At 71.2% G+C, this 55,773-nt stretch carries 52 protein-coding genes, 1 tRNA gene and 2 pseudogenes (1 of these 55 only partly in view); 13 read left to right on the top strand and 42 right to left on the bottom strand.

Features of this window, described 5'->3' with window-relative positions:
* The 6 genes from ABZX11_RS42515 to ABZX11_RS42490 form a co-directional block, all read right to left on the bottom strand.
* Positions 1–280, bottom strand: partial view of a DNA polymerase IV gene (locus tag ABZX11_RS42515; RefSeq protein ID WP_354924191.1) — the 5' end (the start) only. It extends 1,025 nt beyond the left edge of the window; the window shows 280 of its 1,305 coding nt (coding positions 1–280); the start codon lies at positions 278–280; its stop codon lies off the left edge, out of view.
* A gap of 1 nt (position 281) precedes the next feature.
* Positions 282–593, bottom strand: a complete 312-nt coding sequence (locus ABZX11_RS42510) for a transcriptional regulator (RefSeq protein ID WP_176172557.1) — start codon at positions 591–593, stop codon at positions 282–284.
* A complete protein-coding gene (locus tag ABZX11_RS42505; protein ID WP_176172558.1) occupies positions 590–1,213 on the bottom strand; it encodes a hypothetical protein in 624 nt (207 codons plus the stop codon). Before ABZX11_RS42505 ends, ABZX11_RS42510 begins: the two co-directional genes overlap by 4 nt.
* Before the next feature lie 44 nt (positions 1,214–1,257).
* Positions 1,258–1,989 (bottom strand): ABC transporter permease, encoded by a 732-nt coding sequence (locus tag ABZX11_RS42500; protein WP_354924189.1) that lies wholly within the window; start codon positions 1,987–1,989, stop codon positions 1,258–1,260.
* The gene (locus tag ABZX11_RS42495) at positions 1,986–2,885 is read right to left on the bottom strand and encodes an ABC transporter ATP-binding protein (protein ID WP_354924187.1); all 900 of its coding nucleotides are present in this window, start codon (positions 2,883–2,885) and stop codon (positions 1,986–1,988) included. The genes ABZX11_RS42500 and ABZX11_RS42495 overlap by 4 nt, the downstream gene beginning before the upstream one ends.
* A 153-nt stretch (positions 2,886–3,038) precedes the next feature.
* Entirely contained in the window at positions 3,039–4,586 is a 1,548-nt protein-coding gene (locus tag ABZX11_RS42490; protein WP_354924185.1) for an alpha/beta hydrolase, read from the bottom strand.
* A gap of 299 nt (positions 4,587–4,885) precedes the next feature.
* On the opposite strand from ABZX11_RS42490, the gene ABZX11_RS42485 reads away from it, so the two are divergent.
* The gene (locus tag ABZX11_RS42485) at positions 4,886–6,058 is read left to right on the top strand and encodes a macrolide family glycosyltransferase (protein ID WP_354924183.1); all 1,173 of its coding nucleotides are present in this window, start codon (positions 4,886–4,888) and stop codon (positions 6,056–6,058) included.
* Here ABZX11_RS42485 and ABZX11_RS42480 read toward each other — a convergent pair.
* Genes ABZX11_RS42480 through ABZX11_RS42455 form a run of 6 tightly spaced genes read right to left on the bottom strand, consistent with a single transcriptional unit; the run spans position 6,007 to position 12,088 of the window.
* Positions 6,007–7,377 (bottom strand): caspase family protein, encoded by a 1,371-nt coding sequence (locus ABZX11_RS42480; protein WP_354924181.1) that lies wholly within the window; start codon positions 7,375–7,377, stop codon positions 6,007–6,009. The genes ABZX11_RS42485 and ABZX11_RS42480 overlap by 52 nt on opposite strands.
* Positions 7,370–7,747 (bottom strand): hypothetical protein, encoded by a 378-nt coding sequence (locus ABZX11_RS42475; RefSeq protein WP_354924180.1) that lies wholly within the window; start codon positions 7,745–7,747, stop codon positions 7,370–7,372. Before ABZX11_RS42475 ends, ABZX11_RS42480 begins: the two co-directional genes overlap by 8 nt.
* A gap of 53 nt (positions 7,748–7,800) precedes the next feature.
* Positions 7,801–9,519, bottom strand: coding sequence for an aminotransferase class V-fold PLP-dependent enzyme (locus ABZX11_RS42470; RefSeq protein ID WP_176172563.1), 1,719 nt, complete (start codon positions 9,517–9,519; stop codon positions 7,801–7,803).
* On the bottom strand, positions 9,516–10,283 hold the full coding sequence (locus ABZX11_RS42465) for an amino acid ABC transporter ATP-binding protein (protein ID WP_303246970.1): 768 nt from the start codon (positions 10,281–10,283) through the stop codon (positions 9,516–9,518). Before ABZX11_RS42465 ends, ABZX11_RS42470 begins: the two co-directional genes overlap by 4 nt.
* Positions 10,276–11,154: an amino acid ABC transporter permease gene (locus ABZX11_RS42460; RefSeq protein WP_354924177.1), complete on the bottom strand. Its 879-nt coding sequence runs from the start codon at positions 11,152–11,154 to the stop codon at positions 10,276–10,278. The genes ABZX11_RS42465 and ABZX11_RS42460 overlap by 8 nt, the downstream gene beginning before the upstream one ends.
* A complete protein-coding gene (locus tag ABZX11_RS42455; protein WP_354924175.1) occupies positions 11,141–12,088 on the bottom strand; it encodes an ABC transporter substrate-binding protein in 948 nt (315 codons plus the stop codon). The genes ABZX11_RS42460 and ABZX11_RS42455 overlap by 14 nt, the downstream gene beginning before the upstream one ends.
* A 96-nt stretch (positions 12,089–12,184) precedes the next feature.
* On the opposite strand from ABZX11_RS42455, the gene ABZX11_RS42450 reads away from it, so the two are divergent.
* Entirely contained in the window at positions 12,185–13,168 is a 984-nt protein-coding gene (locus ABZX11_RS42450; RefSeq protein WP_354924173.1) for a Gfo/Idh/MocA family oxidoreductase, read from the top strand.
* A 6-nt stretch (positions 13,169–13,174) separates the two neighbouring features.
* Here ABZX11_RS42450 and ABZX11_RS42445 read toward each other — a convergent pair whose 3' ends face one another.
* The gene (locus ABZX11_RS42445) at positions 13,175–13,567 is read right to left on the bottom strand and encodes a TIGR03618 family F420-dependent PPOX class oxidoreductase (protein WP_176172567.1); all 393 of its coding nucleotides are present in this window, start codon (positions 13,565–13,567) and stop codon (positions 13,175–13,177) included.
* A gap of 155 nt (positions 13,568–13,722) precedes the next feature.
* Here ABZX11_RS42445 and ABZX11_RS42440 point away from each other — a divergent pair, with 155 nt between their 5' ends.
* Positions 13,723–14,928: a glycosyl hydrolase family 8 gene (locus tag ABZX11_RS42440; protein ID WP_354924170.1), complete on the top strand. Its 1,206-nt coding sequence runs from the start codon at positions 13,723–13,725 to the stop codon at positions 14,926–14,928.
* A gap of 68 nt (positions 14,929–14,996) precedes the next feature.
* Positions 14,997–15,557, top strand: coding sequence for an NADAR family protein (locus ABZX11_RS42435; protein WP_354924168.1), 561 nt, complete (start codon positions 14,997–14,999; stop codon positions 15,555–15,557).
* A gap of 53 nt (positions 15,558–15,610) precedes the next feature.
* Here the strand turns inward: ABZX11_RS42435 and ABZX11_RS42430 are convergent, their stop codons facing one another.
* From ABZX11_RS42430 to ABZX11_RS42420, 3 genes are all read right to left on the bottom strand, one after another.
* On the bottom strand, positions 15,611–16,165 hold the full coding sequence (locus ABZX11_RS42430; protein ID WP_354924166.1) for a TetR/AcrR family transcriptional regulator: 555 nt from the start codon (positions 16,163–16,165) through the stop codon (positions 15,611–15,613).
* Complete coding sequence (locus ABZX11_RS42425) at positions 16,165–17,718, bottom strand: long-chain fatty acid--CoA ligase (protein WP_354924164.1); 1,554 nt, start codon at positions 17,716–17,718, stop codon at positions 16,165–16,167. Before ABZX11_RS42425 ends, ABZX11_RS42430 begins: the two co-directional genes overlap by 1 nt.
* 124 nt (positions 17,719–17,842) lie before the next feature.
* Positions 17,843–18,205 (bottom strand): helix-turn-helix domain-containing protein, encoded by a 363-nt coding sequence (locus ABZX11_RS42420; RefSeq protein WP_176172571.1) that lies wholly within the window; start codon positions 18,203–18,205, stop codon positions 17,843–17,845.
* Positions 18,206–18,297: 92 nt separating this feature from the next.
* Between ABZX11_RS42420 and ABZX11_RS42415 the strand changes: the two genes are divergently transcribed.
* A complete protein-coding gene (locus ABZX11_RS42415) occupies positions 18,298–18,684 on the top strand; it encodes a RidA family protein (RefSeq protein ID WP_176172572.1) in 387 nt (128 codons plus the stop codon).
* Here ABZX11_RS42415 and ABZX11_RS42410 read toward each other — a convergent pair.
* The 3 genes from ABZX11_RS42410 to ABZX11_RS42400 all read right to left on the bottom strand — a co-directional run bounded on the left by ABZX11_RS42410 (position 18,681) and on the right by ABZX11_RS42400 (position 22,770).
* The gene (locus ABZX11_RS42410) at positions 18,681–19,883 is read right to left on the bottom strand and encodes a GTPase (RefSeq protein WP_176172573.1); all 1,203 of its coding nucleotides are present in this window, start codon (positions 19,881–19,883) and stop codon (positions 18,681–18,683) included. The genes ABZX11_RS42415 and ABZX11_RS42410 overlap by 4 nt on opposite strands.
* The gene (locus ABZX11_RS42405) at positions 19,880–21,661 is read right to left on the bottom strand and encodes an isoniazid inducible protein IniA (RefSeq protein ID WP_354924161.1); all 1,782 of its coding nucleotides are present in this window, start codon (positions 21,659–21,661) and stop codon (positions 19,880–19,882) included. The genes ABZX11_RS42410 and ABZX11_RS42405 overlap by 4 nt, the downstream gene beginning before the upstream one ends.
* 101 nt (positions 21,662–21,762) lie before the next feature.
* Positions 21,763–22,770 (bottom strand): IniB N-terminal domain-containing protein, encoded by a 1,008-nt coding sequence (locus ABZX11_RS42400; protein WP_354924159.1) that lies wholly within the window; start codon positions 22,768–22,770, stop codon positions 21,763–21,765.
* 303 nt (positions 22,771–23,073) lie between these two features.
* Here ABZX11_RS42400 and ABZX11_RS42395 point away from each other — a divergent pair, with 303 nt between their 5' ends.
* Both ABZX11_RS42395 and ABZX11_RS42390 read left to right on the top strand, forming a co-directional pair.
* Positions 23,074–24,192: a molecular chaperone DnaK gene (locus tag ABZX11_RS42395; RefSeq protein ID WP_354924157.1), complete on the top strand. Its 1,119-nt coding sequence runs from the start codon at positions 23,074–23,076 to the stop codon at positions 24,190–24,192.
* Entirely contained in the window at positions 24,189–26,564 is a 2,376-nt protein-coding gene (locus tag ABZX11_RS42390; RefSeq protein ID WP_354924155.1) for a helix-turn-helix transcriptional regulator, read from the top strand. The genes ABZX11_RS42395 and ABZX11_RS42390 overlap by 4 nt, the downstream gene beginning before the upstream one ends.
* 49 nt (positions 26,565–26,613) lie before the next feature.
* Here the strand turns inward: ABZX11_RS42390 and ABZX11_RS42385 are convergent, their stop codons facing one another.
* From ABZX11_RS42385 to ABZX11_RS42365, 5 genes are all read right to left on the bottom strand, one after another.
* A complete protein-coding gene (locus ABZX11_RS42385) occupies positions 26,614–27,072 on the bottom strand; it encodes a hypothetical protein (RefSeq protein ID WP_354924153.1) in 459 nt (152 codons plus the stop codon).
* 361 nt (positions 27,073–27,433) lie between these two features.
* Entirely contained in the window at positions 27,434–30,061 is a 2,628-nt protein-coding gene (locus ABZX11_RS42380) for a fibronectin type III domain-containing protein (RefSeq protein WP_354924151.1), read from the bottom strand.
* A 93-nt stretch (positions 30,062–30,154) separates the two neighbouring features.
* The gene (locus ABZX11_RS42375; RefSeq protein ID WP_354924149.1) at positions 30,155–30,898 is read right to left on the bottom strand and encodes a ferredoxin reductase; all 744 of its coding nucleotides are present in this window, start codon (positions 30,896–30,898) and stop codon (positions 30,155–30,157) included.
* Positions 30,868–31,467: a sulfite oxidase-like oxidoreductase gene (locus ABZX11_RS42370; RefSeq protein WP_176172580.1), complete on the bottom strand. Its 600-nt coding sequence runs from the start codon at positions 31,465–31,467 to the stop codon at positions 30,868–30,870. The genes ABZX11_RS42375 and ABZX11_RS42370 overlap by 31 nt, the downstream gene beginning before the upstream one ends.
* Before the next feature lie 29 nt (positions 31,468–31,496).
* On the bottom strand, positions 31,497–32,096 hold the full coding sequence (locus ABZX11_RS42365) for a pentapeptide repeat-containing protein (RefSeq protein WP_354924147.1): 600 nt from the start codon (positions 32,094–32,096) through the stop codon (positions 31,497–31,499).
* Between the two features lie 42 nt (positions 32,097–32,138).
* Between ABZX11_RS42365 and ABZX11_RS42360 the strand changes: the two genes are divergently transcribed.
* Positions 32,139–33,026 (top strand): ornithine cyclodeaminase family protein, encoded by an 888-nt coding sequence (locus ABZX11_RS42360; RefSeq protein WP_354924145.1) that lies wholly within the window; start codon positions 32,139–32,141, stop codon positions 33,024–33,026.
* Here the strand turns inward: ABZX11_RS42360 and ABZX11_RS42355 are convergent.
* Positions 32,971–33,204 (bottom strand): annotated as a pseudogene (locus ABZX11_RS42355) (integrase core domain-containing protein); the annotation flags it as partial. The gene ABZX11_RS42360 and the pseudogene ABZX11_RS42355 overlap by 56 nt on opposite strands.
* 367 nt (positions 33,205–33,571) lie before the next feature.
* Here ABZX11_RS42355 and ABZX11_RS42350 point away from each other — a divergent pair.
* Complete coding sequence (locus ABZX11_RS42350) at positions 33,572–33,826, top strand: hypothetical protein (RefSeq protein WP_003083120.1); 255 nt, start codon at positions 33,572–33,574, stop codon at positions 33,824–33,826.
* Between the two features lie 587 nt (positions 33,827–34,413).
* Here ABZX11_RS42350 and ABZX11_RS42345 read toward each other — a convergent pair.
* Positions 34,414–34,689, bottom strand: coding sequence for a transposase (locus ABZX11_RS42345; RefSeq protein WP_354924202.1), 276 nt, complete (start codon positions 34,687–34,689; stop codon positions 34,414–34,416).
* Between the two features lie 61 nt (positions 34,690–34,750).
* Positions 34,751–34,934: pseudogene (locus ABZX11_RS42340) on the bottom strand (IS5/IS1182 family transposase); the annotation flags it as partial.
* A gap of 209 nt (positions 34,935–35,143) precedes the next feature.
* Here ABZX11_RS42340 and ABZX11_RS42335 point away from each other — a divergent pair.
* Positions 35,144–35,956, top strand: coding sequence for an LmeA family phospholipid-binding protein (locus ABZX11_RS42335; RefSeq protein ID WP_354924143.1), 813 nt, complete (start codon positions 35,144–35,146; stop codon positions 35,954–35,956).
* A gap of 58 nt (positions 35,957–36,014) precedes the next feature.
* Here ABZX11_RS42335 and ABZX11_RS42330 read toward each other — a convergent pair whose 3' ends face one another.
* The 6 genes from ABZX11_RS42330 to ABZX11_RS42305 form a co-directional block, all read right to left on the bottom strand.
* Positions 36,015–37,508, bottom strand: a complete 1,494-nt coding sequence (locus tag ABZX11_RS42330; RefSeq protein ID WP_354924141.1) for a carboxylesterase family protein — start codon at positions 37,506–37,508, stop codon at positions 36,015–36,017.
* A complete protein-coding gene (locus tag ABZX11_RS42325) occupies positions 37,508–38,929 on the bottom strand; it encodes an ATP-binding protein (protein WP_176172587.1) in 1,422 nt (473 codons plus the stop codon). The genes ABZX11_RS42330 and ABZX11_RS42325 overlap by 1 nt, the downstream gene beginning before the upstream one ends.
* Positions 38,926–40,578, bottom strand: coding sequence for a response regulator (locus ABZX11_RS42320; RefSeq protein ID WP_176172588.1), 1,653 nt, complete (start codon positions 40,576–40,578; stop codon positions 38,926–38,928). Before ABZX11_RS42320 ends, ABZX11_RS42325 begins: the two co-directional genes overlap by 4 nt.
* 19 nt (positions 40,579–40,597) lie before the next feature.
* Positions 40,598–41,515, bottom strand: coding sequence for a ribonuclease Z (locus ABZX11_RS42315; RefSeq protein ID WP_354924138.1), 918 nt, complete (start codon positions 41,513–41,515; stop codon positions 40,598–40,600).
* Between the two features lie 13 nt (positions 41,516–41,528).
* The gene (locus ABZX11_RS42310; RefSeq protein WP_176172590.1) at positions 41,529–42,098 is read right to left on the bottom strand and encodes an HdeD family acid-resistance protein; all 570 of its coding nucleotides are present in this window, start codon (positions 42,096–42,098) and stop codon (positions 41,529–41,531) included.
* A gap of 134 nt (positions 42,099–42,232) precedes the next feature.
* Complete coding sequence (locus ABZX11_RS42305) at positions 42,233–44,410, bottom strand: RICIN domain-containing protein (protein WP_354924136.1); 2,178 nt, start codon at positions 44,408–44,410, stop codon at positions 42,233–42,235.
* Positions 44,411–44,680: 270 nt separating this feature from the next.
* Here ABZX11_RS42305 and ABZX11_RS42300 point away from each other — a divergent pair.
* A tRNA-Ala gene (locus ABZX11_RS42300) sits at positions 44,681–44,753 on the top strand.
* 784 nt (positions 44,754–45,537) lie between these two features.
* On the opposite strand, the gene ABZX11_RS42295 is transcribed toward ABZX11_RS42300, so the two are convergent.
* The 5 genes from ABZX11_RS42295 to ABZX11_RS42275 form a co-directional block, all read right to left on the bottom strand.
* A complete protein-coding gene (locus ABZX11_RS42295) occupies positions 45,538–46,512 on the bottom strand; it encodes a hypothetical protein (protein ID WP_354924134.1) in 975 nt (324 codons plus the stop codon).
* A complete protein-coding gene (locus ABZX11_RS42290) occupies positions 46,509–47,408 on the bottom strand; it encodes an ABC transporter substrate-binding protein (protein ID WP_354924132.1) in 900 nt (299 codons plus the stop codon). The genes ABZX11_RS42295 and ABZX11_RS42290 overlap by 4 nt, the downstream gene beginning before the upstream one ends.
* Positions 47,409–47,428: 20 nt before the next feature.
* Positions 47,429–48,835 carry an MFS transporter gene (locus ABZX11_RS42285; RefSeq protein WP_354924130.1) on the bottom strand — a complete coding sequence of 469 codons (1,407 nt, stop codon included), beginning with the start codon at positions 48,833–48,835 and terminating at the stop codon, positions 47,429–47,431.
* Positions 48,836–48,967: 132 nt separating this feature from the next.
* Positions 48,968–49,603: a GntR family transcriptional regulator gene (locus tag ABZX11_RS42280; RefSeq protein ID WP_354924128.1), complete on the bottom strand. Its 636-nt coding sequence runs from the start codon at positions 49,601–49,603 to the stop codon at positions 48,968–48,970.
* Positions 49,604–50,071: 468 nt separating this feature from the next.
* Complete coding sequence (locus tag ABZX11_RS42275; RefSeq protein WP_354924126.1) at positions 50,072–50,833, bottom strand: SDR family NAD(P)-dependent oxidoreductase; 762 nt, start codon at positions 50,831–50,833, stop codon at positions 50,072–50,074.
* A 94-nt stretch (positions 50,834–50,927) separates the two neighbouring features.
* Between ABZX11_RS42275 and ABZX11_RS42270 the strand changes: the two genes are divergently transcribed.
* Complete coding sequence (locus ABZX11_RS42270; protein WP_354924124.1) at positions 50,928–51,530, top strand: CGNR zinc finger domain-containing protein; 603 nt, start codon at positions 50,928–50,930, stop codon at positions 51,528–51,530.
* Here ABZX11_RS42270 and ABZX11_RS42265 read toward each other — a convergent pair.
* The 4 genes from ABZX11_RS42265 to ABZX11_RS42250 all read right to left on the bottom strand — a co-directional run bounded on the left by ABZX11_RS42265 (position 51,527) and on the right by ABZX11_RS42250 (position 54,908).
* Positions 51,527–52,489 carry a pyridoxal-phosphate dependent enzyme gene (locus ABZX11_RS42265; RefSeq protein WP_354924122.1) on the bottom strand — a complete coding sequence of 321 codons (963 nt, stop codon included), beginning with the start codon at positions 52,487–52,489 and terminating at the stop codon, positions 51,527–51,529. The two genes, ABZX11_RS42270 and ABZX11_RS42265, sit on opposite strands and share 4 nt — an antisense overlap.
* Complete coding sequence (locus ABZX11_RS42260; RefSeq protein ID WP_354924120.1) at positions 52,486–53,319, bottom strand: SDR family NAD(P)-dependent oxidoreductase; 834 nt, start codon at positions 53,317–53,319, stop codon at positions 52,486–52,488. The genes ABZX11_RS42265 and ABZX11_RS42260 overlap by 4 nt, the downstream gene beginning before the upstream one ends.
* A gap of 84 nt (positions 53,320–53,403) precedes the next feature.
* Positions 53,404–54,246 carry a fumarylacetoacetate hydrolase family protein gene (locus ABZX11_RS42255; RefSeq protein ID WP_354924118.1) on the bottom strand — a complete coding sequence of 281 codons (843 nt, stop codon included), beginning with the start codon at positions 54,244–54,246 and terminating at the stop codon, positions 53,404–53,406.
* Entirely contained in the window at positions 54,246–54,908 is a 663-nt protein-coding gene (locus tag ABZX11_RS42250; RefSeq protein ID WP_354924200.1) for a GntR family transcriptional regulator, read from the bottom strand. The genes ABZX11_RS42255 and ABZX11_RS42250 overlap by 1 nt, the downstream gene beginning before the upstream one ends.
* Positions 54,909–55,018: 110 nt before the next feature.
* On the opposite strand from ABZX11_RS42250, the gene ABZX11_RS42245 reads away from it, so the two are divergent.
* Positions 55,019–55,558, top strand: coding sequence for a YbhB/YbcL family Raf kinase inhibitor-like protein (locus ABZX11_RS42245; RefSeq protein WP_354924116.1), 540 nt, complete (start codon positions 55,019–55,021; stop codon positions 55,556–55,558).
* Positions 55,559–55,773 lie beyond the last annotated feature (215 nt).

Genomic DNA, 55,773 nt, shown 5'->3' with positions numbered 1-55,773 from the left:
CCTCGGTGACGACCGCGAAAACCTCGTGGCTGAGCCGCTCGTAGACGAGGAAGCGCGGCGGCACGATCACGCCGTTGGCCGGCAGCAGCCGCCGCGCCTGGGACATCGGCATCGCCGACCGGATGCCGAACGCCCGCGACTCGTAGCTCGCCCCGGCCACCACCCCGCGCGGACCGGTGCCGCCGACCAGCACCGGGCGCCCGGCCAGCGTCGGGCGGGTGAGCTGCTCGGCCGACGCGTAGAAGGCGTCCAGGTCGAGGTGGATGACCCAGCGGGCCACGTCAGTCCCCGCCGGTGGCGTCCAGCAGCTGGTGGAGCGCCTTCGTGTAGTCCTCGAACGCGGCCCGGCCGCGGGCGGTCAGCCGGACCAGGGTGACCGGCGTGCGGTGTTCGTAGGCCTTGGTGATCTCGACGTACTCGGCGTCCTCGAGCTTGCGCAGGTGCGTCGAGAGGTTGCCCGCCGTCATGTCCAGCAGCTGCTGCAGCCGCGGGAACGTGATCTGGTCGCCGGCGCGCAGCCCGGCGAGCGCGACGGTGACCCGCAGCCGCGCCTGGGCGTGGATGACCGGGTCGAGCTGCGGCAGGTCGCTCATCGGGCCGGCTTCTCGCGGACGAAGTAGACGATCGCGCCGAGCAGGAACCCGCCCCCGCCGCAGACGGTCAGCACGAGGAAGTTGTCCGGGTAGCCCACGAGCACGCTCAGCGCGGCCGACACGATCATCCACGCGCCGAGGCCGTACATGAGCTTGTCCTGCCACAGCATGCCGCCCGCCAGATACAGCACGCCGGTCAGCAGCAGCCAGGTGCCCGACCACAGCAGCGACACCTGCTCCGGCGAGAGCGCCTGGAACTGCGTGATCCGCAGGTCGACGACCATCAGCCCGATCGCCGAAAGCGCCCAGCCGTAGCCGTACATCGCCCCGGCCGTGCGGGACGGGCCGCGGATCCCGCGACCGGACCGGATGCTCGTGTAGGTCGTGTAGGCCATGGCGCCCAGGAACAGCAGCGGGACGACGATGCCGCCGGCGACCCACCCGGGCACCGCGACCCAGCCCTGCGTGGTGACGTAGGTGAAGCCCCAGCCGGCGATCCAGGCGATGGCCCAGGCCGCGAGCATCCGCGCCGGGCCCCCGCCCAGTTCCCGGCGGGTCCGCCGGTTCTGCTGGGCGATCAGGTTCAGCGACTCCTCGGCCGACATCGGCTCGTCTTCCACCCGTTCGCCCTCCTCCCTACACTTGCACGGAAGCTAACACGCAGCTAAAGCCGGGCGGTGTCCAGCCGGAACCGGCGCATCACGACCAACGCCGGGACGACCAGCCAGCCCGCGAGCACCAGCACCGCGACCCACGTCCCGGACGCGTGCGTGAGCGGGTCGAGACCGACCCGGCGCAGCCAGTAGGTCGGCGTGAAGTGCGCCACCGCCGACATCCAGCCCGGCAGGATCTCCAGCGGGATCCACAGCCCGCCGAGCATGCCGAGCGGCATCATCAGCGCGCCGGTCACCGCGCCGACCGTGTCACCCTTGCCGAACAGGCCGATGGCCAGGCCCAGGACGGCGAACGGGAGCGTGGCCAGCCACAGGAAGACCAGCTGCCGCCCCCACTCGGCCGTGGTGAGCGGTTCGCCGCGCAGGAAGCCGACGAAGAAGATCGTCACCAGCACCGGCAGCGCGACGGCCATCGCCGAGGCGACCTTGACGGCCAGGTAGCCGGGCCCGCGCATCGGGGTGAGCCGCAGCTGCCGCTGCCAGCCGTCCGTGCGTTCCTGCGCCACCCGGGTTCCGGTGAACAACGCGCCCCCGCTCCCGCCGTAGGCGGCCATGCCGATCATCGTCTGCGTGCTCGAGTGGAGGCCGCTGTCGAGCACGTAGTCGCCGAAGATGGCGCCGAAGAGCAGGTACATCACGACCGGCATGCCGATGGTGAAGATGGTGAACTGCGGGCTCCGGACGATCCGCTTGATCTCCAGGTTCAGGTACGTCGTGTTCACGCGGCGGCCTCCTCGGCGGTCAGCGCCAGGAAGGCCTCTTCGAGCCCGAGCGCGGTGATTTCGATGTCGGACGCGGCCGGGTGGGCCGCGAGCAGGGCGCGGATCGCGGCGTCGGAGTCGGCGCAGGCCAGCTCGGCGCGGCCGCCGCGCAGCTGCACGCCGGTGACGCCGGGCAGGTGCGCGAGGTCGGCGTCGGTCGCGCCGGGCACGACGGCCTTGAGCACCCGGCCGGACACCGCCGCCCGGACCTCGGCGACCGGCCCGTCGGCGACGACGACGCCGTGGCGCATCAGCACGACGCGGTCGGCGTAGTCCTCGGCCTCGGCGAGGTAGTGCGTCGCGAACAGCACCGTCCGGCCGCCTGCGGCGTACTCGCGGATGGCCGCCCAGAACGCGCGCCTGCCGTCTACGTCCATCGCCGCGGTGGGCTCGTCGAGCACGAGCAGCCGCGGGTCGCCGGCCAGGGCGAGCGCGAACCGGACGCGCTGGCGTTCGCCGCCGGACAGCTTGCCGCAGCGGCGCTTGACGAGGTGCTCCAGGCCGGCCCGGGCGATCACCTCCGCGGCGGGCAGCGGCTTCCGGTGCGTCGAGACGACCAGGCCGACGAGCTCGCCGACGGTGGCGTCCGGCAGCAGCGCGCCGTTCTGCATCATCGCGCCGACGAGCCCCCGGTCGACGGCCTCGCGCGGGCTGCCACCCGCGACGGTCACCTCCCCCGCGTCCGGCTTGGTCAGGCCGAGCAGCAGGTCGACGGTGGTCGACTTGCCCGCGCCGTTCGGCCCGAGCAGCGCGACGACCTCGCCGCGCGCGACCTCGACGGACACCCCGCCGACCGCCGTGACCGGCCCGAACCGCTTGGTGAGGCCGTGCAGTGCGAACGCCGGTCCCCCAGTCATGGCGTCCTCCTTCCCTGGACTTTGTAGCGCAAAGTTGCTGCGCACTTTGTAACACAAAGTCCACGAGGACTCAAAGTTCCCGGCGCCGGAAAGCACGAAAAACGGGGTGCCGGGCACTGGGCCCGGCACCCCGTTTCCCGAGGTTTCCGCAGGTCAGCCGGCGAACCGCCCGGCGAGGAGGTCCGGCGTCGCGGCGACGGCGGCCTTGGCGGCCGTCGGGGCCGGCGGCGTCGGCAGCGGCAGCGGGGCGCACTCGACGTCGGCGGTGCGGCCCGGCTTGCGGGCCGGGAGCGCGCCGGTCGCCAGGTAGTCCGCGATCTTGGTGTCGACGCAGGCGTTGCCGCGCGGGGTGATCGCGTGGCTCGTGCCGCCCGGCTCCGCGATCAGCGAGGCACCCGGGAACCGGCTGCGGATTTCGAGGCTGCCCTCGAACGGCGTCGCCGCGTCGAGCGTCTCGTCGATCATGAGCACGCTCTGCACGCCCCGGCCGTCGACCTTGGCGGGCTTGCCCGCCTTGGCGGGCCAGAACACGCAGGGCGCGTTGAACCAGGCGTTCTGCCAGGTGAAGTACGGCGCATTGGCGAAGGTCTGCCAGTTGTCGCGCCGCCACTGGTTCCAGCTCTGCGGCCACTGGACGTCGGTGCACTGCACGGCGAGGTACACCGCGTAGCTGTTGTCGTCGCCGAGGCCGCCGAAGGCCTCGAACAGCGACTTCCAGTTCTGCCAGTCACCCTTGTTGACGAACCGGGAGAGCGCGTCGCCCAGCAGCGTCCACCGCAGCTGGTAGTAGCTCGCCTGCTGGATGACGTCGAGGATCTCGTCCGGCCCGATCACGCCGCCCGCCGGGTTGAACGAGGCCTTGAGCAGCTGCTCGTTGACCACCTTCTGCACCGCGGCCTGGGTCTTGCCGAGGTGGTAGACGTCGTCGTGCTGCGCGAGCCAGCCGAACCAGATCAGGATGTTCCGGTCGAAGGCCACGTCCTGGTCGAGGTTGTCGCCGTACCAGACACCGCGCGGGTCGACCGTCGAGTCGAGCACCATCCGGCGGACGTTCTTCGGGAAGAGCGAGCCGTACACCTGACCGAGGTAGGTGCCGTAGGAGTAGCCGTAGAAGTTCAGCTGCTTCTGGCCGAGCGCCTGGCGGATGGAGTCCATGTCCTTGACCGTGTCGGTCGTCTTCATGTTCTCCAGCAGCCCGCGCGGGTTGTTCGCGGCGCAGGCTTCGGCGTACCCCTTGGCCCGGTCGAGCCAGGTCTTCTCCAGCTGCGGGGTGAACGGCACGTACTGCGGCCGGTTGTAGTTCATGTAGTCCGGCTCGCAGCTCAGCGCGGGCTTGCTGGCGCCGACGCCGCGCGGGTCGAAGCCGATCCAGTCGTAGGCGTCACCGGCGTGGTCGGGCACCCGGGACCCGCGGGTGGCCAGCAGCAGGCCGGACCCGCCGGGGCCGCCGGGGTTGGTCAGCATGACGCCCTGGTACTGCGCGTCGGGGACCTTGTGCTTGACGCGGTCGACGGCGAGCTGGATCTGCTCGCCGTCCGGCTTGCGGTAGTCGAGCGGCACGCTGAGGTAGCCGCATTCGGCACCGGCGGCGGCCAGCGTGGGATCGGTGCACGGTCCCCAGGCGATCGACGCCTGCCCCGCGGGTGCGGCGTCCGCGGCCGGCGCGGCCACGAGCGCGGACGCCACCGCGACGGCGGCCACCGCGGCGACAGTGCTCCTCGTAAGAGCGGCACGTCTCACTGGTTTCTCCCTTTTCACAGCGTCTTCGGGCGGGGAAACCCTATGCCCGGCAAGGGGTACAGCGGGACGGCTGCGCAGCAACGCCCTACGAAAGGCGGAAATCGGGTGGCGCGGACTTTCCGGGATCCCGTACGGTCGGTTCCATGATCTACTTCATCCGGCTCCGCCTCGTCTGAGACGGCGTGACCGCCGGGCTCCCCGCCTACCGGGTGAGCCCCTTCACCTGCGCGCCGTCTGGTCTTTCCCCTTGAAGGAGCACCATGCTGCGCAAACACATCGTCATGGTCGGCTGCACCGCGCCGAGCCACGTCTACCCGTCGCTGGGCGTGATCGCCGAGCTGGTCCGCCGCGGGCACCGGGTGTCCTACGTCGTCGGCTCGCCGCTGGCTTCGCTGGTCGCCCCGACCGGCGCCGACGTCGTCGAGCACCCGACGATCTTCCCGCTCGGCGAGGCGGCCGTGTGGCCGGAGGAGCCGGCCGAAGCGATGCGCGTCTTCCTCGACGAAGCCATCGCCATCCACCCCGCCCTGATCGAACGGTTCGACACCGACCGGCCGGACCTCGTGCTGTACGACATCGGCGGACTGGGGGCGCCGCTGCTGGGGTTGCGGTACGGCGTGCCCGCGGTGCAGCTGTCGCCGACGCTCGTGGCGTGGGAGGGCTACGACGAGGACATGGCCGAGGTGATGGCGCCGATCAAGGCGTCACCGTCCGGTGTGGACTATGCGGCCACGTTCTCGGAGTGGCTCTCGTCCCACGGCGTTTCGGCGGATCCCTGGGAGTGGCTCGGGCATCCGGCCCAGGTGCTTTCGCTGATCCCCCGGGCGATGCAGCCGCAGGCGGACCGGGTGGGAGCGCACGTGCGGTTCGTCGGGCCGTGCCTGGACCCGGCGCGGCTGGCCGATCGTTCGTGGACCCCGCCGTCGTCGGGACGCCCGGTGCTGCTGGTGTCGTTCGGGACGGCGTACAACGACCAGCTCCCGGTGTACCGGGACTGCATCGCCGCGTTCGCCGCGGATTGGCACGTGGTGATGTCGATCGGGAAGCACGTTTCGCCCGCTTCCCTCGGCCCGCTGCCGTCGTCGGTGGAGGTGTACGAGAGCGTCCCGCAGCTGGCGGTGCTGGAAGCGGCGTCGGCGTTCATCACCCACGCGGGGATGGGCGGGGCGACCGAAGCGCTGTGGTTCGGCGTCCCGACGGTGGCGATCCCCCAGGCCGCGGACCAGTTCGGGAACGCGGCCCAGCTGGAGGCACTGGGCGTGGGCCGTCACCTGCCCGCGGAATCGGTGACGGCGTCATCGCTGCGGGAGGCGGTGGACGAGGTGTCGTCGTCGGCTTCGGTGGCTGCGCGGCTGGCCGAGCTGAAGGCGGAGATCCGGAGTCACGGCGGGGTTTCCTTCGCCGCGGATGCCGTGGAGTCCTTCGTGGCCTGAGCCCGCCGCAGGAGGAAGACACCGCGGCCCAGGAAGAAGGCGCAGAGCAGCAGGAGCAGCAGGAAGATCCAGTTGTACCCCATGCCGCCGACGAGGACCACGATCAGCAGGGCAGCAAGCACACCCGCCTCGATGAAGTAGAGCTTCGGGTCGGCGGATGGCTTGACCCGCCGGCTGTCCGCGGTCCGCGGCGGTGGACCGGCACGGACCAGCTTCGGTGGGGGAGTTGCCTCCCCCGCCGGAGCTGTCGGCTGCGCAGCGGGCCGTCGCGGCGGCTCGGGCGCGCCTGGCTCCGGCGCGGATTCCGGCTCCGGCGCGGGCTCGACCGCGACCCGCTCCGGCGCGGGCGTGGCAACGACCGGCGCCGCTGCCCGTCCCTCCGACTCCCGCGCCCACGCGACCGCCGCCGCCGAGACCATGCGGCTGTCGTCCTCCGTCAGCCGGGCGATCTCCTCCGCCGTCCGGGCGCGCACCACCTCGTTCCCCACCCGGTGCAGGCGCTTCAACCCCTCCAGCGCCGTCAGCCGGTCCGAGGCGATCGGGCTCGCCAGCCCGTTGCGCAGGTACTCCGGCAGCTGCCACCGCGGGTTCCGCGCCAGCACGATGCGTCCCTCCACATCGGACTGGTGCTTCGGCCGCTGGCGGGGCATCTCCGCCACCACCCGCTCGTGGACGTAGCTGTACAGCTCGTCCACCGTCACGTCGCCGTCGCCGTCGAGGTCCGCGCTTCCGTCGCGCAGGCCCGCCACCAGGTGCCGGGTGAACACCGAGCGGGCCGCCGAGCCCACCACCCCGTCGCCCTCGAACGAATACTGCGTGGCGTCCGAAGCCGTCAGCACCGCCCGGCCGCGGCCCTGGAACCGCTCCAGCGTGTGCACGTCCGTGCCCGCCTTCGCCAGACGCCCGGCCGGGAACGCGCCGCTGTAACAACAGTCCAGCACCAGCACCTTCTGCCGCGACGGGCAGCCCGCCATCGCGCGGTCCACCAGCTCCGCCGCCAGCGCCGTGAACATCAGGCTGTCGCGGCGGGTGTTGGCCATCGCCAGGTAGAGGCTGCCGTCGTCGTCCTTGACGCCGTGACCGGTGAAGTACAGCAGCGTCAGCTCGTCGCGACGCCTTCCCCGGTAGAACTCGCCGATCGCCTCGCCCACCACGTGGTGGGGCTGGTCGACCAGCGTCGTCACCTCGAAACCCGCGATCGCGGGGTCGCTCAGGACCGCGGCCAGCTCGCGCGCGTCGCCGCCCGGAGCCGTCAGCCGCCGGAGTGCCGGGTCGGCGTACGTCTCGGTCGCGATCAGCAGCGCGTGGCGGCTAGCCATGCCGCCGGACGAAGGCGTCGATCAGCTGCTGGCGCTCGGCCGTCGTCGCGCGCTCGAGCTCGACCGTGTCGCCGTCGATCGTCACCTTGATCTTGTGCTTGCCCGCCTGGCGGCCCAGCCACTCGCGCAGTGTCTCGACCAGCCCCGGGAACACGCCGCCGGCCGCGCTGAACGCCACCACCAGCGAACCGATCGTCACCGGGTCCGCGGCCTTCGCGCCCGGCGGGAGCTCGCCCGGCACCGGCTGCACGTCCACGTCCAGCTCGCCCAGCTCGGCGCGCAGGCGGCGGGCGAGCAGGTCGAACTCCTCGGCGTCCGCCTCGCCGTCCGCCTCCAGCCGGACCAGGGCCCGCGTGTCCGCTTCGGTCATGCGCGCCATGGTGCGCCCGAACGGCCGAAGCGGCAAGGTCCGTTCGGGCAGCGTCAGGCGCGGATTTCGTTGAGGTAGTTGTAGATCGTGTACCGGGTGACGTCGAGGCGCCCGGCCAGGTGGTCCACCGCGTCCTTGATGAGGAAATAACCGGCTTCGTCGAGCTCCCGCACCACGGCCGCCTTGTGCCGCTTCTTCATCAGGTCCACCGGGATGCCCGCCTTCGTCACCGCCCGGTCGACGAGGAACCGCTGCAGGCTGTCGACGTCCGGTGGGAAAGTCTCCGGCTCCCCGGTTCCGCCGGGGGTCGCGGCCGGGTCGACGCTGTTGACGCACAGGCAGCCGACCGCGACCCCGTCGGCGTCCCGCAGGAACAGCGTCGAGGAGCGGATCGCCCGGCCGTCCGGGCCGTGCGTGCGGTAGTTCGTCAGGTCCTGGGTGGTGCCGCGGCGGACCAGGCCGAGCAGCAGGTCGGTCATCGGGCCGCCGACGCTGCGGCCGGTGAGGTCGCCGGCGATGGCGATGATCGAGTCCGGCAGCCGGCTCAGGTCGTGCAGCAGGACCTCGTTGCCGGGGCCGAGCATCGCCGCCAGACCCGGGATGGCCGGGACCAGCGCGGTGAGCACGTCGTGCGTGGTCGCGCCCGCGGCGGGGACCACCAGCGGCTCCCGGGGTGCCGTCAAGGTCTCCAACGCCTCCCGGAGCACGTCCGCCGCGGCCGCGGGCGTCGAAGCGTGCGGGGAGAGCCGGACGTGCTCGGGCCGCACGGTCGCGGCGATCCCGGCGTTCGCCAGCGCCGCCCCGACCTGCTCCGCCGGGTGGCCGGGCAGCGTGAACGCCAGGATGCCCGCGCGGCGGTCGACCGCCGAGACGACTTCGGCACCGCAGGAGGCCAGTACCTCCTCGAACGCGGCCAGCCGCTCGGCGATCCGCGCCGCGATGGCGCCGACGCCGGCGTCCTCCACCAGCTCGAGGGCCTCGGCGAAGGCGCCGGAGGTGATCGGGCTGAGGTTGGAGATCGACCAGGCCTGGGCGGTGCCGTCCGGCGGGTGGATCTCGTCGTCGAACAGGCCGGGGTCGCGGGCGCCGGTCCAGCCGGACAGCACCGGGTCCATCCGCTCCAGCGCGCGGTCCGAGAGCACCGCGAAGCCGGTGCCCCAGCCCGCGCGCAGCCACTTCTGGCCGCCGACGACCAGGACGTCGGCGACCTCCCACGGCTCGTCGACCACGCCGAAGCCCTGGATGCCGTCGACGACCAGCAGCCGGTCGCCGACGACGTCCCGCAGCGCGGCGAGGTCGGCGCGGTAGCCGGTGCGGAAGTCGACGGCGCTGACGCTGACCGTCGTGATCTCCGGCGTCAACGCGGCAGCAACGCGCTCCGGCGTCACATAACCGCTGCCCAGCCGCCGGACACGCAGGCGGCCGGCCTGCTCGGCGCGGGCCCACGGGTAGGTGTTGGCCGGGAACTCCGACGCCGCCACCAGCACCTCGCCGGTGCTGTGGAAGGCGGCCTGGAACAGCCCGAGGCTGGTGTTGGGCAGCAGCACGGTGTGGTCGGTGTCCGAGCCGGACAGCCGCGCGGCGGCCGCCTTGGCCCGGATCTCCTGCCGCATCAGCTCGTCCACTGTGGACGGCCCGGCCGTGGTGGCCTGGTCGAGCAGCGCGGCCGTCGTGTCGAGCACCGCGTGCGACGGCGGGCCGAACCGGGCGAAGTCGAGGTAGCCGGCGGGCTCGTCGAACTGGAGCAGGTACCGGGGCGAAATCCGCGTCACGCGAGGATCCTCGCCAGGAACTGCCGGGTGCGGTCGTGCTTCGGCGCGCTCAGCACCTCCGACGGCGGCCCGGTCTCGACGACGGCGCCGTCGGCCAGGAACACCACCTCGTCGGCGGCCTCCGCGGCGAAGCTCATCTCGTGCGTCACGACGACCATCGTCATCCCCTCCCCCGCCAACGTACTCATGACCTCCAGGACCTCCCCCACCAGCTCCGGGTCGAGCGCGGACGTCGGCTCGTCGAACAGCATCAGCTTCGGCTTCATCGCCAGCGACCGGGCGATCGCCACCCGCTGCTGCTGCCCGCCGGACAGCTGCGCCGGGTAGGCGTCGGCGCGGTGGGCGAGCCCGACGCGGTCGAGCAGTTCGAGGCCTTGCTTGCGCGCGTCGTCCGGTTTCACCCCGAGCACCCGGATCGGGCCCTCGACGACGTTCTCCAGGGCGGTCCGGTGCGCGAAGAGGTTGAAGCGCTGGAACACCATGCCGATGTCACGCCGCTGGCGCGCCACCTCGCGTTCGCGCAGCTCGTACAGCTTCCCGCCGCGCTGCCGGAAGCCGATCGGCTCGCCGTCGACCCAGATCTGGCCGGCGTCGATCGTCTCGAGGTGGTTGATGCAGCGCAGGAACGTGCTCTTCCCGGCGCCGGACGGCCCGAGCAGGCAGACGACCTGTCCTTTGTGGACCTCCAGGTCGATGCCGCCGAGGACTTCGGTGTGCCCGTAGGACTTCCGGACACCGACGGCACGCAGCAGCGGCTCAGACACGGGCACTCCTCACCAGCGGCACCCCGCGCAACGCCTTGCCGGCGCGGGCGAGCGGGCCGCGGTCGGCCTGCCCGAAGGCGCGTTCCAGGTAGTGCTGGCCGACGCCGGCGACGGTCACCACGACCATGTACCAGACGGCCGCGGCCAGCAGGGTCTCCATGACCAGCAGGTTGTTGGACGAGATGTTGTTGGCCGCGTGGATCAGCTCGGTCACGCCGATCACCGACGCCATCGACGTGCCCTTGAGCATGTTGATGAAGTCGTTGCCGGTCGGCGGGATGATCACGCGCATGGCCTGCGGCAGCACGACCCGGCGCAGCGTCGCGGCCGGCGTCATGCCGATCGACTTCGCGGCCTCGGTCTGCCCGCTGTCGACGCTGTTCAGGCCCGCGCGGACGATCTCGGCCATGTACGCGCTTTCGTTGAGCGCCAGGCCGAGGAACGCGGCGGTGAACGCGCTGATCAGCACGTTCGTCTGCTCGTGGACCAGGAACGGGATGTCGATGACCGGGAAGACGAGCGCCAGGTTGTACCAGAGGAGGATCTGCAGCAGCACGGGCAGGCCGCGGAAGATCCAGATGTAGCCGGCGGCGAACCACCGCGCGACCGGGTTGGCGCTGCGGCGCAGCAGGGCGATGACGATGCCGAGCACGATCGCGACGGCCTGGGACAGCACCGCCAGCACGACGGTGTTGAGCAGGCCGGTCGCCATCACCTTGTAGAAGACGAAGTCCGGGACCTGGTTCCACTCGATCTGCGCGTTGCCGAGGGCGATGCCCAGCAGCACGAGCAGGGCGATGATGATCGCGGCGGCGACCCACCGGCCCCAGTGGCGGAGCCGGACGATCGGGAGTGGCTCAGGAGCCGCCATTGACCGCGGCCTCCTTGATCGCGCCCTGCTCGACGCCCCAGGCCTGCAGGATCTTGCCGTAGGTGCCGTCGGCGATCAGCGCCTGCAGGGCCTTCTGCACGGAGTCGCGCAGCGCGGTGTTGGTCTTGTTGACGCCGATGCCGTACGGGCCGCCGTCGATCGGCTCGCCCGGGACGACCTCGAAGAACTTGCCCTCACCCGCGGTGCGCGAGATGTAGACGGCGCTGGGCAGGTCGTTGAGGATTGCCTGCACGCGGCCGGTGCGCAGCTGGTTCTGGTTCTGGTTGTCGCTGTCGGTCGCGGTGACGTTCACCGCGGGCTTCCCGGCCTGCGTGCACTTCGTGCTCTGCTCGGCGGCGAACTTCTGGTGGCTGGTGCCCTGCACGACGGCGACGTTCTTGCCGCAGAGGGTGTCCGGGCCGGTGATGCCGTCGGGGTTGCCCTTGCGGATCATGATCGTGATGCCCGAGGTGAAGTAGTCGACGAAGTCGATCTGGGCCTGGCGGGCGTTGGTGTCGTTCATGCCGGCCATGGTCAGATCGATGCGGCCGGACTGGAGGCTGGTGATGAGCGAGCCGAAGGCCATGTCCTGGTGGGTCACGGTGACGCCGAGCTTGGCGGCGATGGCCTTGGCGAGGTCGACCTCGTAGCCGATCGGGGTCTTGCCGTCGGCGGCGTAGAAGTTGTTGGGCGCGGACTGCAGGTTCGAGGCCAGGTGCAGCCCGGCCTGCTTGACCGCGTCCGGCAGGGCCGCGTTGAGCTGGGCGTCCTTCTGCACGCCCTGGACGATCGCGGCGGTGTCCGGGATGCCGGACGCGGGCGCGCCGGCGGCCTGCGACGTCCCGCCCGCGCCGTCCGGACCGCCACCACAGGCCGTCACCAGCACGGCAACGCCGGCGAGCACCACCGCCTGCACGGCACGAAAACGGGACATAACGGACCTCCACTGTTCGGCTGGCCGGAACGCTACAACTCTTTGTTGAAGAGGTCAACTGGCTGTTGAAATCTCGTTCGGTGCTAACTTCACGCCATGACCCTGCGGATCGGCATCCTGGGGGCGGCTCGCATCGCGCCCGCGGCCTTGATCAAGCCTGCTGCGTCGGTCTCCACGGTTTCGGTGTCCGCGGTCGCGGCCCGGTCCGCCGACCGGGCGCAAGCGTTTGCGGCCAAGCACGGGATCCCGCGGGTGCACTCGTCGTACGAGGCACTCGTGACGGATCCGGAGCTCGACGCGGTCTACATCCCGCTGCCCAACGGCCTGCACGGCCGCTGGACGCTCGCGGCCCTGGCGGCGGGAAAGCACGTGTTGTGCGAGAAGCCGTTCACGGCGAACGCGGCGGAAGCGCGAGAGGTCGCGTCGGCGGCTGCCGCGTCCGACCGGGTCGTCATGGAGGCGTTCCACTACCGCTACCACCCGCTGGCGTTGCGGGTCGAGGAGATCGTGGCGTCGGGCGAACTGGGGACGCTGCAGCGGGTGGAGACCGCGTTGTGCTTCCCGCTGCCGAAGTTCTCCGACATCCGCTACGACTACTCGCTGGCGGGCGGCGCGACGATGGACGCAGGCTGCTACGCGGTCCACATGGCCCGCATCTTCGGCGGCGAGACACCTTCGGTGGTCTCAGCCTCCCCGAAGCTGCGGTCGCCGCAGATCGATCGGGCGATGACGGCGGAGCTGGCGTACCCGTCCGGCCACACCGGCCGGATCGAGTGCTCGATGTGGTCGGCTTCGCTGCTGAAGATCAGCGCGAAGGTGACGGGCTCGAAGGGGTCGCTTTCGGTGCTGAACCCGGTGGGCCCGCACGCGTACCACCGCCTCACGGTCCGCGTCGGCGGCGCCCGCCGCACGGAGAAGTTCCCGCGCCGGGCGTCGTACGCCTACCAGCTGGACGCGTTCGCCGCGGCGGTGCTGGAGGGCGCGCCGGTGAAGACCTCGGCGGCGGACGCCGTGGAGACGATGACGGTGATCGACGAGATCTACCGGGCCGCGGGGCTGCCGCTGCGCGAGCCGAGCTGAGCCGGCTCAGGCGTTGCCGAGCACCCGGGTCACGGCGATCTCCAGTACCACCCGCTGCGGGTTCGGCTTGGGTTCCCGGTAGCGGGCCGCGTACCGGTTTTCCGCGTCGCGCACCGATTCCGGGTCGTCCCGCAGTACCACCCGTCCCTCCAAAGTGGACCACGTGCGGCCTTCGACCTGGCAGACCGCGGCCGCCAGGCCTTCGGCGCCCGCCTTCCGGGCGAGCCGGGCCTTCACCGAGCCGTCCCGGGTGATCACCCGGGCGATGCCGGTCTCGAAGTCGACGGTCACGCCGACCGCGACGACGTGCGGCGTGCCGTCCGGCCGGACGGTGGTGAGGGTGGCCAGCCGGCGCTCGGTCCAGAACGTGCGGAAGCTTTCGCCGCGATCGATCTCCATGCCCGCCACGCTAGTCCGTCCGGGTGCGTGCGGCGCCGTGGGACCCACTGTGCGTCATAGTAAGGAAAGTTTCCTAACACTCTTGACCTGGTCTTGAACCTTCTGTCAGGCTTCGAACACCTTCGCCGCAGCCCACGATGTCTTACGGAGGAGCCATGAAGAGAGTCGTCCGGGCGGTGGTGGTTTCGGCCGCGCTCGCCGCGGGGCTGCTGAGCGTGCCGACGGCCGCGTCCGCAGCGGGCACGCCGTACGTGCCGGGAACGCTGCGGCCGTCCGTCTCGCAGGCCACGCAGGACGCCGCGCTGCAGAAGTACTACGACTTCTGGAAGAAGAACTTCCTGACGACCAAGTGCGGCAGCGGCACCTACGCCGTGCTGTCCAAGGACGCCGACCACTCCTTCGTCGCCGAGGGCGAGGGGTACGGCGTGACGATCTCGGCGATGATGGCGGAGAAGGACCCGCAGGCGCGCTCGATCGTCGACGGGATCCTGAAGTTCGTGAAGGCGCACCCGTCGGTCAACAACAAGGACCTGCACGCGGCCGAGCAGGATTCGAACTGCAAGAGCGTCAACGGCAGCGATTCGGCCACCGACGGCGACCTCGAAATCGCCTACGGCCTGCTGATCGCGGACAAGAAGTGGGGCAGCGGCGGTTCGGTGAACTACAAGGCCGAGGCCGTCCGGATCATCAACGCGATCAAGAAGAGCGAAGTCAACGGCACGACGAAGTTCACCCTGCTGGGCGACTGGGGCAACGACGCGGAGTACAAGAACAGCTCCCGTTCGTCGGACTGGATGCCGGGCCACCTCCGCGCGTTCGCCGCGGCGACCGGTGACAGCTTCTGGACGTCGGTCCGCACCCGCTCGGAGACGGCGGTGAGCCAGCTGCAGTCGTCGTACGCGCCGAACACGGGGCTGCTGCCGGACTTCGTGGTGAACACGAACTCGACCCCGAAGCCGGCACCGTCGAACTTCCTGGAGGGCCCGAACGACGGCAAGTACAGCTGGAACGCCTGCCGCGACCCGTGGCGCCTCGGCGCGGACGCGATCTCGTTTTCCGGCAGCGCGGCGGCGGCCCAGGTCCGCAAGATGAACACGTGGATCAAGTCGGCGACGGGCGGCGACCCCGCGAAGATCCAGAGCGGCTACTCGCTGTCGGGTTCGAAGACGGAGAGCGGCCAGCACCCGTGCTTCACGGCCCCGTTCGCGGTGGCGGCGATGACGGATTCGGGCAGCCAGGCCTGGCTGGACAAGCTGTGGACGGCGGTGTCGTCCTGGTCACCGGACGCGACGGATTACTACGGAACGGGGATCACGCTCCAGGTGTTGCTGATCCTGAGCGGCAATTACGTGGCGGCTTGATTGCGGGGCCGTCCCGCAGCGGGTTATTCGGGTGCGGGACGGCCTTCGCGTGGGTGAGACTGGGCGGCATGACCGGTCATCCGAGCAGTGTCGAGGAGCTGACCCGAGCCCTCGCCACGGGCCGGCGGTTCAAGTACGTGTACTTCTGGGGCCACCGCCCACCCCGCGGCGGCGGGGTCGGTGCGGGGTGTTTCAGCCAGTGGTGGCCGGCGCCGTTCGAGGTCGACGGGGTCCGCTTCCCCACCGCCGAGCACTACATGATGTGGCGCAAGGCAAATCTCTTCGGCGACGACGAGGTGGCCGCCCAGGTCCTCACAGCAGTGCACCCGAAGCAGGCCAAGGACTTCGGGCGCCGGGTGCGCGGGTTCGACGAGGGAACCTGGGTGGCCCACCGCCACGGGATCGTGGTCGACGGGAACACGGCGAAGTTCGCGCAGCATCCGGAACTGGGCCGCTACCTGACCGGCACCGGCGAGCGCGTGCTCGTCGAGGCGAGCCCGGTGGACCGGGTGTGGGGCATCGGCCTGGCGGCGGACGACCCGCGGGCAGCGAAGCCACAACAGTGGCCAGGCCTCAACCTCCTCGGCTTCGCGCTGGCGGACGTGCGGGTGAAGCTGGGCCAGCCGTGATACCCGAGAAGTCGATCAGCCGGGTGATCGGCGGCTTGTGCTGTCCCCGGGCATCACAACTCGCCAACCGCCCCGCGAGAATGGACCAGCCGCGTGTACTCCGCGAGCAGCTCCGTCAGCTCACCGTGCTCCCCCGCCGACGCCAGCTGCTGGTGACCCACCAGCATCGCCATCCCCAACGACGTCAACGTCCGGGCCAGCTCCCGGTCGCCGACGATCGCCTCCACCGCCTTCCCCACCGTCCGCAATCGGGCGTCGTCCACACGCTTCTGCGCCGCGCGCACCGTTTCGTCGTTCCGGGCCCACGCGCGGATCGCCGCCTCCGCCTCGTGCGGGAGGCCGAGCGTCAAATCCATCAGCGCCGCGAAATCCGCCGAAGGGCCGCCCGTGCCGAAGCCCTGCTCCCGCAGGATGCGGACCTGGCGGTTCTCCCAGTGGTCCAGCAGCTGCGCCACGAACCCCGGCCAGCCACCGAAGTGGTGGTAGAACGAGCCGCTCGTGACGCCGAGGCCGCGGCACAGCGCGCCGACGTTCAGCTCGGTGAACCCGTGCCGTGCCAGTACGTCCAGCGCCGCCTCGAAGTACGCGTGCCGGGTTGTCGTCGGCATCAGACGTTCCGGTCCCGGTCCCGCCAGTACGGCTCGCGCAGCGAACGCTTGAGGATCTTGCCGGTCGCGTTGCGCGGCAGCGCGTCCACCACGTCGACACTGCGCGGGCACTTGTAGTGCGCCAGGCGCTCGCGGCAGAACTCCACGATCTTCTCCGCGTCGAGCTGCTCGCCCGCGACCACCGCCTTGACCTGGTCGCCCCACCGCTCGTCCGGCACGCCGATCACCGCCACCTCGGCGACGCCGGGGAACTCCGCCACCACGCGCTCGACCTCGGGCGAGTAGACGTTCTCGCCGCCGGTGATGATCATGTCCTTGACGCGGTCTTCCAGGAACAGGAACCCGCCGTCGTCGAGGCGGCCGACGTCGCCGGTGCGGACCCAGCCGTCCACAATGGTCTCCGCGGTCGCCTCCGGCTTGCCGAGGTAGCCCGCCATCCGCTGCTCGGTGCGCACCCACACCTCGCCGGCTTCGGCGTCCGCGGTGTCCTCCTCGGTGATCGGGTCGACGATCCGGATGTCCACTCCGGACAGTGCGGTGCCCGCCGAGGCCAGCCGTTCGGGGCGCGACTCGTCGCGGTGCGCCTCGGGGTCCAGTGCGGTGACCGCGCCGGAAAGCTCGGTCATGCCGTAGACCTGGGCAAACTTCACGTCCGGCCAGGCGGCGAGCACCGTGCGCAGCAGCGGGAGCGGCATCGGCGAAGCGCCGTAGCAGAGGTACTTGAGCCGGGAGAACGCCTGGAGCGCCGCCTCGCCGGCCTGCGCGATCCCGGCCACGACGGCGGGCACCAGGAAAGCATGCGTGATCCCGGCCTGCAGCGCGGCGAACAGCGAAGCCGCGTCCGGCTCACGGGTCAGGTACGACGGTTCGCCGTAGAGGAACCCGGACACCGCGTAACAACTGCCGCCGACGTGGAACAGCGGCATCGCGACCAGGTTGTCGTCGCCGGGGCCGATCGGGAACGCCGTCCCGGCGGCCAGGCCGTGCGCGAGGACGCTGCGGTGGGTCAGCACCGCGCCCTTCGGGAAGCCGGTGGTGCCGCTGGTGTACATGACCAGCACGCCGTCGTCGGTGTCCACATCGGACCCGGGGTGCGGCGCACCGGAGGCCAGGAAGGCTTCGTACTCGTCGGCGTCCCCGCCGACGACGATCACGCGCTCCACGGCGGGCAGCCGGTCGCGGATCGCGTCGAGCGCGGGCCGCAGCTCGGCGCCGACGAAGACCACCTTGGCGCCCGCGTCCTTGAGCACGTAGGCGAGTTCGTCGCCGGAAAGCCGCCAGTTCACCACCGCGTCGGCCGCGCCGAGCGCGCCGGCGGCGAAGGTCGTCTCCAGACAGGCGGGGTGGTTCTTGTCGACGAACGCGACCCGGTCGCCCCGGCCGATGCCGGCGGCCGCGAGGGCCCCGGACAGCCGCCGGACCCGCTCGTCGAACTCCGCCCAGGTCCAGCTCCGGTCGCCGAAGATCAGGGCGGTGTCGGCGGGCCGTTCCCGGGCCCAGTGCGCCAGGAGCTCGCCGAACAGCCGGATCCGCGGGCGGACGTCTTCGGGCATGGGCGTTCCCTCCGGACCGGCACTGGACCATAGACCGCTCTATGGTGCGCCGCCGCCCCGGCGGGCGTCAACACCGGACAACCGGTCGCACACCGGCCCGCCGACCGGTGTTTTCCTGACCCCGTCAGCGGTCGAAGCGGTGCCGCGCGGCTTCGATGTCCTCGATGAACCGCTGGGTCCAGCCGCACATGCTGTCGACCGTCGCGCGCAGCCCCTGCCCGGGCCGGGTGAGCGTGTACTCGACGCGCGGGGGCACGGTCGGGTGCACCTCGCGCTCGACCAGTCCGTTGCGCTCGAGCATGCGCAGGTTCTGCGTCAGCATCTTGTGGCTGATGCCGGCGACCTCGTTGCGCAGCTCGCTGAACCGCAGCGTGCGTTCGCCGAGGGTCTCGATGATCAGGAAGGCCCACTTGTTGGCGACATCCGAGAAGATCTCGCGCGCCAGGGAATCCGCGCGGGAGAGGTCCGCGTCCTGCTTGGTCACCATCTGGTTACCCCGTCACCGAAAAGTGCCTTCTTCCGCATGGTCCAACACTCTCCTACGGTTTCTGAGTAACCACAAGAGAGCATGGAGGAAAGATGCCGGTCACCCTGCTGAACGCGCCCGAGCTGCCCGAGGTCGACGTCTACCACCAGGTCGCCGTCGCCGAAGGGACGAAGCTCGTCCACATCGCCGGGCAAGTCGCCTGGGAGACCGGAGGTGACCTCGCCGACCAGGTCGAGCAGGTCTACGTCAACGTCGCCGCCGCCTTGGCCGCGGCCGGCGGATCGTTCGACGACGTCGCGAAACTGACCTGCTACGTCGTCGACTGGACGCCGGAAAAGATGCCCGCGCTGCTCGACGGCATCGCCCGCGGCAGCGCCGAGATCGGGACGACGGCGAAGCCACCCGCCACGCTCATCGGCGTCGCGGCGCTGGACGTGCCGGAGCACCTCGTCGAGATCGAGGTGACCGCCGTCCTTTAGCCGAACAGCGCGAGCAGGCCCTCGGCCGACCGCACCACCACGTGCGCCGCCGTGCGCTCGGCGTGGGGGCGGTCCGGGCGCTCGGCTTCGTGGCGCCAGCGCCGCAGGGCGTCCAAGCCCGCGTCGTAGATTTCGTTCGGGTCCGCGTCCGGCTCCAGGCCGAGCCGGTCGGCCGGGGCCGTGCCCTGGGCGCCCAGCAGGCGGACCGCCTCCTCCGCGGGTTCGCCGGACAGCGCGGTCCGGCCGCCGCGGATGTCGGCGATCAGCCGCAGCTCGCGGAAGTCGTGCGCGGCCGCGGCGAACCGCTCCACCCGGGACACCAGCCGGTCGCCGCCCGGGCGGGGGTGCGCCGCCAGGAGCGCCTCCAGCCGGATGATCGCCGTGCGCGCCCGCAGTGCCTCCGCCCGCGCGACGAAGCACCCGGCCAGGGTGTCCCGCAGTTCGCCCAACCCGCTGCGGCGCACCAGTTCCGCCGAGAGCTTGACGCGGTCGTCGCAGCCGGTGCGGATCAGCGTGAGCGCCAGGCGGACGCCGAACATCCCGAACCGCACCACCAGCGAGCGCCGCGTCTCGACCGGGATCGGGCCCGGGAACGCCGGGTCGGTGAACGAATCCACCGACAGCACGTGCCGTTCGAGCTCTTCGCGCGGCACCGCCGCGAAGGCCGCCAAGAGGTCGAACTCGTCGTCGCGCAACGACCGGCCGCCGTACGCGAGCTGCCCGGCGACGGCGATCACGCCGAGGAACCCGGTGCACAGCGGGTCTTCCCGCCACGCGCGGCGCGCGAGCTGCTTCGCGGTGAGCAGTGCGTCGATCCGGCCCGCACCGACCTCGTCGGCCCGCGACAGCACCAGCACCGAGTTCACCGCGCTCTGCCGGGCGAACGCCGAGCCGCCCGGCGGGTGCGCCGCGGCGAGCTCGTCCGGCTCGAGGTGGCGGACCAGCCGGACCGTCGCGTCCGGGACGTCGTCGGCCGGACCAGGGTCGTCGAGCAGCACCAGATCGCGCAACGCGCGCGTCGGCCACTCGCCCAGCGCGGCGGCGAGCGTCGTCTTCCCCGAGGACGGCGCCCCCGTGAACGCGACGCGCAGCGGCTGCTCCAGCCGGTTCAGGCAGTCGAGCAGCACCGCCGAAGCCCGCGGGTCGTCCCGGTAGAGCCCGGTCGCGGCGTGCAGCAGGTCGCGGACGTCCTGGGTCACGCCGAAAGCTCCCGCCGCTGCTGCCGTCCGGCGATCGTGCCGAGTTCGCCCGCGCGCTGGTGCAGCGCGGCGAGCCGGTCGATTTCACGGCGGATGTGCCCGGTCCGGCGTTCGCGCTCGGCGGTGCCGGCCAGGATCGTCTCGCGTTCGCGCGTCAGCTCGTCGGCGAGTTCTTCGGCCAGCCCGGTGAAGTGGTCGCGCAGGCGCCGCTGGACGACGCGGACGGCGTCACGGCATTCCTTGCTGAATTTGAGGAAGACGTCGTCGACGTGCCGCTGCGCCGCCTGCTTGGCGACGGCCTGCCGCCGCTGCAGCCGCATCCCGCCTTCGTCCTTGATCGTCTTGGCGGCGAAGGCCGCGCCGGCCCCGATCGAGACCGGGTTGATCAGCGGCAGCCCGGCGAGGCTGGTGACCAGGCCGAACATCAGCACGCCGCCGTAGGAGCCGCGCAGGCCGGTGAAGGCCTGCTGGCCGATCTTGAACTTCTCGATCTTCGGCCGCCCGACGTCGTCGAGGTGCTCCACGCCGGAGCCGTCGAGCCGCAGGTCGGGCAGCGCCCGGTCGTACTGGGCGCCGAAGCACGCCGCGACCGCCTGCGCGATCCACTCCGCCCGGTCGGCCAGCCACGTGTAGTTGACGTCGACCGCCTCGGCCAGCGCGTTGTCCAGCCAGGGCGCGAAGTCGTCCCACACCTTCGCCGGGTCTCCTTCGTCGAAGGTCTTGTCGATGGTGGTGACGATCTTGCGGGTCCGCTCGCGCAGGTCGTACTCGGCGTCGGACAGCAGGTCGGTGATTTCGTCGGACAGCAGGTTCTGCCACCGGGTGTTCTGCCGGCGCAGGTCGTCGGCGCGGCGCTGGGCCCGCTGCAGCAGCGCGGCCTGGCCGAGCCCGGCGTCCTGGGCGACGGTGTCGATGCGGTCGCGCAGGGACTCCACCAGCTCGGCCGCGGCGGCGCGCACGCCCACCGCGGCCAGCAGCGCGCGGGACTGCTCGGGCGGGCGCGCGGCCTGCTCGGCGATCCAGGCCAGCAGTTCCGGGAAACCGGAGCGCGCGTTGAGTTCCGCGTCACCGGTCTTCGCCGCGGCCTGGCGCACCACGGCCGAAACGGGCAGGACGGGCGCATCGATCCCGGCCTCGGCGAGCATCGCGCGGTTGCGCTCGGCGACCGCGCGCCACCCGGGGGAGGCGTCGATCTTCGTGAGCGCCAGCACGACGTGCGGGCACCAGGTCCGCACGTGCCGGGCGAGGGCGAGTTCGGCGGCGCTCAGCGGCGCGGTCGCGTCGGAGACGAGGATCACCGCGTCGGCTTCGGCGAGCAGGTCCAGCGCCGCGGCCGTGCGCGGTGACCGCGGGTCACCGACGGGCGGGGTGTCGACCAGGACGAGGCCGGCCGAGAGGAGTTCGCGCGGCACGCCGACTTCGACGCGGCTGAGCGTGCCGGCCGGCCGGGCGCCGAGCTCGCCGGTGAGCCGTTCGACCGCGACCGGGATCCGTTCGCGGGAGCGGCCGACCAGGGTCGCGGCGGGTTCGGGCGAGTAGGCGATTTCGGTGGGAACGGCGGGCGTCGCGGCGTCGCCGACCGCGCACACCGGCGCGTTCAGCACCGCGTTGAGCAGGTAACCCTTGCCCTGTTTGGGAAAACCGAGCACGCCGAGCCGGATCTGCCCCGGCGGGGCGTCCCGGCGTCTGCGCAGGCGCTCGGCGAGATCGGCGCGGCCGTGCGTGCGGCACGCGTCCAGCGTCTCGTTGAGCACTTCGAGCCAAGCCGGTGCGGTCACGATGGACGAGTGTCCCCGGTTCACTCCCCGTACGCACACCGGGTGCCCGTCCCGCGGCTGCACCCAGACCGCGGGACGGGCACCGGTGACCGGTTCGGGGATCAGTGCCCGATGTGGATGTCGTTGCCCGAGGCGATGTCGCCAAGGTGCAGGTTGCCCAGGGCGTTGTGGCTGACGTCGGCGACGTCGGACACCACGTCGTGGACGGCCGTGCCGTTGCCCGAGGCCAGCTCACCGACGTTGCCGACGGTGTTGTGGTCGGCGCTGATGCCGGTGGCGGAGGTCACGGTGGTGGTGACGTCACCGAGGCCGTGGACGGCGCCGGCAACCTCGCCGGTGACGTGCTTGACGTCGAGGTCGCCCGCGCCCTTGAGGATGCCGGAGAAGTCGCCGACGTTGCCCACGACCGAGTTCACGGTGTGGGTCAGGTCGCCGCTGACGTCGCCGACGTGCGAGGTGGCCTCGTAGACCGGGGCGGTCGCGTTGTTGGAGACGTTGCCCAGCACGCTCTCGCCGAGGTGGCTGACCTCGCCGACGGCGCCGACGGCGGCGCTGTGGTTGACGTCGGTGACCGAGTACGCGAGGTTGCCGGCCACCTGGACCGCGTCCAGGCTCGAGCCGAGGTCGCCCGCCACGCCGAAGGCGCCGGTCGCGTTGCCGGCCAGCGCGGTGACGCCGGCGGCGGTGTTGGTGACGTCGGTCACGGTGGTGACGGTGTGCGTGACGTCGCCGACGGCCGGGAGGCCGAGGCCGCCGACGCCCGGCAGCTCGCCGGTCAGGTCGCCCACGCCCGGCAGGTCCGAGGTGGCCGGCAGGCCGAGGCCCGCGGTGAGGGCGGTGAGCTGGTCGATCGCGCCCTGGATGCCCGGGGCGTCGGTGCCGACCGGGGACAGGTCGCCGACGACGGGGAGGCCGCCCACGGCCGGGAGGCTGTCGACCGGCACGTAGTCGAGCACCAGCGGGAGGACCTCGTGCACGTCGGCGGCGCTGACGTCGCCGAGGCCGGCGGCAGCGAGGGCGCCCTGCGGGTCCGTCCCGAAGGCCGCCAGGGCGGTCGGGTCGTTGAGCAGGTTCAGGGCGAAGTCGTGCAACGTCTGCACGGATTCCATGGAGTTTCTCCTGGTCCGGTGGTTCGGGGGACGGCAGCGACCGCAGGGACCGCTGCTCCGTCATCAAGGTAGGGAGACCGTCCCCCAGCGCACATCGGGGATCACTCCGAGTCGCGGTCCGGTCAGCCGATAGGGGATCGATATGTCATCGTTAGGGAGTTAGGGGCTCATCCGAGACGCGCTCAGTTGGGTTAAATCCCTCCAGACCCTTGCCTGACTAACCCGTTTGGGTGAGGATGCCCCGAACCCTAGGGGGATTCCGTGCCCCCGATCGGCCGCCACGAGGTGAGGAGGAAAGCGCCGTTGCCCTACGTCCTCGGGATCGATGTGGCCCAGGGCCGGACCCACGCCGCCACCTGCCGCCGACAGGGCCCCGGCTGGAGCGAGCCCGAACCCCTCTGGCTGGGCGAACGGTCCCCGGCCGCGGCGTCCGCGCTGTTCCTCGACGACGAGGGGTACCTGCTGACCGGGGACGCGGCCGCGCAGGCCGGCGCCCAAGTCCCGTCCCGGCTGCTCACCGGCTTCCACCGGCGGATCGGCGACGACGTGCCGGTGCTCGTCGAAGGCGAGCCGTTCCCGCCCGAAACGCTCACCACCGTGCTCGTCGAGGGGATCGCCGAGCACGCCGCGAACCTGTTCGGCGGGCCCCCGCAGCACCTGGTGCTGACCCACCCCGGCGACTGGGGCGGCTACCGCCGTGACGTGCTGCGCCGGGCACTGGCCGAGGCCGGGTTCACCGCGGTGACGCTGGTCCCCGGCTCGGTCGCCGCGCTCGGCGCGCACCTGCCCGTCCCCGGTCCCGGCGCCCAGGTCGCCGGCGTGTGCGAGTTCGGCACCGACGGCGTGAACGTGACGCTGGCGACGGCGAGCGGCGCCGGCGGCTGGCAGCCCGGCCAGACCGCCGAAGGCGTGGCCCCGGCCGCCGCGCTGAGCACGCTGTTCGCGCTCGCCGGAGCGGCCTCGACGTCCCCCAAGGGGCTGGCCGGCGTGGTGTTCTGCGGCGACGTCCCGCCGCACGCACTGCCGGCCCGGCCGCCGTGCCCGGTGTTCGCGGGACCGGTTCCGCCGGCGACCGCCGCGCTCGGTGCGGCCGCCCTCGCGGCGCTGCGCGCCGAGGGCCGCGGGACGCCGCAGGAGCCGCCCCCCGTCGAAACCACCTTGCTGCCCAAGGTGGACACGCTCGGTGAGCTCGGCGAGCGGCCGCCCCGGCCGCCGGTCGAGATCACGCCGTTCGAGCTGCCCGAGCGCACCGGCCCGCTCACCCTCTTCCGGCGGCGGCGCCCCCTCGCCGCCGCGGTACTGGTGCTCGCCGCGGCGGTCTCGGCCGTCGTGATCACCGTCACCGCCCGCGAAGCCACCGCCGGTCCCACCCCGGCCCCCGCCCCCACCCACTGCGTCCCCTCCGGGGAAGGTCACTGTTGAACACACTGCTCACGCAGGTCCCCGCGCCGCACACCGTCCCCGTGCACCCGGTGGCCCGGCAGCTGCTCGACCGCATCGCCGCCGAGCCGGGCGCTCCCCTGCGGGTCGCCGTCGTGGCCCCCGGCGGGTACGGCAAGAGCGTGCTGCTCGCCGCGCTGGACCGCCGTTACCGCGAAGCCGGGGTCGACGCCGTGCTCGTCGACGACGCCGACCGGCTCGGCCCCGACCAGCTCGAGGAGCTGCTCGCCGGCGCGGACGGCCCGATCGTCGTCGCGCACCGGCCGGCCGCGGTGGCGCCCGGCTGGACGCTGCTGCAGCTCGGCCCGCTCGGCGTCGAAGAAGTGGCGCGGCTGATGGCCACGGTGACGGGGGCGCCTGCCGACCCCGCGGCCGCCGCCGAGCTGCACGCCCGCAGCGGCGGGGTGCCGCGGCTGGCCGAGCGCGCGCTGCGCGGGCGGCTGGAGGAGTTCCGGCCCGAGCTCGACGAGCTCGACGACGACGTCCTGCGCTACCTGATCGCGGCCGAAGCCGGTGCCGGGCGCAACCTCGACCTGTTGTGCGCGTTGCTCGACCGGCGCCCCGACCAGCTGCCGTCCATCGTCGAAGGCGCCCGCGCGACCGGCCTGCTCGCCCCCGACGACACGCTGCTGCCGCTGGCCGCGGCCGCCGTCCGCGACTTCGGACCACCCGCGCGGCGGCTGACGACGGTGCAGCGGCTGGTCGAGCTGCAGCTGGCGAACGGCCTCCCGGTGCTCGACCTGGCCCGGTCCCTGCTCGGCACGGGCAGTTCCGGCGCGTCGGCGGCGGCCGCGTTCGCCGCGGCGGCGGGCGAAGCGCTGCCCGCGGACGCCCGGCTGGCGGCGCAGCTGTTCGAAGCCGCCGCCGAAGCGGGCGACCGGTCCCCGGCCGTCACCGCGGGCTGGGCGCGCGCGGCGGCGTTGTCCGGCGACCTCGACACGGCGTTGCGCCTCGGCGACGGGATGCTCGGCGCGGCCGACGCGGAAACCCGGGCGGCGGGCGCGGAAATCGCGGCCACGGTGCTGACGCACCGCGGCGAGCTGGCCCGCAGCGCGGAGCTGTACCACTGGGCGGGCCGCGCGGACGCGTTCTCGGCGACGGCACTGGTCGGCACGGGCGACATCGAGGGCGCCCGGCGGCTGCTCGACTCCCCCACGCCGGGGGTGGCGCCGACGTTGTTCGCCGGCGCGGCCACCCGGATGGCCCGCGGCATCGTGGATTCGGTGTCCGGCTGCGCGACGGAGACGTTGTCGACCCTGCTCGGCGCGGCCGCGATGCTGGAGCCGGCGCTCGGCGGGATGCTGCTGCCGGACAGCCCGGCGGCGCTGGCCGCGCTGGTCGCCGTGCACACCGGCGAGCTGGCGCTGGCGGAGTCCGTGCTCACCAGGGCGCTGGACGGCGGAACGGGCGGCGACCTCCTGGCCGCGCGCCACCGGCTCCTGCTGGGCTGGGTCGCGATGACGGCGGGCGACCTGGCCGCGGCGGCGGAGCACCGCAACGCCGTGGCGGGCCGGTCTTTGGAAGCACGCGACGAGCTGTTCTTCGCGACCCTGGAGCTCGGGCTGGCCCGGCGGGCCAGTGACCTGGTGGGGCTGCAGCGGTCGTGGAACCGCGCGTACCAGGCGTCGATGCGGCAGCAGACGGACCTGTTCACGTTGCTGCCCCTGGGCGAGCTGGCGATCGCGGCGGCCCGCACCGGCGCGTTCGCCAAGCTTTCCGGACAGTTCGAGCGCGCCCACGGCCTGCTGGCCCGCCTCGGCGAGCCTCCACTGTGGACGGTGTCACTGGTCTGGCACGAGCTCCACGCGGCGATCACGCTGGAGGACGCGGACGCGGTCAAGGCCCACTTGGCCACGTTGACCACCCACGCCCACTGCGGCCGCCACCCGCGAGCCCTGGCCACGGCGGCCCAGGGCTGGCTGGCGGTGTTGAGCGGCACGTTCGACCCGGACGCCATAACGGCGGCGGCGGCGGAGCTCCACGACCTGGGCCTCCGCTGGGACGCGGCCCGCTTGGCCGGCCAGGCGGCGATCCGCACGTCCGATCGCAAGGCGATGGTCCAGCTGCTGGAGGCGGCCCGCCAGTTCCAGGGCCCGGCGGCCCGCCGCGAGCCGGGGACGTCCCCGGAGCCGGCGTCGGGCACGGGGCTGGCGGCGTTGAGCGAGCGAGAGCTGGAAGTGGCCCGGCTGGTGGTGGACGGGCTGACGTACAAGCAGGCGGGCAGCAAGCTGTTCATTTCGGGCAAGACGGTGGAGCACCACATGGCCCGGATCCGGGGGAAGCTCGGGGCGGCGGACCGGCGCGAGCTGCTGGCAACGCTGCGGGAGCTGCTTTCCCGCCCGGACGCGACTTAGGTTCGTCGCGCCCGGGGCGCCCCCAGCTCCGCGCACCGGGAGCGGGCGATCAGGAACAGATTTTCTTCTCACCCCCGCCGTTGTAGTACTGGCCATCGACGTTCACCCACCCCGAGATGTACGCGCAGTGGATTTCGGTGCCGCCCACGTAGATGGCCCCGGCGTACCTGTCGTAATTGCCGAGGTCGTACCAGTCCGTCTTCCAGTCTTCGCGGCGGATGTAGACCGCCATGGCGTGACGGCCTTCCTGGACGTCGTAGGTCATCGCGCACAAGGTGCCGCTGCCCTCGGCGGACCGCCAGATGTCGATGTACGCGTGGCCGTTTCCCAGCGGAATGGAGTCGTACCGGCTGCCCTTGCAGTACGAGAACGGACCGGCGTACCCGGGCGGCGCGTCGCTGGGGTTGGTCGCCGACGCGACGCCCGCCCCGGTGACCATCGAAATCGCGGCGATTCCGCAGACCGTGGCGGCCCTGAGCCGTACTGCAGTCCTGCTGAGCCTGGTCATGCGCGTTCCTCTCGCTGGGGTACGTCCGGCGAGTGGTTCACGCCGGAAACGGAAGTCGGTTTACCCCGAGAACGAGGCTTCACCCGATCGGCTGAGCTCCATGCATGCTCAGTCGCGCCGGCACCACGCCGCGCTGATCTGCCTGGCCTGCCGCCGCGACGTCCTCCACGCCATGCTTCGCAACGGCACCCACTAACGCATTCCGAGCCGACTCAAGCCCCTGCTGCGGCTTGACCACCACATGGGGGCGCCCCCCGGTTCCAGTCTATCGGCGGCGGGCGACGAAAAGCCGGGGAACAAGGGTGAGCGGGCCTTGTTGTCCACACCGCAGGTCGGTTGTGGACAACGAGGGCCGCTCGGGTCAGGCCGCTGCCGTTGTGGCCGTGAACGTTGCCGCTGGGCCGGTTCCCGTTGCCGTGATGGCCGCGACCGTGAACGTGTAGTCCGTTGCCGGCTTCAGGTTGTCCAGCACCCTGGTCATTCCCTTGACCGTGGGCTGGGTCACCAGGGCGTCGCGGCCCTCCACGCGGATCGTGCGGCCGTCGGAAACCGTGATCACGTACGCCAGGACCGGGGTGTCGCCCACCACCGCCGGGGGGTTCCAGCGGATTGCGGCCGCCGTTGTGCTCGGCAGTGCTCGGGCGCTCGTCGGGATTCCCGGCAGCACCGCCGTTTTCGGGCCCGGGGTCACCGGGGCCGCCGGTAGTGATGGCTCGCTCGTTCCGTACGCGTTGCGCGCTGCGACCGTCACCGTGTACGGCGTTCCGTCCGTCAGGCCCGGCACTTCCGCGTACGCGCGCTTGGCGAAGTCGGCGGCGGAAATCGTCGTCGTGTGGGTTTTGCCGCCGCCCGATGCCGTTAGCACGTATTGCGTCACCGGTGCGTTGTTGAAGGCGAACGTCGGGTTCCACGTGGCGTACAGCTTGCCCGCCACCGCGAACGTTCCCACTCGCGATGGTGCCTCGGCGGGGGCCTGGCCACCGATTCGGCGCATGAGCAAGGCTCGGTAGGGCGGTTCGAGGCCCGCGTTCGCGACGATCTCCTTCGGTGCCGCCGCCGGGTTCGGGAGCAGGTGGTTTCCGCGGGTGATCGCGCCCTTGTCCGTCTTGTCGCGGTCGCCCTGCTGCCAGTAGTTGCCCTCGGTCAGCGTCGGGTCGTTGTTGCCCAGGTCGTCCCGGTAGTCGACGTGGACCGTTCCGACGTTGAAGTACGCCATGTCGTAGAGGACGTTGCCGCGGATCGTCTCGTACGTGTTGCCGTTGTCCGTGTAGACGCCCTTGCCGAGCCCCCACTGGCCGTGGATCACGTTGCCGGTGACCTTCTCGCCGTCGTCCAGGGAACTGCCCGTGATGCCCTGGGTGTACACGCCGCCGCCGTCGTCGAGCATCTGCATGTAGTCGAAGATCAGGTTGTCCGTGATCACGTTGTCGTGCGACAGGTTCGGCGTCGCCGGGCGCTTGATCTTGTCCGGCCAGCCGCCCCAGCCGACCGAGATCGCCGAGTAGCCGACGTGGTCGATCTGGTTGTGGGCGATGGTGTTCCGGATCGTGTAGCCGTTGACGATCGGCACGCCGCCGTGGAATTCGCGCGGCAGGCCGTAGAGGTGGTTGTCGGTGACCTGGACGTCCCGGACGACGTCGGCGTCGGTGTCGGTGACCGGTTTGTCGACGCCGCCGATCTGCACGCCGTTGCCGGAGATGTCGGTGAAGACGTCGCCGCGCACCCGGGATTCCTTGGTGCCGTCGATCAGGTCCAGCCCGGCGCCGCCGAGGTGGGCGAAGACGCTGTCGGCGAATTCGATGCCGCGGCCGTGCGAGACGGAGACGTTGGCCGGCTCCCGCGTCCACGACGCGTACGGGCAGGTGCCGCCGGGGACGAACTGGCAGAGCCCCTGCACGGCCCAGCCGTCGGCGCCGGTGATCGTGTAGCCCGCCTGGATTTCCGAGAACCCTTCGGGCGACGACGGCGTCAGCCAGGTCGCGTAGGAGTAGCGCAGGCCGCGGAAGGCGACGTCGTGGATCGGCGCGGCGGCCGTGCCCTTCGCGTCGAGGAGTTTTTCCAGCACCGGGACTTCGACGTCCGCGCGACGCAGGTCCTGCCCGGGCCTCGGCAGGTAGTAGACGACGTGGGCGGACCGGTCGAGGTACCACTCGCCCGGGGTGTCGAGCAGCTCGAAGGCGTTCTCGGCGTAGGTGGGGTGGCGTCCGTTGGTGAGGTCGGCCGGCCCGACCATGTTGACGCTGCGGCCGGGGATGTCGGGGAACAGCACGCGTCTCGTCGAGTTGTCCCAGCACGGGTTCGCCATGGTGATCGTCGCGCCCTCGGCGGCGGCGAGCGGGCAGCGCGGTTCGGTCCACTGGCCGAGGCCGTCGCGCTGGACGTTCCACAGCGCCTCGCCCGAGACGTACACGAACTCGACGTCCTTGGGGTTGCGCCAGTGCGCGAGCGTGTCGGCGTCGGCGGTGTAGCCGGTCGCGGTGGCCTTGACGGTCACCGGCAGCGGGCCGCGGGCGCGTTGCTCGCGGACGCCGTCGACGTAGAGCTGCCGCGTGTTGTCCAGCCCGGCGGGCGCGGGCGCGGCGAACAGGCCCGGACGGCCCGCCACCGGCCGCCAGCCGGTGACGCGCACGCCGCCGTTCAGCTCGGTGTCACCGCTGCCCTGCCAGATGACGCGGTGGCCGTTGCCGCCGGAGTCCCGCGCATCGAGCCGCAGCGGGGCGGCCAGCCGGAAGACGCCGGGCGCGAGGTGGACGGTGAGGTCCCGGGTGAGGTGCGGTGCGCGTTGCCGCACGAGGTCGCGGGCGCGGTCGAGGGTCCGGACGGGATGGGCGGCGGCGCCGGAGGCCCGGTCGGAGCCGCCGGGCGAGACGTAGACGTCCTGATCGGCGGTGGCCGCGGCCACCGGCCCGGATGTGGCGAGCAGGGCGCCCGCGCCGAGGAGAACGGTCACCACGGTGCGGCGCCGCGTCGAGCCCCACTTGGTCAGCATGGGCCAAAGATAGGATCTCTTGCCGCGGGATGTCGATAAAGTCCCGCTCAGCGGGGCTAGATCTCACCTAGTCATCGGATGCCTGTGGGGCATTCAGTCGCGGCTGGGCCCGAAGCGTTCCGTGCGGATGCGGTGCGGGTCGTGGCCGAGGGCGACCAGGATGTCGGCCACCGTCTCCACGAAGCCCGTCGGGCCGCAGACGAAACAGGACGCGCCGAACTCCGCCGGCCAGCCCGCCGTGTTGATCGTCGCCACGTCGATGCGGCGCGGGAGGCCCGGACGGCCTTCGGGCAGCTCGCGCGTGTAGACGTAGGTGACGTCCAAGCCCGCCACCGGAGTGCGCAGCTCGTCCGCGTAGTACAGCTCGGCCGGGGTGCGCAGGGAGTAGATCAGCTTGAACGGCGTGCGGACGCCCGCCGCCCGGCGGGCGCGGACCATCGCCATCAGGGGGACGATGCCCGAGCCGCCCGCGACCAGCAGGACCGGGGCCGGGTCCGTGGGCCGCCAGGCGAACCAGCCGCCGATCGGGCCGCGGATCTCGACCGGGTCGCCGATCGCGTACGGCCCGGTGAGGTGCTCGGACACCTCGCCGTCGGCGACGCGCTGCACCGTCAGCTCGATCCGGTCGCCGTCCGCGGGCGCCGCGAGGGAGTAGCTGCGCTGCGCGCGGTAGCCGTCGGCGGCGGTGAGCCGGACGTCGACGTGCTGGCCGGCCAGGTGCCCGGGCCACCCGGGCACGTCGAAGACGAGCGTGCGCGCCGTCGGCGTCTCATCGCGGAATTCGGCCAGGCGGGCGACCCGCCAGGCTAGTCGCCCTGATACCGCTGTTCGCGCCATGGATCCCCGTAGTCGTGGTAGCCGGCGTTCTCCCAGAAGCCCGGCTCGTCCCGGGTCTTCAGCTCCAGCCCGCGCACCCACTTCGCGGACTTCCAGAAGTACAGGTGCGGCACGAGCAGCCGCGCCGGACCGCCGTGCTCGGGGGTCAGCGGCTTCCCGCCGTACTCGTAGGCGACCCACGCCTGGCCGTCCAGCAGGTCGGCGAGCGGCAGGTTCGTCGTGTACCCGCCGTAGGCGTGCACCATGACGTAGTCGGCCTCGGTGGCGAGCCCGCCGACCAGCGTGTCGACCGAGACGCCGCGCCAGCGGGTGTCCAGTTTGGACCACTGGGTGACGCAGTGGATGTCCACTGTGGGCTTCTCGCTGGGCAGGGCCATCAGCTCGGCCCAGCTCCAGGTGTGCTTCTCGCCCGTCTCGGTGGTGACGGTGAACTCCCACGTCTCGGTGCGCACGCGCGGGGTCGGGCCCGCCGACAGCACCGGGAAGTCCTCAGCCAGGTACTGCCCGGGTGGCAGCCGCGGGTTGCCGCTGCGCGCCCGGCCCTGGAACCCCGGAGTCACGACACCCATGCGGCTCTCCCTTCCCGATCGCGACGAGCCTACGCCCGGACGTGCAGCCCCAGCGACGTGACGAGCACCGCAGCCTGTTCGGGTGACACGATCGCCCCGGCCAGCTCGGCGTCCAGCGGGTCGAGCGCGGAGAGGTCACTGCCCCGCAGCTCGGCTTTCGCCAGCTTGACGGCGTGCAGCGACGCCCCGGACAGGTCGACGTCGGCGAACACCGCGCCGGCGCAGTTCGCCCCGGTGAGGTCGGCCTCGCGCATCCGGACGCCCTGGAAGGTGACGGCCCGCAGGTCGGCCCCCGCCAGCCCGGCGAACGACCAGTCCCCGCCGGTGACCCGCAGCGGCCGCAGCTCGCACTCGGTGAACGTGGCGCCGACGAGCTTGCACCCGGTGAATTCGGCGTCGAAGAAGGTGCACCGCCGGAAAGAGCAGCCGGTGAACGCCGAGTCCGTATGCCGGGACGCGTTGAAGCGCACGTTGCCGAAGACGCAGTCGGTGAAGACCGCGTTCCGCGTGACCGCCTCCGAGAAGTCGACCTCGTGGAACGCACACCGCGCGTAGTGCCGCCCGCTGATCTCCTCCCCGTACCAGTCGTCACGGAGGAACCGCCGGTCCTCTTGCACGGTCTCGGCCATCCCGCCAGGCTAGCGGCAGACCCGACACCGGAGGGGCCGCGCATGCTCGACGCCCACGCCGTCCGCGCGGCGGTGCCGATGACCGCCGCCGTGAACGCGGTGCGAGAGGCGTTCCTCGACCTCGCCGCCGGCCGTTTCGTGGTGCCGCAACGGTTGTCGTTCGCGGGCGGCACGACGCTGGTGATGAGCGCCTGCCACACGCCGACGTCGACGACGGTGGTGAAGACGCTCAACCTGGCCCCCGGCCGGACGCCGATGATCCTCGGGACGCTGGTGTGGAACACCGCGGCCGGTCAGGTGGTCGCCGACGCCGTCGAGGTCACGACGCTGCGCACCGGCGCGGTGTCCGGCGTGGCCACGGGCCTGCTCGCCCCGCCCGAGGCGAGCCGCTTGGCGTTGCTCGGCACCGGCGCCCAGGCGGCCGACCAGGTGCGTGCCGTGGCGGCCGTGCGCCCGGTCCGCCGGCTGGCGGTGTTCGGCCGGTCTCCCGCGCGCGCTTCGGCGTTGGCCGGGCGGCTGGGAGGCGAGTTCCCGGACGTGGTGGTGCGGGTGGCTTCGAGCGCCGCGGATGCGGTGGCCGATGCGGAGATCGTCTGTTGCGCTACTTCATCGAGTACTCCTCTCTTCGGTGTCGAGGACTTGCCGGAACGGGTGCACGTCAACGCGATCGGGTCGTACCTGCCGTCCATGCGGGAGTTGCCCGCGGAGTTGCTGACCACCGCGGGGTGCGTGGTGGTGGATCAGGCCGAGGCGGCGCTGGCCGAGGCGGGCGAGGTGATCCACGCCGTCGACGCCGGTTTCCTTGAGCGCGGTGAGCTGATCGAGCTGGGTTCGGCTCTGTGTCGGCCTCCGGTGGTGGGTGGGCGAACGGTGTTCAAGTCCGTCGGGCTCGCTGTGCAGGACTGGGCGATTGCCCGGCTGCTCGGTTAGGTGTGTTGGTCAGGCGGGTGACCGGCGGCTTGCCGCCGATTGAGCTGTGGGGTCGGCGGTGATTGTAGAAGTGCAGCCGGCCCGGCAGCGCCGCTCGCCGCAGGGCCTCGGACGGGTAGAACCGGGCGTAGGCCCACCCCTCGGCCAGAGTGCGGTGGAAGCGTTCGATCCGGCAATGGTCTGCGCCGGCCGCCGAGCTGGCCCGCGCCCAGCCGATGCCGCCACCGCAACCCCGCGATCGCCCGCACCAGCGCGGGGCGCGGTCTTGGCCGAGCCTCCCCCAGGTGATGTGGTTCCTCGGCAGCTCCACTTCACATCCGGAGGCCTTCACCTGTCTGCACGACAGGGCCGTCACCAGTCACCTCAACTCCCTGGACATCACAGCCAGGGCGGGCTGGTCACCCCGCGTGCCGGGTGGGCGGCGGAGAGCAACCGGGAGCGGCCGAACGGCGCAATCTTGCGTCTGGAGCGTTTGATCTGTCACCCGATCCGGGAATTTTCGCGGCATGTCTCCTTGGCGAACCACTACCAGACGGAACACGGCCGTGCGGGTCATCACGGCGATCGGCGCGATCTTCGCGGGGATCGAAGTTCTCTACATGATCATGGTGCTCGCGGGTGCGAACGCCGGCAACGCCTTCTTCCAGTTCATCAAGTCACTGGCGGTTCCTCTCGCGTTGTTCTGGCCCGGTTTGTTCCCGGTGGACAGCCCCAGCCTCGCCGTGATCCTCGACTACGGCCTGGCCGCGGTGTTCTGGCTGGTCGTCACCGGCATCATCGCCCGCTTCGCGGGCCGGTGACCGACGGGCGACGCCGCCCTCAGTGCTGCCGCCTGCTGTCGCTGCCCCCTCCAGCGGCGGCAGGCGGCTCACCACTTGGCTGCCGGTAGGTCGGTGCCGGCCGGCGTGCGCCGCTCGATCGGGTGCGACCGCGGGAGAAACGGCTCGCCGCCGGACCGCTGCCGCGGAGCATCTGTTGCCCGAAAGGCGCACCCAGCCGACTCCTACCACCCGTAATTCGACGATGCGCGGCGAGTACCGCGCCGCCGGACCGCTGCCGCTTGGCGGGAACGCCGGAACCCAGGTGGGACTGCAGCAGCCACACCCGCTGCCCTGCAGGTACTCGTGACCTGAGCAAATCCCCTCCATGATCCCAACCGCCACACCCGATACGTGGCCGAGGACACCGACCGGGCCAGTCGCCTGCACGCTAATTCGGCTCGGACACAACGCAAACCGAATAGCGAGTCCTCGAGATCCGGGCTATCCGCAGGTGGAAGCCCGCACAGATCGCGTACCTACCCGGGATGAGCCGCTCCACGGTGCGAAGGATCCTGTCCGGCCATCGTCTGCGACGGCTAAACCATCAACCACCCGAACTATCGCCGCTAAGGCGTGTCTGACAACCCTTTGGTCCAGGTGATCACCGCGTGCAGGACAACCGCTGCTCGGTCGACGATGGCGAGTTTGTCGTAGCGAGTGGCCAGGCTGCGCCACTGTTTGAGCAGGTTGAACTGTCGTTCGACGGCGTTGCGACCGCCGCGGGAATCACGGCGGCGATGCCGCGGTCGCGCAAATGTCCGCGGATCGCTCTGGAGGAAGTACGCCTTGTCGCCGCGGACACGGTCGACCGCGACTGCGTCCGCGGCGAGCGACGTGCAGATGCCGCATCAAGTACGGGGACATCGGCACGCCGCCGGCTTGAGTGGGCCCGACCAACGTCACCAGCGGTCGGCCATTCCCATCGACGAGATAGTGCACTTTGGTGCTCCACCCGCCGCGGGAGCGGCCAATCGCGTGATCAAGCGGCTCGCTCAGCAGATCCGCGTAGTTCGACCAAGCCCCCTGTGGCGCGGGTGATGTTCGTGGCGTGCTGATGCGCCTGCGCGATCGTGGAATCCACCGACACCGACCAGTCGACCAAACCGGCCGCCTCCGCGTCGGCGAGCAGGCGCTGCACCACGGTGTCCCAGGTGCCGTCGCCGGCCAAGACCAGCTGAAACCGCGACACGACCGACAGGATTCCAGCAACCACCCGGGCTATCGCCGCTAAGTGAGGAACGACCCTTTTGTGGCCTCCTTCCGGCATCCGTCCCCGCCTTCGGCGACACTGGACCGATGAGCGACGGCAGGTGGTTCGACGGCTGGTCACCCTGGCCCGAGCTGGCCGGGCTGGCTGCTGCCGGGCGTTCGCTTCTTCCGAACGTCCCCGTCACGCCCGCTGCCCTCGCGCGGACCGTCACCGAACAGCTTGTCGGGCGGCGGCTGACCACCAAGGTCGGGGACCGGGAGGTCGGCCTGACCCTCGCCGAGCTCCATTACCCCGCCGACAGTCTTCGGCTGGCCACCGGACGGCTCGGCGACGTGCGCATCGTTGCCGAGGATGTCGACTGGCCCGAGTCCGGAGGGGGCCGCATTCCGCTGCGGCGGGTCACCGTGCTCGCCGAAGATGTCCGCCTGCGCTCGCTCCCCACTCCCGCCGCCAAGCCGGCTCGCGTGGACCTGCGGATCGCCGTCTCCGCCGACCTGCTCCGCGAACGGGTGGCACAGGTCCGGCCCGGGATCGTGGCCGCGCCGGCGGACAACGGACTGCTCCGGATCCACTGGGCCAGGAAACCCCACTGGGGCCACCTTTCCCTGGAAGCCCGGGTGGAGGACGACGCCGTCGTGCTCCACCCACGGACCCTCCACATCGGACAGCGGGAACTACGCCCGCCGAAACGCTTTCACCCCATCGTGTTGCCGCTGCCGGAACTCCCGCCGGGGCTGACCCTGACGAAGGTGGCACCCCGGCACGGCGAACTCGTGCTCCACACCGTCGCGGAAGAGTGGCCGGAACGGCTTTCCCGCATTCCCCTCGCCGATCTGCTGAGCTGGTTGACCACCGCAGCGGTGACCCTGACTTTGCCGAAACTCGGTTCGCGTCCATGACAGCCAACGTACTCGAACGCGCGTTCGAACATCATCACCCACAACGGTAAACCGGTCCTCAGGTGACCGGGAACCAGGTCCCGGACGCCCATTCCGTGTCACCCCAGGCTTTCCGCTCGTCGGCGCGGGGGTCGAGCACCAGGTCGGTGTCCTCCCGGAACACCAGCACCGGCCGCAGCTCGGGGCCGTACGGCGGCCACTCGGGGCCGTCCGCGTCGGCGACGCCGTCGCGGATGAACCGCACCCAGGCGCGGTGGATCAGCAGCGCCGCCCGCTCGCGCGCCGGGTTCACGGCGGACCCCTGCGAGGCCAGCGGCAGCGGGGTCTTCCACGCCATCGTCGTCTCGGTGCCGTGGCCGCCGTCGAGCTGCTCGGGCACGCCGGGCGCCGCGATGTCGATGCGGTAGCGGTAGACGGGCGCGTGCGCGGACTGCGCGTCGGCGAGCCGCTGCGTCGGGATGCCGTAGCGTTCGTCGCCCATCGCGGCGATCTTGGCGGACTTCAGATCGGGGACGCGGCGAAGGTACGTCTCGAGGAGATGCGAAGCACCTTCGTCACCGAGAATGCCGGAAAGCACCCCGGAAGCCGGCGCCGTCGCGACGTCTTCGCCGAGCATCAGCGCGTACGTGCTGCCTTCGTTGCTGTTGCAGCCGACCAGCAGCGGGATCCCCGCCGCACTCCCCCGCCGGATCGGCTCGATCGGCACCTCCGGCAGCACGCTGGGGTGCAGGGTCGGGCGCCACAGCCACAGCGCCTGGAAACCGGTGAGGATCCGTTCTTGCGCCTCGACGAACTCCTTCGCCGGCAACGCCCGCAGCGCCTCCAGGTCGTGGCAGCCGAGTTCGTCCAGGAGCCGCCGGGCCAGCGCTGTCCCGGCTTCCGGCGTCGCCACGTGGTCCGCGCCGCCGCTGCTGCTGATCGCCTGGGCGAACAGGCCCCGGCCGAGCGGGCTGCCCAGCAGGTTCCCGACGCTCTTCGCACCCGCCGAGACGCCGTAGACGGTGATCCGCTCCGGGTCGCCGCCGAACGCGGAAATGTTGCGCCGCACCCACTTCAGGGCCTCGACCTGGTCGAGGAACCCGCACACACCGGCGTCCGGTTCGGCGGAGCCGAAGATCCCGGCGAGGTGCAGGAAGCCGAGCGAGCCGAGCCGGTAGTTGACGGTGACCACGACGATCCCGGCGCGCGCGAACTCCTCGCCGTCGCCCAGCTGCTCGCCGTGGCCCACGCGGTAGCCGCCGCCGTGCAGCCAGAACAGCACCGGCCGGCCGCCTTCCGGCGCGGGTCCTTCGGGCGTGCAGACGTTGAGGTACAGGCAGTCCTCGTCGCACACCGCGGCCGGATTCATCGGGTCCGGCGACTGCATCGCGTGCGGCCCGTACTCGGTCGCCACGTGCACGCCACCGGACAGAGCAGGCGGCTGCGGTGCCTTCCACCGCAGCTCGCCGACGGGCGGGCGGGCGTACGGGATCCCGCGCCAGACGCGGACACCGTCGCCCGCCAGCCCGACCAGCGCCCCGAGTTCGGTCGTGACCGTCGGGACGGAAGCCATCAGAGCGAGGCCTGCTCGACCGTCGGCAGGCAGACCTCGAACCGGGTGTTCCCGGGCTCGGATTCGACGCGCAGGTCACCCTGGTGCCGTTCGACGACGATCTTCCACGAGATGTCCAGGCCCAGCCCGGTGCCCTCGCCGACCGGCTTGGTCGTGAAGAACGGCTCGAAGATCCGCGGCTTGATGTCCGCCGGGATGCCGGGGCCGGTGTCACCGATCTCGACGCGGACCTGGTCGTTCTCGCCCCACGTCCGCAGCGTGAGCGTGCCTTCGCCCTTCATCGCGCCGATGGCGTTGTCGATGATGTTCGTCCACACCTGGTTGAGCTCGGCCGGGTACGCCGGGATCTTGGGCAGGCTGCGGTCGTACTCCTTGACGACCCGGATGCCGCCGCCGATCTTGCCGGACAGCATCACCAGCGTGGAGTCGAGGCCGTCGTGGACGTCGACCCACTGGTGCGGCGCGCGGTCCATCTGGGAGTACTGCTTGGCCTTGCCGACCAGCGCGGAGATCCGGGTGGTGGAGTCCTCGATCTCGCCCATCAGCATCTCGGTCTCGAGCGCGTAGGCGAGCCAGCGGACGGCACCGTCGATGAACGTGTCGCCGACCTGCTCCAGGACGTGGTCCAGGTCGGCCGTGGTCAGCCCGGCGCGGACGTAGATGTCGGCGAGGTCCCAGCCGCCGTCGATGCCGCGGTCGTCGAACCAGTCGGTGATCTCGTCCTCGCGGTCGGCCTGCTGCATCGCCGTCAGCTTCTCGGCCTGCGCGACCTGCTTGACCAGGCGTTCCTGGACGTCGATGAGCTGGTAGAGCAGCTCGGGTTCGATGTCCTTCTTGGCCAGGAAGGCGAGCTTGTGGCGCATCCCGGCGACGCGTTCGCGCAGGGCGGACGTCGCCCGGACCGCGGCCGCGGCCGGGTTGTTCAGCTCGTGCGTCAGGCCCGCCGAGAGCTCCCCCAGCGCCAGCAGCCGGCGTCGCGAGCCGATCACCGTGTCGCTGTTGCGCCAGCCGAGGTACATGCCCTCCAGCAGGTGGGTCGCCATCGGGAACCACTTGCGGAACTCGACGGAGAACTCCTTCGACGGCAGCGCGAGCAGCGTGACGTCGGACAGCGCGCGCACGGTGGTGCCGAAGGTGTGCTCCGCCTCCTGGTGCACGAAGAACTGCGTCGCGCCGAAGTAGGCGCCGCGCTGGTCGGACCGGTTGGTCTCCACCTCGGTGCCGCTGACCAGGCGCGTCATCCGGATCGCGCCGTTCAGCAGGACGTAGAAGCAGGTCGCCTCGCCGCCCTCGTTGATGATCGTCGAGTCGCCCTCGTACTCCTCGAGCACGGCGTTGGCGGCCACCCAGTCGAGCTGGTCTTCGGAAAGGTGTTCGAACAGGAAGAGGCCGCGAAGCTCTTCCCGCGGCAGTGCGCTCATTGTTCCTCCAGGTACCGGTGTACCAGCGTCACGGCCATCGCACCCTCGCCGACCGCGGACGCCACCCGCTTGACCGACTGCGCCCGCACGTCACCGGCCACGAACACGCCGGGGATGGACGACTCGAGGTAGTGCGGATCACGGTCGAGGGTCCACCCGGCCGGCCGCTGCCCGGCGGACAGCAGGTCGGGGCCGGTGCAGACGAAGCCGTGGTCGTCGCGGTGGATGGCGTCGCCGAGCCAGTCGGTGCGCGGGGCGGCGCCGATGAAGATGAAGAGGTGGCCGGACTCGACGGTTTCGGTGACGCCGTTCTCGCAGAGCGTGATCCGCTCGAGGTGGCCGTCGCCGTGGACCTGCTTGACCGTGGTGTGCGTGCGGACGTGGATGTTCTCGATGCCGGCGATCTGCTCGATCAGGTAGTGCGACATCGAGGCTTCCAGTGACTCGCCGCGCACCAGGATCGTGACGTCGCTGGCGTGCCGGGAGAAGAACACCGCGGCCTGGCCGGCGGAGTTCGCGCCGCCGACGATGTAGACGTGCTCGCCCTTGCACTCGGGGGCCTCGGTCGCGGCCGAGCCGTAGTAGACGCCACGGCCGGTGAGCTCTTCGACGCCCTCCGCGTCCAGGGCGCGGTAGGTGACGCCGCTGGCCAGGATCACCGAGTGGGCGGCGATCTCGCTGCCGTCGCCGAAGGTGACCACCCGCGAGGAGCCGCGGGCTTCGAGGCCGACGACGTCCCGCGCGGTCAGCACCTCGGCGCCGAACTTCTGCGCCTGACGCCGGGCCCGGTCGGTCAGCTGGGCACCGGAGACGCCGTCGGGGAAGCCGAGGTAGTTCTCGATGCGGGAGCTGGTGCCTGCCTGGCCGCCGGTGGCCTTCTTCTCGACGAGGACCGTGCGCAGGCCCTCGGACGCCCCGTAGACGGCGGCACCGAGCCCGGCCGGGCCGCCCCCGATCACGACGAGGTCGTAGAACTCCTGCGCCGGGCGCGTCGACAGGCCGACGGCGTCGGCGATCTCGCTGCCGGACGGGTTCTTGAGCACCGTGCCGTCCGGGGTGACGACGACCGGGATGTCCTTCTCGGAGGCCTCGGCGGCCTGCAGGATCCGGCAGGCTTCGTCGTCCTCGACCGAGTACCAGCGGTACGGGACGGCGTTGCGGGCGAGGAAGTCGCGCAGGTGGAACGAGGGCGAGTTGTAGCGGTGGCCGATGAGCTTGACCTCCTCGACCGGCCGGTCCCCGACCGCCTTCCAGGTCTCGACCAGCGCGTCGATCACCGGGTAGAGCTTCTCCTCCGGCGGGTCCCACGGCTTGAGCAGGTAGTGGTCGACGTCGACGACGTTGATCGCCTGGATCGCGGCGTCGGTGTCGGCGTAGGCGGTCAGCAGGGCGCGGCGGGCGTGCGGGAACAGGTCCATCGCCTTCTCGAGGAAGGCGATCCCGTCCATCTGCGGCATCCGGTAGTCGGCGAGGATGGCGGCGACGGCGTCGCCGCGCAGCTTGATCTCGCGCAGGGCGTCGAGGGCGTCCGGGCCGGAGTCGGCGCGGATGACGCGGTAGTCCTTGCCGTAGCGGCGCCGCAGGTCACGGGCGACCGAGCGGGACACGGCGGGATCGTCGTCGACGGTCATCAGGATCGGCTGGCTCACGAGGTGCAGCCTACGGCGCTCACCGCCCGGTTGGGGAGGACCGCCGTTTCGGCACCTGGACCCGCTCCAGGTCCTGCGCCACGACGATTTCGCCGTCGAACTCGGCCCGTGCCTCTTCCGCGAACCGGTTCGGATCGGGGTAGCGCTGCGAGAAGTGGGTCAGCACGAGCTGGCGGACGCCGGACTCGGCGGCGACGCGCGCGGCCTGCTGGGCGGTCAGGTGGCCGAAGTCCCTTGCCAGGGAGGTGTCCTCGGCCAGGAACGTCGACTCGATCACGAGCGTGTCGGCGTTTTCGCTGAGGGCGTACACCGCGTCGCACAGCCGGGTGTCCATCACGAACGCGAACCGCTGGCCGGGCCGCGGCTCGCTGACGTCTTCGAGTGCCGTGCTCCCCAGGCGCCCCTCCCGCTGGAGCCGGCCGACGTCCGGGCCCGCGATGCCGCGCTCCCGCAGCCTTTCCGGGCGCATCGTGCGGCCGTCCGGCTCGGTCAGCCGGTAGCCGAACGCCTCGACGGGGTGGCTCAGGCGCATCGCCTCGAGGGTGAGCTTGCCGGTGGCGATCGGGCCGTCACCGGCGATCGGGTGTTCCTGCAGGTCGGCCTGCTCGTAGAAGGCCGTCGCGTGCCGCATCCGCTCGAAGTAGTGCGCGCCGGACGCCGGGAAGTGGGCGTGCACCGGGTGGCTGACCTTGTCCAGCGACAGCCGCTGGATCACGCCGGGCAGGCCGAGGGTGTGGTCGCCGTGGAAGTGCGTCACGCAGATCCGCGTGACGTCCGTGGCGGCCACACCGGCCCGCAGCATCTGGCGCTGGGTGCCCTCGCCGGGGTCGAAGAGGATGCCTTCGCCGTCCCAGCGCAGCAGGTAGCCGTTCTGGTTGCGGTGGCGCGTTGGCACCTGGGAAGCGGTGCCCAGCACCACCAGTTCGCGGGTCGACACCCCCGCACGGTACTCAGGCGGCCGGGGTGGTGCCGCCCAGTTTCCGCAGCCGGAAGGCCAGCACGAGCAGCATGATCCCGTAGAGCAGGGCGTAGATCCCGACGAGCAGCGCGATGCCGTACGCGCCGGCGATCGGGTTGATCACGATCAGGATGCCGGCGAGCACGGAGATCGCGCCGGCCGCGATGAGAAACGCCTCGCCCTCGATCTGCTTGCGCAGCCGGACCGCCGCGGCGATTTCGGCGATCCCGGTGATGATCGCCCAGAAGCCGACCAGCAGGGCCAGCAGCAGGACGGTGATGCCGGGCCAGACCAGGACGAGGATCCCGGCGACGATGCCGAGCGCGCCGAGGACGCCGTAGGCCACCCGGTGGCCGGTGTCACCCGGACGGAACGCCTGCATCAGGCCGCCGATGCCGTCGACGATCGCGTACACGCCGTACAGGATCGCCAGGACGAGGACGGTGGCACCGGGCCAGATCAGCGCGAAGAGCCCGAAGAGCACGGCGAACACACCGCGGACGGCCACCAGCGGCCACGCTTTGCGGGGTTCGACGACGGTGAACGCTGCGAAAGAGGTCATCTGCCGCTCCTGGATCGGATTGGGGCTCTCAGTATTGAGGCAGTTACCCCGTCCGGCTCCCGGAACACCCCGTTCGGTGTACTCGAATAGGACCGGCGTGCGCCGCGGCCGCCACCACGGCGCACGCCGGTTGCTCAGGGGTAGCTCACCAGGTTGACGGCCTTGGTCCCGGACGGCGTGGCCGGGCCCGTGTTGTTGATCACGTGCGTGATCGTGCCCTGGTAGTTGAGCGACACGGTCACCATGTCGTGGAACCGGACACCCGGTGTGTTCGGCGCCTCGTACGCGTGCGCGCTCGCCACGGACGGGTTGGTGCTGAAGTAGCAGTAGCTGCCCAGCCCCCACGCTTCGTGACTGGTGACGTTCGGGCTCACCTTGTAGGCGGAGAAGCCCTGGGTGGAGCCGTTCATCCAGCTCGACTGGTTCGGGACGTCGTAGGGCATCTCGTTCTGGAAGAAGTAGGTCCGGCCGCCGTTGCCGTTCCAGACCACCTGCGTCTTCTGGTAGTGCTCGACGAAGAGGCCGTACATCGTGACGTCGTTGCCGTTGACGATCAGGCCGGTGTCGGCGGTGTTGGTGGTCCAGCCGACGTACTCGTTGCGGTCGGCGTGGTCGGCGCGCCAGATCCACATGTGGTCGCCGATCACGTTGCTGCTGTTGACGACCAGGCTGTTCGTCGCCTTCCCGACGGCGGCACCGCCGATCCGGAAGAACACGTCGTGCAGCGACGTCGGGTCGGCCGCGTGGTTCGCGCTCGAGCCGGCCGGGCCGACCTGCATCAGAGTGTTCGAGCTGGTCGTGCCCGCGTCGATCAGCAGGCCGGCGACCTTGACGCCGTCGACGTCGTCGACGGTCATCGCGGTGATGCCGTTGTCCGGGATCAGCGTGGCGATGCCGAGGCCGAGCACGACGGTGTCCGGACGGGTGACGCGCAGCGTCTGGTTCAGGTGGTAGACACCGGGCGTGACCAGCAGGTTCTTGCCAGCGGCGAGGGCGGCGTTCATGTCCGCGGCGGTGGCGCCGGGCTTGGCGATGTAGAACTGGCCGATCGGGACGGACGTGCCCGGCGCGGTGCCGTTCGCCCAGGTCGTGCCGGACGCGTTGGTCCTGAGGCCGGGGACGAAGACCTGGTAGTTGCCGCTGCCGTCGACGTAGAGGAACGGCTTCTCGCGCACGACCGGCGTCTGGCCGACGGTGGTGTAGGGCGGCGACGGGAAGGTGTTCGCCGGGGCGCCCTGGACACCCGCGAAGACCATGTTCCAGTTCGAGCCGTTCCAGCTGCCGAACTGCGAGTTGCGCGAGATCCACTGCTGCTGCGAGCCGGAGCGGACCTGGCCGTCGATCTTCGAGTCGGAGATCCAGCCGCCGCTGGCCCAGCCGCCGTCGTCGAGCTGCAGGTCACCGCGGACGTGCATGCGGCGGTAGGGCGCGGCCTGGCTGACGGCCCAGCGGTCGGCGCCGGAGTTCGGGGTCACGGACAGGTTTTCCGCGCCCCGCCAGAAGTTCTGGGTGGCGTTCTGCGGCGGGAACCAGTCGGCCTCGACGTGCACGGCGCCGTTGACGTTCACGGCGTCGGGGGTCAGGCCGAGGCCGAGGACCTGGGTGTAGAAGCCGACGTTGACGTCGTTGGCGTAGGTGCCCGGCTTGAACATGACGGCGTAGCGCTGGCTGCCGAACTGGTTGCGTTCCTGCTGGGCGAAGATGCTGTCGAGCCGGCTCTGGATGGTCGAGCTCGGCATGGACGGGTCGAAGACCACCACGTTCGGGCCGAAGTCGGGCTGTCCCGGCTGGCTGGTGTTCACGGGGGTCAGCATGAAGGACTGGGCGGCGGTGCCGTTGCAGGTGTACTGCTGGAGCTGCACATCTGCGGTCGAGGCACCGGGCACGTCGAGGCACTTCCCGCTGTTGCGGCTGACGAAGTGGTACCGGCCGCCGCCTTCGTCGACGGCCTGCCACTGCTGGTTGGCGCCGCCCCCGTAGGTCCAGAGCTGGAGCTGGCCGCCATCGGCGGTGGAGACGTCCTTGACGTCCCAGGTCGCGGCCGGATTGGCGCGGGCGTTGATCCGGAAGTAGCCGTCGCCGGTGGCCTGGAACTGCCACTGCTGCGAAGCGGTCTGGTTGCAGGTGTACTGCTGGACAACGGTCCCGTCGGCGGTCCCGGCGCCCTTCGCATCGACGCACTTGCCACTGTTGACGGCGGCAACGGTGTACCACCCGTCCGGGGTTACGGCGGCTTGAGCCGTCGTCGTTGTCATGCTTCCGACCAGGACCGACGCTGCCGCGAGCAGCGTGATCACCCGCCGTCTCGTCATCGAAGCCTCCTCTGCCGCGCACGCGGCGTCATCGAGAGGTGTGCCCGGTGTTGGAGACGCGGCGTAACGGGCGGGGACCTCGGCGTCACAACCGCGCAAAATGTAACGGCGGCCACAGGGAGGAGTCAATACACGACTAAAAATAAGGTGTGAATGTGCTGGTCAGGACGTTGTGGATCGCGAGGCGGGGTTGTGGGGACCCCCGCGTCAAGGGGGTCTGGGCGGGGTGTACTGTATGGGCATACGAGATGCGGAGTTCACCTTCGCCTCGGGGCTATGGCGCAGCTGGTAGCGCACCTCACTGGCAGTGAGGGGGTCAGGGGTTCGAGTCCCCTTAGCTCCACATCGCAAGGAACCCCTTCGTTTCAGCCGTTGTGGCTGGTCGGAGGGGTTTTCTGCGTTCCCGGCTCCGATCTTCGGTGATCGGCTTGCGGCGTGATCTTGTGCCCCTGGTGGGGCAAAACTGGAGCACTGCCCCATCCCCGTTGCAGCGTCGGTGCGGTGTTCCCCCTGCTCCCCGGCTCGGTCGACGGGTGACCCCCACCGTGGCGAAGAGGGGGACAACCGGCGCCACCCGCCTACTGTCGGCCACACTCGGTGACGGCGTCGGCGGAAGTGGAGTCGCGGTGTGCCAGCGGCGCTCGAGGTCATCGAGCAGCCGCTGCTCGACCTCCGGAGCGATGTGGGAGTAGGTCTCGATCACCCGGTTGTCCAGGTGGTGCCCGAGCCGGCGGGCCTGGGCAATCTCCTGGGGCACCGCCGGCCATCAGCCAGGTCTTGTGACTGTGCCGCAGCCCGTGGAAGGTCAACCCGGGCCGGACCGCCGCGCAGCCCGCCTTCGTCCCGGGGGCGTCGCTGCCGTCGACCGCGGGGCGGAAGACCCGGCGGAGGAATGTCGAGCGCCACAGCCACGTCCCGCTCGGCGTCGTGAATACGAACTCGTATCGGTGCTGCGGTCGTGGCGAAGGATTTCCTCGATGACGCCATCAACCGCAACGGCAGGCAGCCGCACACGATCCACCCGATCGTGGTGGCGCGATGGTGGCGGAACTCCTTGTCGATCTCCGGGGCATCCGGTCCCGTTCCCGCCCACGCACGTCGAACGACAACCAGCAACACAACCTGTCTCACTTGACTCGACAACTACCGGCCTGCAGGGCGAGCGCGGCGAAGGCGAGGTCCTGCAGGGCGATACCGACCGAGTTGAACAACGTGATCTGTTCGCTTTCGGTCCGCCCCGGTGTCAGCCCGGCCAGTACCGCGCCGAGCTCGCGCCGGAAATCGTCCTCGGTGGTCGCACCGTCCCGCATGGACAGCAGCGCTTCGCCCGATTTCTGCAGCTGGACGGCGGTGCTGTCGACGAAGACCGTCGCGCGGGCCATTCCGGTGGAGTCGATCTCGCGGTGGTCGGGCCGGGGTGGTGCGCCGACCGCGTTGACGTGCAACCCCGGCCGGAACCACGCGCCCTCGACGACGGGGATGCGTGACGGCGTCAGGGTGCAGAGCACGTCGGCCGCCTCGACCACCAGGCGTGGTCCCGGGGCGGCGGTCACGTCGAGGGTCGGGACGCCGTCGGTGTGTTCCCGGCGTCGCAGCGTGCGGCGGAACTCGGCGACGCGGGCCGGCGAACGCGACCAGACGACGACTTCGTCGATCGCCCGGACCGCACGGATGGCGGCGACGTGCTCGACCGCGAGCGGTCCGGCGCCGACGAGGCCGAGGACCCGGGAGTCGGTGCGGGCCAACGCGTCCGTGGCGACGGCGCTGGCGGCGGCCGTCCGCATCCGGGTGCACGTCCCGCCGTTCAGGACGGCCAGCCGGGTGCCGGTCCGGGAGTCCAGCACGAGCAGGGTGGACTGCTGGGCCGGGCCGTCGGAGTTGCCGGGCGCGTCGGTGAGGACCTTGACGACGGTCAGTCCGAGGCGGTGGGAGGTCGCCACCATCGGCAGCACGATGGTGGCGCCCGCCGTGGGGCTGATCGCCGGGACCGGTTGTTCGGCTCGTCCGAGGGCGAGGTCGGTGTGCGCGTCCCGGACGGCGTCGATCAGGTCGCCGAGGTCGACGTGCTCGGCCAGAGCGTCGTCGTGGAGTGCGAAGGTCACCGGTAGGCCTTCATGAAGCTGTCGTCGGCCAGTTCGTCGTAGGCGGGGATGTGTGTGAGCATGGCGCTTTCTGCGAGCATCCGCATCCACCGGTCGCTGCCCGCGGGGTCGATCGCGACGGTCTCCCAGACCGCGCTCGCGGTCATCTGCCGGGTGGCCTCGCGGAGAATCGCGAGGTCCTTGCCCGGCCAGCGCGCCGTGAGGATGCCGTCGATCGTCGCCGCCGGGGTGGCGGGAAGGCGCGTCATCGCCGCGTCGATGCAGGCGACGAATCGGGTGAAGCGGTCGCGCAGCTCGTCGACGCGGTCGGTGCGGCAGTAGTAGACGCTGTTGGGCATGATCCCGCCCTCGTCGAGGTTGCGGAACACGATCCGTCCTTGACCGGTGGCTTCGAGCTCGAGCGCCGAGACCAGGTCCAGGATGATCGCGTCGCCGAGTCCGGCGCCGAACAGCTCGACCAGCATCGGTGTCGAGAGGTCCCGGACGAAGGTGACCTCGCCGGGGTCGGCGCCCGCCTCCCGGATCAGCCCGGCGGTGACCGCGTAGGGCGCGCTGCCCCCGATGCCGGGCGCGAGGACGACCTTTCCCGCGAGGTCGCCCAGGGTGAGGGCGTCCGGGGCGCCGCGGTGCACGATCGCTTTCGGCGCCTGGTGGTTGAGCTGGCAGACCACGGTCAACGCGCGGGTGCTGCCGGCGTACATGCCGGGCACCCAGAGTCCGCCGAGCGCGAGGTCGGCGTCGCCGGCGGCGAGGTCGTCCAGGACACCGGTCCACGGGTCGCACGCGCGGGCGGTCACCGACAGACCCGCGTCGTGAAACAGGCCGGTCGTGTCGGCGAGGTACTCGGGCAAGTAGTTGAGACCGTTGGCGGTCGCGGAAATGCGCAAGGTTTCCAAGGGGTCCTCCGTTTTCGCGGTCAGGCGTCTTCGTTGATCTGTTCCAGCGTCCGGGCGCGGGTCTCGGGAGCGAACCGCGAGGCCAGGACGAGCAGGGCGTACATGGCCGCGGCCATGCCGAACACTCCGGCGAGGCCGAACGCGCCGAAGAGGGCGACGGCGAGGAACGGCATAACCGCGCCGGCGATGTTGCCGATGCCGTTGACGATCGAGGTGCCGGTCGCGCGGATCGAGGTCGGATACAGCTCCGGCGACCAGACCGCGAGCGTCGTGTTGGTGATCATCGTGAAGAACTGGAAGAGAGCGCCGAGGACGAGGATCAGGGCCGTCGAGTCCCCGAAGGCCGCGAACGCGGCCGCGGTGGCACACCCGAGCGCGCCCGCACCGCCCACCACGCCGCGCCTGCCGACCCGGCCGGCCAGCCACGCCGCGGCGCAGGCACCCAGCAGCGAGCCGACGTTCATGATCATGGTGAACAGCAGGCTGTCCGAAATGGAGTAACCACGCTCCACGAGCAGGGTCGGCATCAGGAAGTTGAGCGTGACCTGCGCTCCGAAGGCCATCCAGGACGCGGCGCCGATCGAGAGCGTGCGGGGCAGGACGGCGCGGGCGAACACGGCCGCCGGGGAGGACTTGAGCTGACGGGCGGGGATGTCCGCCGCCGTCAGCGGCCCGCCGGTCGCGGTCGCCGGCGACGACTTGAGGGAGCCCGACGCCAGGATGGCCAGCGACCGGTTGGCGTCCTCGACGCGGCCCTGGGAGAGCAGGAACCGAGGGGTCTCCGGGAGACGGCGCCGGTAGAGGATGACCAGCAGCGCCGGGAGCGCGAGGAACAGGAACGTCCAGCGCCACACGAGGTGGTCGCCGCCGAGTGCCGGGGCGAGCGGGCCGAGGAGCAGGAAGAACAGGCCGTAGGACAGGAAGTTGCCGACGCCGCCGGAGCCGATGTTGAGCGTCGCGACCAGCGCGCCACGGTGGCGGGTGGCGACCATCTCGGCGAGCATGGCGATGCCGATGGTGAACTCGCCGCCCAGCCCGATGCCGACGACGAAACGGCTGGCCAGCATCATCTCGTAGTTCACGGCGAGGGCGCTGAGCAGCCCGCCGAGGGTGTAGAGCAGCAGGTTCAGCGACAGCGCCGCGCGGCGGCCGTACCGGTCGGCGAGCCACCCGCCGGCGAGCCTGCCGACGAGCCCGCCGATCACGGTGGCGGTGTTGACCGCGGTCAGCTGCGTGTCGGTAATCCCGAGCGCGGCCTTGAGGTTCGCGCCCATCGCGCCGACGGAGTTCTGTTCGAGGGTGTCGAAGAACATTCCGGCGAGGATGAGCATGAGCACCCAGAACTGGGCACGGGTGAAGCCGATGCGGTCGAGGTGGAGGGCGAGGGTGCCGGAGGCGGTGCGCTCCGGGGTGTGGGCCGAGGTCATGGGCGGGGCTCCCGTCGGGAGAGACAGCCAAGCAACGAACCCCTGTTTTGTATACGAGAAGTGTTGCCGACGCGTTACTGCCCATGTCAAACACGTGAACAGCCTGAACCGGGGAGGCTGTTTGTATACGAATCAGGATGCTGTGGCTGCCTGCCGCCGGTAGATGAGCTCGTCCTTCAGGATGTGCTCACCCATCAGGTAGCCCGCCTGCACCGGGGAGCCGCCGAGGATCGCGGTGGCGATCGCGGCGTGGTCGGCCCACGAGGTGTCGATGCGGTCCTCGATCTCGAGCTCGAAACCCCACGAGATCCGGCGCAGCAGCTCGTCGAGCATGCGGGCGAGCTCGGCGTTGCCCGACGCGCGGGCGACCACCTCGTGAAACTCCATGATCAGCGGCGGGAGGTCGGCCACGGCGCCGTCCTCGCCCGCCTGGCGGCCGCGCGCCACGACCTCCCGCAGAGCGTCGGCCTGGTCGCCGCCGCGGGCCTCGGCCGCAAGCGAGGCGGCGAGGACCTCCAGGCCACGCCGGATCTGCATCAGCTCGACGACGTCGTGCTGCGAGCGGGCGGAGACGGTCGCGCCCTTGTACTTCTCGGTGGTGACGAACCCTTCGCTCTCCAGTTGCAGCAGGGCTTCCCGGATGGGTACCCGGGAGACGCCGAAGCGGCCGGCGATGGCTTCTTCCTTCAGGCGCGTTCCGGCAGGGATCGTGCCGGCGATGATCTCCGCACGCAGCACCGTCACGACCGAATTCGACTTGGCGACCACGGAGCGAGGATAGGACAACCGTCGAGTGCGCGCGGCCGCGCAGTACGGCCGAACCGCCCTCCGAATGTCAGTGGCTGCCTCCGACCGCTCGACTCGTGACGAGCTCGTCAGTCAAGGTCGCCCTCGAAGCTGGTCCGCACGACAGCCCGGGCTCATCCTGTTCGGCTGGATCCAAGCCGACGTCGCCTGCCCGATGCGCCGGATGTTCGAGACGCGCGCGGCCCAGCCCTCTCACCAATTTCACTGGGGCACCTGGCAGTGAGGGGGTCAGGGGTTCGAGTCCCCTTGGCTCCACTCTCTCGCAGAACCCCCTCGATCACGCCGTTCCGGCAGGTCGGAGGGGTTTCCTGCGGTCCGGGGACGGTCTTGAGTGATCCGCACCGCGTAGCTGAACGTATAGCCGGCCACCACCGCAAACTGCAGCGCCGAGCCCGACACGTGCAGGTCCGCGCGGGTAGCCGGCCACGGTCACAGAGACGCGTCCGGGCGTACGAGGACCTCGTTGACGACGACGCGGGCGGGCCGGGTCACCAGGAACGTGATCGTCTCGGCGATGTCTTCGGGAAGCAGGATCTGCGCGTTGGCCCCGAAAGAACCCTTGGACTGCTGCAGCACGTCGGGGCGAATGTGCGAAAACAACTCCGTGCTGACCGGTCCCGGTTCGACCAGCGACACCCGCACGTGGCGTTCGCTGACCTCCTGGCGCAGCGACTCGCTGAACGCGCCAACCCCGTGCTTGGTGAGGTTGTAGACGCCCATGCCTCGGCGGGCCTGGCGGCCGGCGACCGAGCTGACGTTGATGACGTCGGCTGTCGCGCGGGGGCCTTCGGCGGCCTTGAGCAGGTGAGGCAGGGCCGCGTGGGTCACGTAGAGCAGGCCCTGGACGTTGATGGCGACCATGCGGTCCCACTCGTCCAGCGGCGCGTCTTCGATGGGTCCCAGCAGCATCATCCCGGCGTTGTTGACCAGGATGTCCAGCCGGCCGAAGTGGTCGCTGACCTGGTGCACGGCCGCTGCGGCCTGCTCGGCGCGGGTGATGTCGGCGTCGACGACCAGCGCGGTGCCGCCGGCGTTGCGGACGAGCTCGGCCACCTCGTCGAGGCGGTCCTTGCGGCGGGCGACCAGCCCGACGGCGGCGCCCTCGCGGGCGAGGGAAATCGCAGTGGCGGCGCCGATGCCGCTGCTGGCGCCGGTGACCAGCGCGACGGTGCCGGACAAGGATGTGGACATGGCGTGCTCCGAAGTTCGGGAGTTGCTGACACCGTCATCGTGACATGGTTCAACTGGTTTTGACTATGTCAGTTCGATGTCTAGGATGAGAGCCATGTCTCCCTCCGCCGACATCGGAAGCACGTCCCGGTTCGGGCTGCCGGCCGCGCCGGCCGGGCTGTGCCTGGTCCAGGACCTCCTCAACACCCGGGCGCTGCACGTCACCAGCGGGCACGGCTTTCCCGACCTGCTCGCCGAAACGAGCACGGCATCGGCGTGGCTGAAGAGCGCACTGGACACGTGGTCCCGGCAGACCGGCCGGCCCACGCCCATGATTTCCTTGACCGGCAAGGATCTCCGCGATCTGCGGCGGTATCGAGATCACCTGCACGCCTGGGTTACCGACCCCGCCACCGAAGGTCCCGAGCTACCGGCGCAGATCCTCGTGCGACCTGTGAGCGGCACCGTCGCCTACGAAGCCCGGCAGGACACGGCCGGCGGACTGCTGTCCCTGGTCTGCCTCGAGCTGCTGCTGGCCGGGCAGACCGATCGCCTGGCCCGGTTCAGGACGTGCGCCAACACGCCGTGCGGTGCCGCGTTCTACGACACGTCCCGCAACGGCAGGCGGGTCTGGCACGACCCGAAGACGTGCGGCAATGTCGTCAACCTCCGCGCGTCTCGAAGCCGACAGAAGAGCGGAGACGCTACGCGCAGCTAACCGCGATCGAAGATCTCGAGCAGCGCTTCCGCGCGTGCGACGGCGACGTCGTGGCCGAACAGGCCCGGCAGGCCACCGGTGTGCAGGAAGACCGTGCGCTGTCCGGAGTGGACGGTGCCATCCGCGACGGCGGCGGCCAGGCCCGCCATCGCCCGTCCGGTGTAGACGGGGTCGAGGACGATGCCTTCGGTGCGCGCCGCGGTCACCATCGCCTCGGCGACGGCGTCGGTCTGGCTCCCGTAGCCGGCCCCGACCTGGTCGGCGCGGATCCGCAGCACGCCGGGGTCCAGCTCCTGGCCGGTGAGCCCGGCGACCAGATCCGCGACCACGGCACGCGGGTCGTCGACGGCTCCACTGTGGACACCGAGCACGTGCTCCGGTCCGAGCGCCGCGACCAGGCCGGCCATCGTCCCGCCCGAACCGACTGCCACCACGACGGTGTCGAGATCCGGTAGCTGAGCGTGCAACTCCCGGCCGCCCTCGACGTACCCGCGGGCGCCCAGCACGCTCGATCCGCCGAACGGGATCAGCGCGGCCGCCGGCAGTGAAGTGGCGATCTCGCGCGCGGTGGCGGCCAAGCCGGCGTCGTCGACGTCACCAGCCCACGCGACCCGCGCGCCGAAAAGACCGTCGAGAACGAGGTTCCCGGAGGCGGATTCTCCGGGCCTGCCTGGGAAAACCAGGATCGCGGACAGGCCGGCCTTCGCCGCGGCCGCCGCGGTGAGGCGGGCGTGGTTGCTCTGCGGCGCACCGGTGGTCACCAGGGTGTCAGCCCCGGCGGCGACCGCGTCCCCGACGGTCCATTCGAGCTTGCGGACCTTGTTGCCGCCGCCGCCCAGGCCGAGCAGGTCGTCGCGCTTGAGCCAGAGAGCGTCCGGTCCCAGCCCGAGTGCGCGGGCGAGGCGGGGCGCGGGCTCGATCGGCGTCGGCGTGGGCGACAGCGGCAGCCGGGTGCTCACGCGTCGACCTTCTCGCTGACGCCGGCCCAGGCGTCGAGGTCGGCCAGCCGCGCGGTGAGAGCGTCGCGCATCGCGCCGGCGCTCAGGACACCGAGCGCGAGGCGCCGCGGCGGGTTCGGGTCGGCGACCGCCGCGCGGATACCCTCGGCGACCTTGCCCGCGGCGGAGGCGGGGGTGTCGCCCTGCGGCGCGCGGACGGTGGCGTCGTAGTCGGTGTGCGCACCCTGGGCCGGATCGACGTTGGCGCCGAAGGCCGTGGCGGTCGGGCCGGGCTGGACCAGGGTCACCTTGATGCCCAGCGGCGCGACCTCCAGGGCGAGCGCGTCGGACAGTCCTTCGACGGCGTACTTGCTGGCGGCGAGCATGCCGAAGCCGGGCGCGGCGGTCTGCCCGAAGATCGAGGAGCCCTGCAGGATGTGCCCGGACCGCTGGGCGCGCAGGACCGGCAGGGCCGCGCGCAGCACGTTCAGCACGCCGAAGACGTTGGTGTCGAACAGAGCCCGGGCCTGAGCGTCGGTGGCTTCCTCGACGGCGCCGAAGACGCCGTAGCCGGCGTTGTTGGCCAGGACGTCGATCCGGCCGAACCGGGTGACGGCCTGCTCGACCGCCTGCTGGACCGCGGTTTCGTCGCGGACGTCGGCGCTGATGGTCAGCAGCCGTTCGGCGGGGCCGAGGTCGTCGAGCTTGGCGGCGTCGCGGGCGACGGCGACGACCGACTCACCGGCGGCAAGGGCCTGGCCGGCCAGTTCGCGGCCGATGCCGGAGGAGGCGCCGGTGATGAACCAGACGCGGGCGGAGGTGATCTCGGCGGTGTTCGCTGCGTTCGTCATGGTTATGACCTTAAGGCGTTAGCTCACAACTAATCAACAGTGAGGAGGGTTACAGTTGCTTTCGCACGGATTTTGTTTGAAACGTCAGGCAGCGACGAAGTGCTGCCACAGAGAGCCGATGTGCTCGATGCGCGTGACGACGGTGTCGCCGGGTGAGAGGTAGCGGGCCGGCGTGCGGCCCATGCCGACGCCCGAGGGCGTCCCGGTCAGGATGACGTCGCCGGGGTACAACGTCGCCACGTGCGAAATCCCGGCGATCAGGGCCGGGACCGGGACCAGGAGGTCCCGGGTCGAGCTGTCCTGGACCGGTTCGCCGTTGACCAGGGTGCTCAGCCGCAGGTCCGCCGGATCGGGAATCTCGTCCGGGGTGACGAGCCACGGGCCGAGCGGGGTGAACCCGGGGTGGGACTTGGCCAGGCCGAACTGGGGCGCCGGGCCGCTCATCTGCAGGATCCGCTCGGAAAGGTCCTGGGCGACGGTGTACCCGGCGACGACCTCGGCCGCGTCGGACTCGCTGACCCGGTCCGCGGTGGCGCCGATGACGACGGCGAGTTCGACCTCCCAGTCGATGTCGCCTTCCGGCAGGCGGACTGTCGTGTACGGACCCGACAGCGACGACCGGAACTTCAGGAACACCGGCGGCAGCCCCTCGGGAACTGGCACCCCGGTTTCCGCGGCGTGCTCGCGGTAGTTGAGCCCGATCGCGACCAGCTGCGACGGCTCCGGTGTCGGCGGCCCGAGCTCGGCCGGATCGAACGTCCGTCCCCGCGGCAGCGCCGTTTCCCGTTCCCAGGCCACGAATTCCCGCCACCGGCGGTAGATGCGGGCCGGGTCCGGGTCGAACCGGCCGGCGCTGACGTCGGCAACGTCGACGGCCCCGGTCGCGGTGATCAGGTGCAGCCGTCCGGCGAGGTTGGCCACTTTCATCAGGCTTCCTTTCTTCGTGCGGTGACGTCGGCCGGCTCGAGGGCTTCGGCCGTGCTCGACAGGTGGCGGTGCAGGCAGGTCGCGGCCCGCTCGGCGTCGCGGGCCAGCACCGCTTCCTCCAGTTCGCGGTGTTCGGCGACGTGGTCGCGGTCCGGGTTGGCCCGGCCGGACCACCGTCGCGCCAGCTCGGTCGCGGTCCACAGCCGGTCGAAGGTGTCCAGCAGCGGCGCGTTGCCGCAGCCGTCCAGCAGGGTGCGGTGGAACTGCCGGTGAGCTTCGGACCAGGCGCTGCTCATGTAGTCGCCTTCGGCGGGGTCCAGCACCGGAGTCCGCTCGAGGCGGTGATGCGCGGCGCGGACGCGGGCCTCCCAGTCCAGGTCACCGTTCGCCACCGCGAGGCGCAGCATCGCCGGCTCGACCACGCAGCGGGCCTGCGCGAGCTCCTGCCACCGGCGGTCGGAGAACTCCGGCACCGCGAACCCCCGGTTGGGCAGCCGGTCCGCAAGTCCCTCCCCGACCAGGCGCACCAGCGCCTCGCGGACGACGACCAAGCTCACGCCGTGCGCCTTCGCCAGCTCCTGCGGCTTGAGCGGCGCGCCCGGCGCGTGCTCCCCGCGCATGATCGCGTCGCGCAGCCGCGTGTGGACCTGCTCCGACAGCATCCGCTTTCCCTCACTCACTTGACTTCCTGCCATGCCGCAACCGTAGACTATCCGCAGAATAATCGATTATCAAGACGATGGTCGATCACCTTCGCGGAACAGGAACCCACATGACCCTCAATGACCCGTTCGCCCGCCTCCCCGAGGCGGCGGCGTTCACCGTGACCAGCACGACCGTCACCGACGGCAAGCCGCTGCCTGCGGCGCAAATGTCCGGCATCATCGGGATCCCGGGCGGCCAGGACCGCTCGCCCCAGCTGTCCTGGCACGGCGCCCCGGCTGGCACCCGCAGCTACGCGATCACCGTGTACGACCCGGACGCCCCCACCGGCTGCGGCTTCACCCACTGGGCGGTCGCCGACATCCCGGCCGGAGTCACCAGCCTCGAGGAAGGCGCCGGCGACGACACCGGATCGGGTCTGCCCGACGGCGCGTTCCAGCTGCCCAACGACGCCCGGGCGCCTCGCTTCATCGGCGCGGCCCCGCCCGCCGGACACGGCGAGCACCGCTACTTCATCGTCGTGCACGCCCTCGACGTCGAGCACATCGAAGTCGATCCCCAGGGCACGCCCGCCTATCTCGGCTTCCAGATGGCGAGCCACATCCTCGGGCGCGCCGTCCTGGTCGCCACCGCCGAGACGGCGGCCTGAGGCGGGGCGGCCCCGGGGGCGCCCCCCCCCGGCGGCCCGCGGCGCCCCCGGGGCGGCCCCCCCCCGCGGCCCCCCCCGCCGGCGCGCCGGGGGGGGGGGGGTGGGTGGGGTTGGTGGGTTGGGGGGGGGGGGGGTTTGTTTTTGCTTGGTGTTGTGGGGGTTTGGGGCGGGGGGGTTTTCCCGGCCGCGGGCGTTCGGGGAGTTGGGGGGGGCGG

It is taken from the genome of Amycolatopsis sp. NPDC004169, from assembly GCF_040610315.1.
Taxonomy (GTDB): Bacteria; Actinomycetota; Actinomycetes; order Mycobacteriales; family Pseudonocardiaceae; genus Amycolatopsis.
The sequence above is the reverse complement of the archived record's forward strand: the minus strand, read 5'-3'. Positions and strand labels throughout refer to the sequence as shown.

Excerpts from the sequence above, each read along its gene's own strand:
- ABZX11_RS42435 (WP_354924168.1), top strand. The coding sequence starts at position 14,997 with ATGACCGGTCATCCGAGCAGTGTCGAGGAGCTGACCCGAGCCCTCGCC.
- ABZX11_RS42420 (WP_176172571.1), bottom strand. The coding sequence starts at position 18,205 with ATGGTGACCAAGCAGGACGCGGACCTCTCCCGCGCGGATTCCCTGGCG.
- ABZX11_RS42450 (WP_354924173.1), top strand. The coding sequence starts at position 12,185 with ATGACCCTGCGGATCGGCATCCTGGGGGCGGCTCGCATCGCGCCCGCG.
- ABZX11_RS42415 (WP_176172572.1), top strand. The coding sequence starts at position 18,298 with ATGCCGGTCACCCTGCTGAACGCGCCCGAGCTGCCCGAGGTCGACGTC.
- ABZX11_RS42380 (WP_354924151.1), bottom strand. The coding sequence starts at position 30,061 with ATGCTGACCAAGTGGGGCTCGACGCGGCGCCGCACCGTGGTGACCGTT.
- ABZX11_RS42335 (WP_354924143.1), top strand. The coding sequence starts at position 35,144 with ATGAGCGACGGCAGGTGGTTCGACGGCTGGTCACCCTGGCCCGAGCTG.
- ABZX11_RS42460 (WP_354924177.1), bottom strand. The coding sequence starts at position 11,154 with ATGGCGGCTCCTGAGCCACTCCCGATCGTCCGGCTCCGCCACTGGGGC.
- ABZX11_RS42425 (WP_354924164.1), bottom strand. The coding sequence starts at position 17,718 with ATGCCCGAAGACGTCCGCCCGCGGATCCGGCTGTTCGGCGAGCTCCTG.
- ABZX11_RS42285 (WP_354924130.1), bottom strand. The coding sequence starts at position 48,835 with ATGACCTCGGCCCACACCCCGGAGCGCACCGCCTCCGGCACCCTCGCC.
- ABZX11_RS42255 (WP_354924118.1), bottom strand. The coding sequence starts at position 54,246 with ATGAAAGTGGCCAACCTCGCCGGACGGCTGCACCTGATCACCGCGACC.
- ABZX11_RS42250 (WP_354924200.1), bottom strand. The coding sequence starts at position 54,908 with ATGCTGTCGGAGCAGGTCCACACGCGGCTGCGCGACGCGATCATGCGC.
- ABZX11_RS42445 (WP_176172567.1), bottom strand. The coding sequence starts at position 13,567 with ATGGAGATCGATCGCGGCGAAAGCTTCCGCACGTTCTGGACCGAGCGC.
- ABZX11_RS42260 (WP_354924120.1), bottom strand. The coding sequence starts at position 53,319 with ATGACGAACGCAGCGAACACCGCCGAGATCACCTCCGCCCGCGTCTGG.
- ABZX11_RS42360 (WP_354924145.1), top strand. The coding sequence starts at position 32,139 with ATGCTCGACGCCCACGCCGTCCGCGCGGCGGTGCCGATGACCGCCGCC.
- ABZX11_RS42370 (WP_176172580.1), bottom strand. The coding sequence starts at position 31,467 with ATGGGTGTCGTGACTCCGGGGTTCCAGGGCCGGGCGCGCAGCGGCAAC.
- ABZX11_RS42485 (WP_354924183.1), top strand. The coding sequence starts at position 4,886 with ATGCTGCGCAAACACATCGTCATGGTCGGCTGCACCGCGCCGAGCCAC.
- ABZX11_RS42510 (WP_176172557.1), bottom strand. The coding sequence starts at position 593 with ATGAGCGACCTGCCGCAGCTCGACCCGGTCATCCACGCCCAGGCGCGG.
- ABZX11_RS42440 (WP_354924170.1), top strand. The coding sequence starts at position 13,723 with ATGAAGAGAGTCGTCCGGGCGGTGGTGGTTTCGGCCGCGCTCGCCGCG.
- ABZX11_RS42270 (WP_354924124.1), top strand. The coding sequence starts at position 50,928 with ATGTCTCCCTCCGCCGACATCGGAAGCACGTCCCGGTTCGGGCTGCCG.
- ABZX11_RS42375 (WP_354924149.1), bottom strand. The coding sequence starts at position 30,898 with ATGGCGCGAACAGCGGTATCAGGGCGACTAGCCTGGCGGGTCGCCCGC.
- ABZX11_RS42455 (WP_354924175.1), bottom strand. The coding sequence starts at position 12,088 with ATGTCCCGTTTTCGTGCCGTGCAGGCGGTGGTGCTCGCCGGCGTTGCC.
- ABZX11_RS42400 (WP_354924159.1), bottom strand. The coding sequence starts at position 22,770 with ATGGAATCCGTGCAGACGTTGCACGACTTCGCCCTGAACCTGCTCAAC.
- ABZX11_RS42365 (WP_354924147.1), bottom strand. The coding sequence starts at position 32,096 with ATGGCCGAGACCGTGCAAGAGGACCGGCGGTTCCTCCGTGACGACTGG.
- ABZX11_RS42245 (WP_354924116.1), top strand. The coding sequence starts at position 55,019 with ATGACCCTCAATGACCCGTTCGCCCGCCTCCCCGAGGCGGCGGCGTTC.
- ABZX11_RS42330 (WP_354924141.1), bottom strand. The coding sequence starts at position 37,508 with ATGGCTTCCGTCCCGACGGTCACGACCGAACTCGGGGCGCTGGTCGGG.
- ABZX11_RS42385 (WP_354924153.1), bottom strand. The coding sequence starts at position 27,072 with ATGACCAGGCTCAGCAGGACTGCAGTACGGCTCAGGGCCGCCACGGTC.
- ABZX11_RS42305 (WP_354924136.1), bottom strand. The coding sequence starts at position 44,410 with ATGACGAGACGGCGGGTGATCACGCTGCTCGCGGCAGCGTCGGTCCTG.
- ABZX11_RS42495 (WP_354924187.1), bottom strand. The coding sequence starts at position 2,885 with ATGACTGGGGGACCGGCGTTCGCACTGCACGGCCTCACCAAGCGGTTC.
- ABZX11_RS42310 (WP_176172590.1), bottom strand. The coding sequence starts at position 42,098 with ATGACCTCTTTCGCAGCGTTCACCGTCGTCGAACCCCGCAAAGCGTGG.
- ABZX11_RS42475 (WP_354924180.1), bottom strand. The coding sequence starts at position 7,747 with ATGACCGAAGCGGACACGCGGGCCCTGGTCCGGCTGGAGGCGGACGGC.
- ABZX11_RS42480 (WP_354924181.1), bottom strand. The coding sequence starts at position 7,377 with ATGGCTAGCCGCCACGCGCTGCTGATCGCGACCGAGACGTACGCCGAC.
- ABZX11_RS42275 (WP_354924126.1), bottom strand. The coding sequence starts at position 50,833 with ATGTCCACATCCTTGTCCGGCACCGTCGCGCTGGTCACCGGCGCCAGC.
- ABZX11_RS42430 (WP_354924166.1), bottom strand. The coding sequence starts at position 16,165 with ATGCCGACGACAACCCGGCACGCGTACTTCGAGGCGGCGCTGGACGTA.
- ABZX11_RS42325 (WP_176172587.1), bottom strand. The coding sequence starts at position 38,929 with ATGAGCGCACTGCCGCGGGAAGAGCTTCGCGGCCTCTTCCTGTTCGAA.